We start from the raw sequence: 57,671 nt of genomic DNA, 5'->3' as shown, positions 1-57,671 counted from the left end.
GGTCACCGCGAACGTCGAGCGGGTCTCCAACCTCTTCATCACCAAGACCGTCTACGGCATCGTGCTCGCGCTCGTCAGCGCGTTCCTGCTCTGGCGCTTCCCGTTCCTGCCCCGACAGATGACCCTGGTGTCCACCCTGGCCATCGGCATCCCGTCGTTCTTCCTCGCCCTGGCCCCGAACCGCCGCCGCTACGTCCCGGGAGTGCTCCGGCGCATCCTGGGCTTCTCGGTCCCGGCGGGGCTCCTCGCCGCGGCGTCCTGCGTGTCGGTGTACGCGCTGCTGTCCGGCGTCGTACCGCTCGACGAGGCCAGGAGCGCCACCACGATCGCGCTCTTCCTGCCCTCGCTCTGGGTGCTCTGCGTGCTCGCGCGACCACTGACGCGGTGGCGCCTCGGCCTGGTCGTCGGGGTGGCGATCGTCTTCGCGCTCGCCTTCGCCGTGCCGCTCGGGCGTGACTTCTTCGTCCTCGTGGTGCCGCAGCCCCTCCCTCTGCTCGTCGCGGCCGGCATCGGATGCGCGGGAGCCGCGGCCATCGAGGCCTGGTACCGCGTCGCTCGACGGCGGGGCCTCGTGTTCGACCGCGAGTGAACGGGCCGGCCATCCGCGCGGTGGTATGATTTATCTTGACGTCGAGATAAATCGACCTCGGTGCGAGAGATGCCTCGCTGGCCCGCGGTAAGGCCCGCCTTGCTAGCCACCCCTCGCACACAGCGAAAGAATTGACGTACTAGCGAAGGCGAGGTAGCGCATGTCCGCAGTCAACAGCTTCGGTGCGAAGGACACACTCCAGGTGGGGGATCAGTCGTACGAGATCTTCCGGATCGACTCGGTCCCGGGCTACGAGAAGCTCCCGTTCAGCCTCAAGGTGCTGCTCGAGAACCTGCTCCGCACCGAGGACGGTGCGAACATCACCGCCGACCAGATCCGCGCCCTGGGCGCCTGGGTCCCCGAGGCGGAGCCCGACACCGAGATCCAGTTCACGCCGGCCCGCGTGATCATGCAGGACTTCACCGGCGTCCCCTGCATCGTCGACCTCGCCACGATGCGCGAGGCCGTCGGCGCCCTCGGCGGCGACCCGGCCAAGATCAACCCCCTCGCTCCCGCCGAGCTGGTCATCGACCACTCGGTGATCGCCGACCTCTTCGGCACCGAGAACGCCCTCGAGCGCAACGTCGAGATCGAGTACGAGCGCAACGGCGAGCGGTACCAGTTCCTCCGCTGGGGGCAGACCGCGTTCGACGACTTCAAGGTGGTCCCGCCGGGCACCGGCATCGTCCACCAGGTCAACATCGAGTACCTGGCGCGCGTCACCTTCACCCGCACGGTCGACGGCGTGCTCCGCGCCTACCCCGACACCTGCGTCGGCACCGACAGCCACACCACGATGGTGAACGGCCTCGGCGTCCTCGGCTGGGGTGTGGGCGGCATCGAGGCCGAGGCGGCGATGCTCGGTCAGCCGGTGTCGATGCTCATCCCGAAGGTGGTCGGCTTCAAGCTCACGGGCACGATCCCCACCGGCGTCACCGCCACCGACGTCGTGCTCACCATCACCTCGATGCTCCGCAAGCACGGCGTGGTCGGCAAGTTCGTCGAGTTCTACGGCGAGGGCGTCGGCTCGGTGCCGCTCGCGAACCGCGCCACGATCGGCAACATGAGCCCGGAGTTCGGCTCGACCGCCGCGATGTTCCCGATCGACGACGTCACGCTCGACTACCTGCGCCTCACCGGGCGCAGCGACGAGCAGGTCGCGCTGGTCGAGGCCTACGCCAAGACGCAGCACCTGTGGCACGACGCCGCGAGCGAGCCCTCCTACAGCGAGTACCTCGAGCTCGACCTCTCGACGGTGGTGCCGTCGATCTCCGGCCCGAAGCGCCCCCAGGACCGCATCGAGCTCTCGGTCGCGAAGTCCACGTTCGAGCACGACCTCGCCGACTACGCCTCGGTCGACGCCGGCCACTCGCTCGTCGACGCGGCCGTCGAGGGCACGTTCCCGGCCTCCGACCCCATCGGCTTCACCGCCCAGGACGAGGAGACCGCTCACCAGCAGGTCCCCGACGAGATCAGCCACCAGCACGACCGGAGCGCCGCTCCCGTCACGGTCTCCAAGCCCACGCAGGTGACGCTGCAGGACGACGGGCGCGAGTTCACCATCGACCACGGTGCGGTCGCGATCGCCGCGATCACCTCCTGCACCAACACCTCGAACCCGTCGGTCATGCTCGCCGCGGGCCTCCTCGCCCGCAACGCGAGCCAGAAGGGCCTCAAGGCGAAGCCGTGGGTGAAGACCACGCTCGCGCCGGGATCGAAGGTCGTCACCGACTACTACGAGAAGGCCGGTCTCACGACCTACCTCGAGGACCTCGGCTTCTACACGGTCGGCTACGGCTGCACCACCTGCATCGGCAACTCGGGCCCGCTGCTCGACGAGATCTCGACCGCGGTCAACGACAACGACCTGGCCGTCACCGCGGTGCTCTCCGGAAACCGCAACTTCGAGGGTCGGATCAACCCCGACGTCAAGATGAACTACCTCGCCAGCCCGCCGCTGGTGATCGCGTACGCTCTCGCCGGGTCGATGAACTTCGACTTCGAGGCGGATGCGCTGGGCGTCGACACCGACGGCAACGACGTCTACCTTCGCGATATCTGGCCCGACGCCGCCGAGGTGCAGAAGACGATCGACACCTCGATCGACACCGGCATGTTCGACAAGCAGTACTCGTCGGTCTTCGAGGGCGACGACCGGTGGCGGTCGCTGCCCACGCCCGACAGCGAGGTGTTCGAGTGGGACGCGCAGTCGACCTACGTCCGGAAGCCCCCGTACTTCGAGGGCATGACGCTCGAGACCACGCCGGTCTCCGACATCGCTGGCGCCCGCGTGCTGGCGAAGCTGGGTGACTCGGTCACGACCGACCACATCAGCCCGGCCGGGTCGATCAAGGCCGACAGCCCTGCAGGCAAGTACCTGCAGGAGCACGGCGTCGACCGCAAGGACTTCAACTCCTACGGCTCGCGTCGCGGCAACCACGAGGTCATGATCCGCGGCACCTTCGCGAACATCCGTCTGAAGAACCAGCTCCTCGACGGCGTCGAGGGCGGCTACACGCGCGACTTCACGCAGGAGGGCGGCCCGCAGTCGTTCATCTACGACGCGTCGACGAACTACCAGGCGGCGGGCATCCCGCTCGTCGTGTTCGCGGGCAAGGAGTACGGCTCGGGCTCGAGCCGCGACTGGGCGGCCAAGGGCACCTCGCTCCTCGGCGTCCGCGCCGTCATCGCCGAGAGCTTCGAGCGCATCCACCGCTCGAACCTGATCGGCATGGGCGTCGTCCCGCTCCAGTTCCCGGCCGGCGAGTCGGCCTCGAGCCTCGGCCTCGACGGCACCGAGGTCGTCTCGATCAGCGGCATCGAGCAGCTGAACGAGGGCACGACCCCCAAGACGGTGCACGTCGTCGCGGCGCCGAGCGAGCAGTCGCCCGAGGGCAAGCAGACCGTGGAGTTCGACGCCGTGGTCCGCATCGACACGCCCGGTGAGGCCGACTACTACCGCAACGGCGGCATCCTGCAGTACGTGCTGCGGTCGCTCGTCTGAGCACCAGCTGATCGCCAGGCGGCGATCGGATCACGATCGGCGGGACGCGCTTCGCGTCCCGCCGATCGTCTGTTCGTCGGGCGTAGAGTGTGACGACGGCCGGCCCGACGGCCGAACGATGGGAAGGTGGAGCATGAGTCTGCTCGAGAACATCTCCGGTCCGCGCGACCTCGATTCGCTGCGACCCGAAGAGCTCGAGCAGCTGGCGCGGGAGATCCGCACCTTCCTCGTCACCGAGGTCTCGAAGACGGGTGGTCACCTCGGCCCGAACCTGGGTGTGGTCGAACTCACGCTCGGCATCCACCGGGTCTTCGACTCCCCGCGCGACGCGATCGTCTTCGACACCGGTCACCAGTCCTACGTGCACAAGCTCCTCACGGGGCGCCAGGACTTCTCGCGACTGCGCCAGAGCGGCGGACTGGCCGGCTACCCGCAGCGCTCCGAGAGCGACCACGACGTCGTGGAGTCTTCGCACGCGTCCAGTTCGCTGTCGTGGGCGGACGGCATCTCCCGCGCGTTCGAGATGACCGGGCAGAGCGACCGTCACGTCGTGGCCGTTGTCGGCGACGGCGCCCTCACCGGCGGCATGACGTGGGAGGCGCTGAACAACATCAGCGACGACAACACCCGCAACCTGGTCATCATCGTCAACGACAACGGCCGGTCGTACGCTCCGACCATCGGCGGGATCGCGCGCTACCTGAACGGCGTGCGGACGAAGCGCGGGTACCGAGAGCTCTACCACACGAGCCGACGTCTCTTCGATCGCTTCGGCGCGCCCGGCCGCGCCTTCTACCGCGGCATCCGCGGCGGCACGCACGGCTTCCTCAGCCGGTTCAGCAACAACGACGCGCTCTACTCCAACCTCGACATCAAGTACATCGGACCCATCGACGGGCACGACCAGCACGCGGTCGAGGAGGCACTCCATCAGGCGAAGGAGTACGCCGCCCCGGTGATCGTGCACGCGATCACCCAGAAGGGCCGCGGCTACGAGCCGGCCCTCACCGACGCGGCCGACCGGTTCCACGCGGTCGGCAAGATCGACCCCGAGACCGGCGAGCCCGTGTCGGGTCCGTCGGGCGCCCCCTCATGGACGGGCGTCTTCGCCGACGAGCTCGTCGCCCAGGCCGAGCGCGACCCCTCGCTCGTGGCGATCACCGCCGCCATGCTGCGCCCGACCGGGCTGCACAAGATGGCCGAGCGGTTCCCCACCCGTGTGCTCGACGTGGGCATCGCCGAGCAGCACGCCGTCGCCTCCGCGGCGGGCCTCGCCTTCGGCGGCATGCACCCGGTCGTCGCGCTGTACGCGACGTTCATGAACCGCGCCTTCGATCAGGTCCTGATGGACGTCGGCCTCCATCACGCGGGCGTCACGTTCGTGCTCGACCGCTCCGGCGTGACCGGACCGGACGGGCCGAGCCACCACGGCATGTGGGACCTCGCGATCCTGCAGGTGGTGCCCCGCATCCGGATCGCCGCACCGCGCGACGCCGAGCGGCTCCGCGAGGAGTTCGACGAGGCGGTCCGCGTCTCGGATGCGCCCACCGTCGTGCGGTTCCCGAAGGGCGAGGTCAGCCCCGCCCTCCCGGCTCTGCGACGGCTCCGTGACGGCGTCGACGTGCTGTTCGAGAGTGAGCGCCACGACGTGCTCCTGGTCGCGGTCGGCTCGATGGCCGGGCTCGCCCTCGAGGTCGCCGAGCGGCTCGAGGAGCACGGCATCGGTGCGACCGTGATCGACCCGCGCTGGGTCGTCCCCGTGCCGTTCTCGGTGATCGAGCTCGCCGACGCGCACCGGATCGTGGTCTCGATCGAGGACGGCGTGCGGGTGGGTGGCATCGGCACCCGCATCAGGCAGGACCTCCGGGCAGCCGGTGTCGACACGGCGGTCGACGAGCTGGGGCTGCCCGACGAGTTCCTCGAGCACGCCTCCAGGGAGGAGATCCTCGCCCACGTGGGTCTCACGGCCGATCAGATCACCGAGGACATCGTCGCCCAGGTGAGCGGCAACAAGATCCCGGTCGCGCGGCCGGTGAGCCCGGCCGACACCGCCGAGCTGCGCCTGCACTGACCTCCCCGCCCTCGCCGGGCAGAGCGGCGATCAGGTGAGCCGGGAGGTGACGCCCACAGCGCCGCTGGGGTATGTCGTGGTCGCCTGGACCTCGAGGGCTCGCGTGCCCGCCAGGGGAAGGAGCGGTGCTCCCTCGCCGAGGGCGACGGGCATGATGGTGAGGTCGAGGACGTCGAGCAGGCCTGCGTCGGCCAGGGCGGCCGCGATGGCGCCACCGCCCACGATCCAGACGTCGCGTCCCGCTGCGGCCTCGACCCACTCCGCGTGGAGGTCGACCACGTCGCCGGACTCGAAGCGGATGTCGGCGCCCTCGACGGCGACGGGGAGGTCGCGGTGCGTGAGCACCCGGGTCTGACGACCGTCGTACGGCCACGCCTCGAGGCCCTCACCGAGCACGAACTCGTACGTCGTCGAACCCATGACCACCACACCCACGTTCTCGAGGAAGGCCTCGTAGTGGGGCGAGAAATCCTCCATGCCGAACTCGAGGAGCCAGTCGAGCCGGCCATCCCGGTCGGCGATGAACCCGTCGATGCTGGAGGCCACGTAGTAGACGGTGCTGGTCATGCAGCCGACGCTACCCGCGGCCTCCGACATCGTCAGCGGCGCCAGGTGTCTCGGTAGACGGGGGTGCCGGAGCCCGGCAGGGTGATGGTCCGGTTGGCGCCGGACTCCCACGTCACGGTGCCGTCGGCCGACTTCCGGATGTACTTGTACTCGAGGGAGACACCCGCGGGCAGGGCCACCTCGACGGCCCAGTCCGGATACGACGCGCTCGAGAGCCGGATCGCCTTCGACGTGTCCCAGGAGCCCAGCGCGGGGATGCTCCCCACGACGAAGAGGCTCTCACCCCAGGTCGTCGTGGCGTTCGCGCGGAAGGTGGCCTCGACACCCGTCGCGTAGCGGGCTGCGACGACAGCGGGCGTGTCGACGTTGCGGCCGGCGCTGATGGACTGCGCGAGTCTGACGTACTGCGCCATCGCCCAGGCCAGGGGAGCGGCCGAGTCGGTGGCCTCGCCCGCGGTGAAGCGGCCCGTGTCGGCGGTGTCCCACACCTGCTCGGGGATCATGTACGCGTCGTTCGCCGTCGCCGCCATCGAGCGAAGGTAGGGCATCGCGTCGCGGCCGTTCGCGAGCTCGTACTGCCCCCGCTCGCCCGCGAGGACGGGCCACGGCCGGCCGATCCCGCCCGCCGTGCCGTTGAAGGGGGATCCGTCGGCATGCTCGCCGTACCCGTCACGGTTGTACCGCCGCCACATCGCGCCCGAAGGCGTGTCGACACGAAGCTGGGCGTCGACGACCGCGACCGAGGCGGCGATGGTCGGGTCGTCGGCCGAGCGGATGCCCAACCGCACGAGCTCGAGGAATCCGCCGTCGACGAGGTCGCGAGCGTCTGTGCATCCGGCGCCGTTCGTGTCGCAGACGGTCGTGCCCGCATCCGGGGTGCCTATGGGGTCGATGCGCTCGTAATGCGGGGTTCCGATCGACCCGGTGTGCGTCACGGTCCACGACTCGAGGCTGGCGCGCCAGAGGTCGGCGGTGTCGAGGTAGCGGGTCGCCGACGCCCGGTCGCCGTTCTTGACGGCGATGTCGGCGGACGCGACGAGCCCGGCGATCTCGGCGGCGATGGTGGAGGGGGAGAAGCCGGCCTGCTCCTCCCAGCGTTCCTGGGGCGTCGACGGCCCGTGGGACACGAGGTAGTCAGCCGAGAGCTTGAGCTTCGCCCAGGTGGCGCTGTCGGAGCGCCCGAGCATCGACGCCAGCACAGCGGGGAAGGCGACCTCGTCGAGCTGGATGCCGGTCAGCCCGGTGTCGCTTCCGTCGACCATGGTGTTGTGCGGCATGCTGCCGTCGGCGCGCTGCTGCACGTTCAGCATGTAGTCGAGCGCACGGGCGGCACCGGCACGATCGCCCGCGGCCAGCAGGGCGGTGGCGACCTGATAGAGGTCACGGGCCCAGATGGCGTGGTACCCGGGGTTGGCCATCGTCCCGGGCACTGCCTGCCCCCAGGGGACGGAGAGCGAGGCGACGAACGCGCCGCGAACGGTCTTGTCCTCGTGCGCCCGGAGCGTCATCACGGCGACGTCGTATTGGGTCTCCAGGCTCGTGCCGGCCACGCTCGACGGTGCGGGGGAGAGGGACGAGAGGTACCCGCGCCATCCCGCCACGTAGGCGGACTCGGTCGCCGCGAAGCCGTCGCCCAGGGCATTGGACGCCGCACCCTGCGCATCGTTGAGCGTCGACCCGAATCCGAGGGCGAGCGTGAAGCGGGTGTCTCGACCGACCGTGATCTCGGCGGACTGCACGATGTTCCCGTCGGTCGCGGCCCCGCCGTAGAGCGTCGACAGACGGTGATCGGCGGTGAGCTGGCGGTACGGATCGCTCGCCGTGCCGCTGTACCCGGTGGTGGTGTCGCCGAAGCCGAGCGAGGAGGCGAGCGCGGCCGATGTCGGTCCGCCCTGCGAGATCAGCATCCCGTCCAGGGTGTTGCCGCGGTTGGCGTTGCCATCGCCCCCGGTCGACGGGTTGAAGAGCACGTAGAGGTGCAGCGGAGTCGTGCCGCTCAGCTGCTCGAAGCGCGTGTCGATGAGGAGCGTCTGCCGGCCGGGGCTCGTGACGTACGTCTTCGTGATGCGGAACGACCCGTCCTTCGCGGTGTCGGTCTGGCGGTACTCGAGAGCCTCGGGGTCGACCAGCGTGGTCTCGTGCACCGAGTCGTCGCGCTCGACGTAGGTGCGCGAGACGCCGTCGGTGACGACGAACTGGAGGTCCTGGACCTGAGGACGGTCGACCGTGGGATAGAACACCTCGGTGGTGGTCCCGGATCCCAGCGTGTACCAGACCTTCGACGCGTCGGAGACGGCGGTGCCGAGGCCGTGCTTGTCGCCGCTGGTCCAGGTGGCGGCGACACCGGGGGCGCCGGGCGCGAGGGGGACCAACGGCGCGGCGGTCGCCGACGGGATCGGGACGAACCCGAGGCCGGCGGCCACGATGCCGACGGCGAGAGCAGAGGAGAGGATGCGACGGTGCATCCGGACACCATACACCACTGCTGAGCATTCCTCAGCGAAGAGATGCAGGTGTCCGGATGCTCCCGATCGCTACTCCACGCCGAGGATCGGCGGGTGGTGGAAGGTGTCGCCGAAGACCCGCTCGGAGGCGCCCACGCGGTCGAGATAGGGCGTGAGACCACCCATCTGGAACGGGTAGCCGGCGCCCAGGATGAGGCAGAGGTCGATGTCCTCGGCCGCCTCGACGACGTGGTCCTCGAGCATCCGGTGCACCTCGTCGGCCAGGCCGTCCTCGACCCGGCGGCGGATCTCCTCCGCCGTCATCGGGGTGGTCCCGCCGGAGACGATCTTGACCGCCTTCTTGTCGAACCCCTTGATCTTGCCCTTGTCGTCGCGCTCGTAGATGCGCCCGTACTCGGCCAGCTCGTGCAGGTTCGCGCTCTCGAAGAAGCGCTCGGGGAAGGCGGCGTGATGCGTGTCGAGCACGTGCGCGCCCACCTTGAGCCCGACGAGCTCGAGGAGCTCGAACGGCGTCATCGGCAGGCCGAACGGATCGAGGGCGTGGTCCATCACCTCGAACGGCGTCCCGGTGTCGACCGCGTGCATCGCCTCGCCGAGCACCTTGGCCAGGATGCGGTTGACCACGAATCCCGGGGTGTCGCGCGTGATGACCGCGTTCTTCTTCAGCTTGGCCGCGGTGACCATCGCGGTCGACAGCGTCTCGTCATCGGTACGGGGCGTCTTGACGACCTCGATCAGCGGCATCACGGCCACCGGGTTGAAGAAGTGGAAGCCCACCAGACGCTCGGGGTGACTCAGCTTGGCGCCGATCTCCTCGACCGAGAGCGAGGAGGTGTTGGTCGCGAGGACGGCCGTCTCGGACACGTACTGCTCGATGTCGGCGAAGACGTCCTGCTTCACGCCGAGCTCCTCGAACACCGCCTCGATGACCCAGTCGCAGTCGGCGAAGTCGGCGCGGTCGGTCGTGCCGGTGACGAGCGCGTTGAGGCGGTTCGACTCGTCCTGCGAGATGCGACCCTTCGACAGCAGCGTGGCAATCTCGCCCCGGATGTAGTCGAGCCCCTTGTCGACGCGCGCCTGGTCGAGGTCGGTGATGACCACGGGCACGCGGAGACGACGGACGAAGAGCGTCGCGAACTGGCTCGCCATGAGGCCGGCGCCGATGATGCCCACCTTGGTGACCGGCTTCGCGATCTTCTTGTCCGGAGCCCCGGCAGGGCGCTTCGCGCGCTTCTGCACCAGGTCGAACGCGTAGATGCTCGCCCGGAACTGGTCACCCGAGATGAGGTCGGCCAGCGCCTCGTCCTCGCGGGCGAAGCCCTCCTCGATCGACCCCGACTTCGCGGCCTTGAGCAGGTCGAGCGCGCGGTAGGGCGCCTTGGCGACCGTCCCGATGCGCGACTCGAGCGTCTTGCGGGCGATGCCGATCGCGGCGTCCCACTTGACGAGCCGCTCCACCTTGCCGGGCTCGTTCGCGCGCTTGACCTTGATCGAGCCCGAGACGACCCCGTCGGCCCAGCGCAGGCTGTCCTCGAGGAACGTCGCTCCCGGGAAGATCGCGTCGGCGATCCCGAGGTCGAACGCCTCCCGACCCTTCAGGGTGCGGTTGTTCTTGAGGGGGTTCTCGATGATGATCTTGAGCGCGTTCTCGATGCCGATGAGGTTCGGGATGATCGTGGCGCCGCCCCACCCGGGGATGATCCCGAGGAAGACCTCGGGGAACGCCAGCGCAGGGATCGACTCGTCGATCGTGCGGTAGTCGGCGCCCAGGGCCACCTCGACGCCGCCGCCGAGGGCGAGGCCGTTCATGAACGCGAACGAGGGCACGCCCGTGGCCTTCATCTTGGCGAACGTGGCGTGACCGAGCTGCGCCATCTTCAGGGCGGTGTCGCGGCTGTCGAGCGAGCCCACCTTGCTGAGGTCGGCGCCGGCGGCGAGGATGAACGGCTTGCCCGTGACGGCGACCGCCTGGATCTCGCCGCGGCCGGCGCGCTCCTTGAGCTCGTCGAGCACGCGACCGTACTCGAGGAGCGTCCGCGGCCCGAGGGTATTCGGGCGGGTGTGGTCGCGGCCGTTGTCGAGGGTGACGAGCGCCAGCGTCTTCCCGCTGGGAAGCGTGACGTCGCGGACGTACGAGTGGGTGACCACCTCGTCGTCGCTCATGGCATCGAGCGAGGAGAAGTCGATCGTGCTGTAGTCGGTCATCGTGCCTTCCGCTCCGCCTTCTTGCTCCAGTGGGGGTTCTCCCAGATGACCGAGCCGCCCTGGCCCAGGCCGATGCACATCGCCGTGAGTCCGTAGCGCACCTCGGGGTGCTCCTCGAACTGACGCGCGAGCTGGATCATCAGGCGCACGCCCGACGACGCCAGCGGGTGTCCGAACGCGATCGCGCCGCCCCACGGGTTGACGCGGGGATCGTCGTCGTCGATACCGAAGTGGTCGAGGAGCGAGAGCACCTGCACGGCGAACGCCTCGTTGAGCTCGAACAGCCCGATGTCGTCGATCGAGAGGCCGGCCTTCCGGAGCGCCTTCTCGGTCGAGGGAACCGGCCCGATGCCCATGATCTCGGGCTCGACGCCGGCGAAGGCGAAGGAGACGAGCCGCATCTTCACGGGCAGGCCGAGCTCCTTGGCGGTCGCCTCGCTCGCGATGAGCGAGGCGGTCGCGCCGTCGTTCAGCCCGGCCGCGTTGCCCGCGGTGATGCGCCCGTGCGGGCGGAAGGGCGTGCGGAGGGCGGCGAGGCCCTCCATCGTCGTCTCAGGACGCAGCACCTCGTCGCGCACGGCCAGGCCCCATCCGCTCTCGCTGCGGGTCGCCACGGGGATCAGGTCGGGCTGGATCTTGCCGTTGTCGTACGCTGCGGCGGCCTTCTGCTGGCTGCGCATCGCGTAGCGGTCGGCCCGCTCCTTGGTCAGCTGCGGGAACCGGTCGTGGATGCGCTCGGCGGTCGACCCCATCACGAGGGCGTCCTCGCCGACCAGGCGCTCCGCGAGGAATCGCGGGTTGGGGTCGGCGCCGAAGCCCATCGGGTGACGTCCCATGTGCTCCACGCCGCCGGCGATGGCCAGGTCGTACGCCCCGAAGCCGATGGCCCCCGAGACGGTGGTGACGCTCGTCATGGCGCCCGCGCACATCCGGTCGATGGCGTAGCCGGGCACCGACTTCGGCAGGCCGGCGAGGATCGCCGCCGTGCGGCCCAGGGTGAGGCCCTGGTCGCCCTGCTGCGTCGTCGCGGCGATCGCGACGTCGTCGATGCGCTCCTTCGGCACGTTCGGGTTGCGCTCGAGCAGGCCGATGATGGCCTTGACCACCAGGTCGTCCGCTCGCGTCTGCCAGTACATGCCCTTCTCGCCCGCCCGCCCGAACGGCGTCCGCACGCCGTCGACGAAGACGACCTCAGATCTCTCGGCCACTCTGCCTCCTGTCAGCTCGGGTCCGAACCCAGATCGAACCCGAAACGATCCTAAGAGGGCCCAGGGGCCGGGCAACTCCTTTGCCCGAACCTACGAATCGGTCTCGGTGCCCTCGGCGGGCTCTTGGTGGCCCTCTACAAAAGCCCGGGCGATCGTCTGTGCAGTCAGCTCAATCTGCCAGGGTCGCGCACCGAGCCCGGCGAGGGCCGCGCCGATCGATTCCGGCATGATCTCGGCGGGCGGCTCCCAGGCCACACGGCGCAGGAAGTCGGGCGTGAGCAGGTTCTCGAGCGGGATCGCGCGCTCGGTCGCGATCTCGGTGAGCGCGGCCCGCGCGGCCTTCAGACGGAGGTCGGCCTCCGGGTTGCGATCGCCCCAGCTGCGTGGCGGCGGCAGGGTGTCGCCGCCCGATCGCCGCTGCACGGGGATGTCGTCGGTCGCGCGTGCGCGCTCGATGGCGCTCCACCAGCGGTCGAGCTCCGTGCGGCTCGCGCGCCCCGAGAACTGCTTGAGGGCGGCCAGGTCGCGCCGAGACTCCGGCAGCGCCCGGGCGGCGGCGATGAGGGACGTGTCCGGCACCAGCCGCCCCGGCGAGACGTCGAGCTCGCGCGCGAGGGCGTCGCGGGCCAGCCAGAGCTCACGGGCGGCCGCGAGGTGACGGTCGGGACGGAGGGAGTGGATGCCGCTGAGCCGACGCCACGGCTCGGCGAGCGGCGGCTTCTCCTCCTTGGCGACGACGGCCGCGAACTCCTCCGCGGCGATCCGCTCCTTGCCCTGCTGCTTCAGCAGCACCGCGAGCGAGTCCCGGAGGTCGAGCAGCAGCTCCACGTCGAGAGCGGCGTACTCGAGCCACGACGCCGGCAGGGGCCTGGTCGACCAGTCCGCCGCGGAGTGCTCCTTCGCGAGGTGGATGCCGAGGAGCTCCTCGACCACCGCCCCGAGGCCGACGCGCGGCAGTCCGAGCAGACGCGCCGCGAGCTCGGTGTCGAAGACGGTGACGGGATCCAGACCGACCTCGCGCAGGCAGGGCAGATCCTGACTGGCCGCGTGCAGCACCCACTCCGCGTCGCCGATCACGGACTGGAGCGGCGCGAACTCGCCGATCGCGGGCGGGTCGAAGAGGTACGTCCCCGCCCCTCGGCGGTAGACCTGGATCAGGTACGCGCGCTGCGAGTAGCGGAAGCCGCTCGCGCGCTCGGCGTCGACCGCGACCGGCCCGTGGCCGAGGGCGAGCTCCTCGACCGCGTCGTGGAAGTCGTCGACGTCGGCGATGACCGACCGCTGGGGTGTCTCGAACGTCTCCGCGTCACTCACGACGAGCTCTTCTGGCTTGCAGCATCGTCACGCCCTCCACCGCGGGCGGGAGGCCGGCGAGCATGCAGAGCAGCTCGCCCCATCCCTCGACGTGCGCCTTGATGTCGTGGTCGCTCGGCGACCAGGAGGCGCGCAGCTCGATCTGGGCGCCATCGCCCTGGTCGGCGAGCTCGCCGAAGCCGGTGGAGAGGATCTTGGTCGCGGTCCCCGACGCCGCCGTGTACCGCGCGCCGTGGGCGTCGAGCGCGTCCACGAGCCACGACCACGCCACGTCGGCCAGGAACGGGTCGAGCCCGATCTCGGTCTCGAGCGGGGCCTGCGCGAAGCACACCACGCGGAACGGGCCTCCCCAGGCCTCCGGCTCCTCCGGGTCGTACAAGAGGATGAAACGGCCCGTGCCGAGATCCGAGTCGGATCCGTGGCGGGTGGGGGAGACGTCGGCCGCGAGGGCGACCGCATGGGGGGCGAGGTTCGCGGGGGCCGGGATCTCATGCACCACGAGCTCCTGACGCGTCTCCGCGCGGCGCAGCGAATCGAGCGCTGCCGCGAAGACCGCCGGGATCTCGGGGGTGAAGGGCGAGTCGGGCACGTTACGCAGACTAGAGTTCTCGCGGGGCGGGATCGCGCAGCCACGCCGATCCTCGGGCGAGCGGCTGGGCCTGGTGATCACCGGATCCGCGTCGCAGGAGAGGTCGGAGACGAGCATGGCGAGGCGCCGCGAGAGCACCCAGGTGCCGGGATGGGCGATCGCCGCCCTGGTCGGCGGGACGGCCGCCACGCTGATCGCCGCGGCGGGCGCCGTCGTGACCGCCCTGGTCTCCCGGGCCGTCGTCATCCCCTCGGTGCCCGAGGACGACGTGGAGATCCTCCACTACGACCAGGCGCAGGGCACCGTGACGCTCTCCGTCACGAACGACTCCATCCTCCCCGGCGTCTACAGCCTCCGGTTCTCCGCCGATGCGGGCCACGCGCGGGTCGGCGAGGTGCGGAGCGTCGCGGACGGCGCGGTCGTCCGCCCGGTGCTCGGGGTCGACTACGGCGACCTCGAGACGGCGAGGAAGGGTCGGATCAGCGGCTGGTACTACACGCACCCCCGCGAGCTCGGCGTCCCGGTCGACGAGGTCGAGGTGATCACGCCGGTGGGTCCGGCCCCGGCCTGGTTCGTGCCCGCTCCGGAGGGCGTCGGACGGAAGTGGGTGATCCAGACCCACGGACGCGGGGTCCGCCGCGGGGAGACGATCCGTGCGATCCCGGTGTTCCGCGAGCACGGCTACAGCTCGCTGCACATCTCCTACCGCAACGACGGTGAGGCGCCTCCGTCGGCCGACGGCCGGTACGCCCTCGGCGACACCGAGTGGCAGGACCTCGACGCCGCGATCGCGTACGCGGTCGAGCACGGGGCGGAGGACATCGTGCTCATGGGGTGGTCGATGGGCGGCGCGATCTCGCTGCAGGCGATGGGGCGCGCCGAGCACCGCGACCGCATCCGGGGGATCGTGCTCGACTCGCCCGCCATCGACTGGCAGGACATCCTCCGCTTCCACGGGAAGGCCCGCCATGTCCCGGAGCTCGTCGGCGACGCGGCCTTCGCGACGCTGTCGCACGGCTGGGGCGGAGTGGCCACGGGGCAGAGCGAGCCGCTCGACCTCGAGCGGCTCGACTTCGTGCGCCGCGCCGCCGAGGTGACGCTGCCGCTCCTGGTGATGCACAGCGACGACGACGACTACGTGCCCGTCTCGGGTTCGCGGCGTCTCGCCGAGGCCCGGCCCGACGCCGTGACCTACGTGCCGTTCCAGATCGCCGGGCACACGAAGCTCTGGAACTACGACCGCGACCGCTGGAACACCGCGATCAGCACCTGGCTGACCGCAAAGGGCCTCTAACCCGCGCCGGCAGCCAGGCGCTCGCGCAGCTGACGCTTCGTGCGGCCGAGCAGCGCGGTCATGCCGCGGATGCGCAGCGGCGAGACCGCGCGTGTGAGGCCGATGGTGTTCGGGAAGTCGTCGGGGATGGCGAGGACCTCGTCGACGCCGAGCCCGTCGATGCCCTGCACCAGGATCGACGCGAAGCCGCGTGTGGTCGGCGCCTCCTTCGGCGCGGTCGCGTGCAGGTGCACGACGCCGTCCTCCACCTCCACGAAGATGAAGACCGGCGACTGGCACTCGACCACGCGCTCCAGCAGGTCGGGGGAGTCGCGGTAGCGCTCCGGGAGCTCCGGCAGCTCGTTCGCGAACTCCAGGAGCATCTCCAGGCGCGACCGCTCGTCCAGGGCGAGGAAGTCGTCGCGGATCTCGGCGAGCGAGGCGGGGAGCGCTGTGTCGGTCATCCCCTCCAGCATCGCACTACTTCGCGGGCACCTGGCCCGGCTCGGCGCCCGTGACGATCGGGACGCGGACGGCGCTGCCCCACTCGGTCCAGGATCCGTCATAGTTGCGGACCTCCGGCAGCCCGAGGAGGTGAGTGAGGACGAACCAGGTGTGGCTCGACCGCTCGCCGATCCGGCAGTAGGCGATGACGGGCTCGTCGCCGGAGAGGCCGGCGCCCTCGCGGTACAGCGCGTTCAGGTCGTCGATGCGCTTGAACGTCCCGTCCTCGGCCGCGGCCTTGCCCCACGGCACGTTGGCGGCGGAGGGGATGTGGCCCGCGCGCAGCGCGCCCTCCTCCGGGTAGGCGGGGGCGGTGGTCCGTTCGCCGGTGTACTCCTCGGGGGACCGGACGTCGATGAGCGGCGAGCCGAGGTGCGCGAGGACGTCGTCCTTGAAGGCGCGGATGCGCGAGTCGTCGCGCTCCACGACGGGGTACTCGACCGCGGCGCGCTCGGTGCGGTCGGTCGTGACGGGGCGGCCCTGCGCGATCCACAGGTCGCGCCCGCCGTCGAGGAGCCGGACGTCCTCGTGGCCGAACAGCGTGAACACCCAGAGCGCGTAGGCGGCCCACCAGTTGTTCTTGTCGCCGTAGATCACGACGGTGCTGTCGCGCGAGATGCCCTTGCCGCCGACCAGCGCGGCGAAGCCCGCGCCGTCGACGTAGTCGCGCAGCACGGGGTCGTTGAGATCGGTGTGCCAGTCGATCTTCACCGCGCCGGGGATGTGGCCGGTCTCGTAGAGCAGCACGTCCTCATCCGACTCGACCACGACGACCTCGGGGTCGTCGAGGTGCGCCTGCAGCCACTCGGTGCTGACGAGGCGTTCCGGATGCGCGTAGCCGGCGAAGTCGGGCGACGGATCTGCGGCGACGGACATGACGATGACCTCCTGTGGCCGGCGTGGTCGGAGCCGCACGCGCAGCGGTCTAGGGTGGTTCTGGCTCCGCCTCCAGCCTATTTCGTGATGGGTGCACCGATGCCGAGCCGGTAAGACTTCGACACACTCCACATCTGGATCACGAGGCGGACCCGCGGACATGACTGGCGAGCGACAGGCGGTAGGGCTGCGGCTCGTCGACCGCACCCCGACGATCTCGGCGACCGAGCTCGCCCAGACCCTCGTGCCGCCGCCTCAGTTCGACCAGGCCTCGTTCGACACCTACCGGCCCGACCCCGACCATCCGTCGCAGCAGGAGGCGCTCGACAAGATGCGCGCCTTCGCCGCGTCCTGGGGCGTCCAGAAGTCCTCGGGAGGCGGCCTCTTCGGCCGCCGCAAGCCGAAGGCGCCGGCGACGAAGCCGGGCGTCTACCTCGACGGCGGCTTCGGCGTGGGCAAGACGCACCTCCTCGCTGCGCTCTCGCACGCGGCGCCGGGGCGCAAGTACTTCGGCACCTTCATCGAGTACACGGCGCTCGTGGGAGCCCTCGGGTACGCGCAGGCCGTGCAGCTGCTCACAGGGGCGTCCTTCATCGCGATCGACGAGTTCGAGCTCGACGACCCGGGCGACACCATGCTCATGACGCGCCTGCTCGGCGAGCTGGCCTCGACGGGCACACGGCTGGCGGCCACCTCGAACACGCCCCCGAACGCGCTCGGCGAGGGCCGGTTCGCCGCCGCCGACTTCCTCCGGGAGATCCAGGCCATCGCCGACCGCTTCGACATCGTGAGGATCGACGGGGTCGACTACCGGCGGCGCGACATCGAGGGTCACGCCGTCTCGCTGCCCGACGCGGCCGCCGTGCTCGAGGCGGCCGAGACGCACGCCGCCGCGGGGGAGACGGTGGCGGTCGATTCGTTCACCGACCTCGTCCGCCACCTCGGCACGATCCACCCGTCGCGCTACATCCGTCTCATCGAGGGCGTCGACGTCATCGCCCTCACCGACGTCGCGCCGCTGACCGACCAGACGGATGCGCTCCGCTTCGTCGCGTTCGTCGACCGCGTCTACGACGCCCAGATCCGCATCCTCGCCTCGGGCACCCCGCTCGATCAGGTGTTCGCGGGCGACATGATGAACGGCGGATACCGCAAGAAGTACCTGCGCGCCGTCTCCCGGCTCATCGCCTCCGCGACCGTCTGAGACGCCCCTCGGGACGCCCCGAACGTGCCCCACGTTCCGGGGGCATTCCCCGGTGTCTGAAACACGATGTTTACATTCGCGCTCGCGCCGTAACACCGCGTACACACGCCGAGCGCCCTCGCGAAACACCCCACCGACAGACTCGACCTGCTCGTTACAGCGCAGGGGGTCACGTGTCGGACCTCTCCGCGTGCACAGCATGAACCACCCGTAGGCACGAACTAGAGAGGTAAACCTTCGATATGGAAGAAGTAACCGGCAACCTGAACTCGCTGTGGTTGCTCGTTGCGGCGGCCCTGGTGCTGCTCATGACCCCTGGAGTCGCTTTCTTCTACGGCGGCATGGTCAAGGCCAAGAGCGTCGTCTCGATGATGATGATGAGCTTCGGCGCAATGGGTCTCGTGGGCGTCCTCTGGGTGGTCTACGGCTATGGCCTCGCCTTCGGCACCCCGCTCATCCCGGGCCTGGTCGGCAACCCCTTCGAGGGTTCGATCGGCCTCGGGTCGCTGCTCGGGATCGACGACACGGGCGCCATGAACCCCGACCTCGCGGGCCTCGCCTTCGCCGGGTTCCAGGCGACCTTCGCCATCATCACGGTCGCTCTGATCTCGGGTGCGATCGCCGATCGTGCCAAGTTCGGCGCGTGGATGGTCTTCGCCGGCATCTGGGTCACCGTCGTCTACTTCCCGGTCGCCTTCATGGTCTTCAACCTCGCTGAGGGTTGGGCTCCCGTCTGGGGCGTCAACGACTTCGCCGGTGGTACCGCGGTGCACATCAACGCCGGTGCGGCCGCGCTGGCGCTGGCCCTCGTGCTCGGCCGTCGCGTCGGGTTCCAGAAGGGCATCCAGAAGCCGCACAACGTGCCGCTGACGCTCCTCGGTGCCGCCCTGCTGTGGTTCGGCTGGTTCGGCTTCAACGCCGGATCCGAGGCCGCCGTCGACGGTGTCGCCGCCATCGCGTGGATCAACACCCTCGCCGCCCCCGCCGCCGCCATCCTCGGCTGGCTGATCGTGGAGAAGATCAAGGACGGGAAGCCCACCTCGATCGGTGCCGCGTCCGGCGCCGTCGCGGGTCTGGTCGCGATCACCCCCGCCTGTAACATCCTCGCCCCCGGCTGGGCGATCCTCCTCGGCATCATCGCCGGTGCGGTCTGCTGCCTCGCCATCGAGCTCAAGTTCAAGCTGGGCTTCGACGACTCGCTCGACGTCGTGGGCATCCACCTCGTCGGCGGCTTCATCGGAACGCTCTACATCGGCCTCTTCGGCGCAGGCATCGGCTGGTTCACCGGCGGCAACTCGCCTGAGCAGCTCTGGAAGCAGTTCGCCGCTGCGGCCGTGGTCGCCATCTACTCGTTCGTGATGGCCTTCATCATCGGCTGGATCATCCAGAAGACGATGGGCTTCCGCATCACCAACGAGGACGAGGTCGCCGGCGTCGACACCGTCGTCCATGGTGAAGAGGGCTACGCGATCGAGGCCTACGAGGTCGAGACCGTCCGCTAGGACTCACACGGCTCGCCCACGGGAACGGGCAGTCGAGGGGCGTCATCCGCGAGGATGGCGCCCCTTCGGCGTTCCGGGGAGGATCGGAGCATGGCCAGCTCGTTCGTCGTCCGCACCCGGACGCGCCACTCCGCCGAGGCCCTGTTCGACCTGTCGCTCGACATCGGCGCCCACGTCTCCTCGATGGCCGCCACGGACGAGACGGCGATCGGCGGAGTCACCGCGGGGCGGATCGGGCTGGGGGAGTCCGTCACCTGGCGTGCCAGGCACCTGGGCCTGACCTGGAGGATGACGTCGCGGATCACCGCTCTCGACCGTCCGCACCGCTTCGTGGATGAGCAGGTGGCGGGTCCGTTCCGCTCGTTCCGCCACGTGCACCTCTTCGAGCGCCGTGGGGGCGTCACCCTGATGACGGACCTCGTGCGACTGGAGTCGCCGGTGCTCGGACGGGTCGCCGAGCGGGTCGTGCTGGTCCCTCACCTGCGGCGTCTCATCGGGGAGCGCAATCGCGCGCTGCTCAGGATGCTCGATGCGGCGGAGCGGGCGGAGCAGCGGTAGGCGCATCCGCCGGACGGCCGGCCCGGGGCTGCAGCGCCTCTCGCGCCAGGAGCGTGGCTCCCGCGGCGGCGGCGGGCATGACGAACACCGCTCCCAGGGGGAGCAGGAACAGCAGGTAGACGGTCACGCCGAAGCCGAGCGTGCGCGCGCGGCGGACGCCGAGCATCCGTCGACGGTCGCGCAGTCGGAGGGCCCGGGCGTCGAAGGCGTACCCGGTCAGCTCGATCGCCAGCACCCAGCCTCCGAAGAGCGCCGCGACCACGGGCACGACGGTCTGTCCGACCACGGGGATGAAGCCGCCCGCGAAGAGGAGCAGGCCGACCGCAGCCGTGAGGACCAGCATCCGGAGCGTCGTCACCAGGCCGCGCCCGAGCTGCCCCCAGAAGCCGCCCGCGGCCTCGTCCGGCGGCGCGCCGCCCTCGCGCTCCTCCACGTGGAAGCGGATGCGCTCGTAGAACGGGTCGCCGACGAGCAGGGTGATCGCGGTGTAGGTGAAGACCACGATGAGCACGGCCAGACCGACGAGGGCTGCTCCGGCCGCGATCCGCACCGCCGTACGCCAGACCGGATCCCAGTCGTCGGCGAACGGGGTGAGCGCATCCGACAGCGGCGGCAGGGCGACGAGGAGGGCGATGATCCCGGCGAGGTAGACCACGCCCACGATCAGGGCAGGGATCGCTCCCAGCAGCATGAGGCGCGGTGCGCTGGCCCAGAGCGCGAGACCCCGCCCGAGCACGCCGACTCCGCCGAAGAACTCTCGCAGGGCTCCCATCCCCCCGATCGTATCGGGGTGCATCCCCAGCGCATCGGAAGCTCTGACCACTGGCACGCCGAGCGGATCGGGAGCAGAGTGGCAGCGACGACGAAAGGAACACGCCCATGTCGAAGAAGAAGGACCTCGAGAAGCTCGGGTTCGACCCCATCAAGCTCGTCCACGACCTCGGTCTCCAGAGCAAGCACGCCTACATCGCCGGCTTCGCCTCCATCGGCCTCACCTTCGTGGCGTGGCTCGCCTCGCGCGGCAAGAAGGACGACCGCGCGCAGTCGGACCGCTGGGGCATCTTCGTGGGCCACTGGGCCCCCACCTTCTTCGCCATCGGCATCGCCCTGAAGCAGGAGGAGCGCTGACGCGCATCCCTCCCCGCTCCTGACGCACGCCCGGTCGCCCTCTCGAGGACGGCCGGGCGTGCGTCGTCTGCGTGAGACCGACCGGATCCGTCAACCCCGGTCGGGGGACGCTGCGCGGCCGTACCCTGGTGAGCAACACGGACTGCGCCTCCCCCCAGGCCTCCGTGCCAGGGCCGCGGTCATGCATTCCCCCGTGCCGACCGCGGCCCGCTTCTCGTCCCCGTGGGAGCGCAGATCGTACGCCCGTCCGCCGCCGCGCGGAAGCCACCGCGGCGATCGCGCGCGCGGGGTAGAGAGGGAGGGCACCCCGGCCGGAGGGTGGGGCCTGGCCGGCCGGGGTGCTCTCGTCCTCCGGACGGTGGAGCGATTGCAGGGCTGTGCCCGGCAGCGGGCGGTGATCAGACGTCTGATCTCCGACGTGCAAGAGTGCATCCACACAGTTCGGGGGGACTGTCGGTTCCCCCATGACCAGCACCACAAGGGGGAGCTCCATGTCAGAACAGCCGCCTACCGGCCAGCCCTACCAGCCGCAGCCGGGATACCAGCCGCCTCAGTACCAGCAGCCGGGCGCGTACCCGCCGCCGCCTCAGAACCGATTCAACGGGCTCGGCCTCGCCTCGTTCATCATCGGCGGCCTGTCACTGCTGTTCGCGTTCGTCCCGTTCGCCAACTACGCCTCCGGCTTCTTCGCCTTCATCGGCATCATCCTCGGGATCATCGGCCTCGTGCTGAAGGGACGAGCCAAGCTCCTCGCGATCATCGGAACGGCCGTCAGCGTGATCGCGCTCATCCTCTCCATCGTGCTCGCCGTCGTCTACACGGCCGGCTTCGTGAACGCCGTCGATGAAGCCGTCACCGTCGACCCTCCCTCGATCACGGTTCCTGAGAGCACCGCAGGCGGGTCCGACTCAGGGTCGTCTGGGGGTTCCGAGCAGTCCACGATCGGGACGCGGGAAGATCCTGCACCGTACGGCAGCACTGTCACCATCAGCACGTTCGAGGGCCCCGTCTGGGACGTCAGCGTGGGGGCGCCGGTGTTGAACGCGCTCGACCAGGTGAAGGCCGGGAACCAGTTCAACCCCGACCCAGCACCAGGCAACCAGTACGCGATCATCCCCGCCACGGTGACGTACCGAGGCGACAGCAGCGGTCGTCCGTTCGAGCTTCAGTTCTCCTACGTGTCTCCGTCGGGCCAGAGCTACGACCCGACGTTCGTCGCCATGGACGGTCAGCTCACCGACGTGGACGAGTTGCTCAGCGGCGCTTCCGGGTCCGGGAACGTCGTCTTCGAGATCCCGTCTGAGGGTGCCGAGCAGGGCACCTGGTCGGTCTCGTACGTGCTGAGCGATGAGAAGGTCTACTTCGGCGGTCAGTAGGCGGGTCGCTAACGCATAGGCGGGTCGCCCACTCTCGGGAGTGGCGCGGCCCGCCTTTCGCTTGGTCGGTGGCGTGTCCGACCATCCACAGTGCTGTGAGGTGAGACCGGTCGTGTTCTGCGTGCACATCCCGAGGTTTCTCGACGACCCGGAGGCGGAGCGCGAGTGGGCATCGTTCAGATGAGTTTGCCCCTTATCCGCCCCTCATCAGAGAGGGGCGAGAGCCGGCCCGGCAACGAGATCCGCGTGATCGCGGGGGAGGAGATGGTGGGCGATACCAGACTCGAACTGATGACCTCTTCCGTGTGAAGGAAGCGCGCTACCAACTGCGCCAATCGCCCGTCTTGCAGGAATCGATACTAGCGGATGCGGAGGGCACTCGTTGACCACATCCGGCTCGAACCCCCGTCGTCCACGGATGCGACACGCCGATTTTGTCATCGCGTCGAGTTTCGGTTAGAGTCTCTGAGCACGCAGAAATGCGAGCGAAATGCGGATGTAGCGCAGTTGGTAGCGCATCACCTTGCCAAGGTGAGGGTCGCGAGTTCGAGTCTCGTCATCCGCTCGAGTGCAGAGTACTCGTGTGTGGGATCCCAAACACGGTGGCGTGGCCGAGAGGCGAGGCAGCGGCCTGCAAAGCCGTCCACACGGGTTCGAATCCCGTCGCCACCTCCACTCATGTCACCACCCGGGCGATTGGCGCAGCGGTAGCGCGCTTCCCTGACACGGAAGAGGTCACTGGTTCGATCCCAGTATCGCCCACCACGACGACGAAGGCCCCCGGAGAGATCCGGGGGCCTTCGTCGTTCTCGGGTGCCTTCGGCGACGAGGCCCGATTGACGGCCGGATGGGGGACTGAGCCCGAGGAAGCACCCGCCTAGGCTCGAGACGTGAGCGAAGACGGGGAGCAGGCGTCTGGCGGGCTCACGACGAGGGTCCGGCTCGATCCGGAAGGGGATGCCGAGTCGCCGTCCGTCTCGAGGAAGGTCGCCTGGTCGCTGGCGTTCGTGTTCGCCACCCTCTCCACCGCACTCGCCGTCGTCACCACGTTCCCGCTCCTCCTCGCCGTGGGCCCGGCCTCGCGATGCTCAGAGGCTCCGATGATCACCGATCGCCTCGGACTCGCCGTCGCACTCGGAGGAACGGCGGTGACGGCGATGGTGGGGGCGCGAGTGCTTCTGCGCGGGGCACCCGCGGGCTGGAGATGGCTCGGACCATTCGCCTGGATGCTCGGCGTCGTCGCCGGCGTCGTGGTCTTCCCATTCGCGGCGATCGCGACGGGTGATCGGGCTCCGGAGTGCGCGGTCGTGGCCCCGGATGCGATCGTTCTCGGCGCAGCGTACCTGCCGCTCCTCTCCGTCGTGGCGGTTGCGTCCCTTGCACGGACGGTGCGGTCCGGCGCGGCCGTCCTGGTCGCGGTCCTCGTGGCTTGGACGATCCTCAGCTCATGGACTCTCGCCGGCCACGAGACCGACCCGAGCCTCGCGGCTCCGCCTGAAGGCCCCCCGCACGCGACCGGCGGCCTCGCCGACGTCCGTTCTGTCACGACGGGGAAGGTCGAGGTCGTCGTCGACGACTCGGGCGAGCTCACCGTGAAGATGCACGACTTCGCGACGGATGCACTCGACCAGATCCGCCTGGCGCTCATCACCGACCGGCTCGAACCAGGCGACACCTGCTACCTCCCCGACCTCGCCGTGGGCACGAACGCGATCACCCGTGAGCCCGAGCAGACGTTCGCCGTCGGGCCGGTTGCCGACGTGCCGGTTCCCGAGGCCGACACCGGGGACGGATATGACGTGTTCACCACCGTCGCCCTCTACGGCCGACAGACCGACCCGGGGGAGCACTGCGACCAGCGGCTCATCGCCTACGCCCCGCTGACCTGGACGCCGTGAGCGACAGAGATGCCTCGCAGGCGGTGGTGTCCCGGAGCACCGCCGTGATCGTGCTCATGATCCTCGTGTGCGTGGCCGGCATCGTCACCTCGCTCACCCTCGCCGCACACGGGGTGCTCGAGGGCTACCTCTGGTGGGACGGCTCCGCTGCCACCGCGGCGGACATGGCTCGCGGCAGGACCACACTCCTCGAGGCCATGGCGGTCGGGGCCGGCGCGACGGTGCTTCTCGCACTGATCCGGATGCTCGTCCGAGGTCGGGTGGGCACCGCTGTGTGGCTCGGTCTGACCCTCTGCTCCGGAGCCTGGACCACCCTCCTCCTCGTCGTCGGAGGGGCGATCGCCTCCGACATGGCCACGAAGGCCGGACCGTGACCGCGAGGCGTCGGATGGTCGGTGCGCTCCGAGGGGGTGGGCAGGCAGTCTCGGTAGGCTCGTGGACCGGAGAGCGGAAGGCTCCGCCTCGACCACGACGACACCGCCTGCGAAAGGACCACCGACATGGCCGACTCCCACACCCCCGAGGCCGCGCAGACCCCCGAGACGGCACAGGATCTCGGGGCGGCACAGGACGCCGGGGCAGCGCAGACCACCGAGGCCGTGCAGACGTTCGAGCCCGAGGGTCGCGCCATCCCGTTCGCCGAGGAGGGGGCGGGGCCGGCCGTCGTGCTGATCGCCGAGCGCGGTGAGAGCATCGCGTACCTCGGTGCGCTGGCGCACTCGCTGACGCAGGAGGACTTCCGGGTGGTGCGGATCGGCGGACGTGCGGACGAGGAGTCGGCGTCGAGCCCGGCGGAGCGCGCGCAGGACGTGGTCGACCTGCTCGATCAGCTCGGTGTGGGCGACGCGTGGATCGGCGGTCACGGCCACGGCGGGACGATCGCGCGCCACGTCGCCCTCGAGCACCACGACCGCGTCGACGGCGTGCTGCTGCTGGGCGTGGAGCCGCTCCAGCCGCCGCTGGCGGCCGGACTGCCGGTGCTGGTGATCCAGGGCACGGCCGACGATGTCACGCCCGCGCAGAACGGTCGGACGCTCCAGGAGTCGGCGCCCGAGCTCGTGAGCGTGGTCGCCGTCGAGGGTGCGGGGCACGACTTCCCAGCGACCCACGTCGGCGAGACCTCCTGGGCGATCGAGGACTACCTCGACTGGGACTGAGCGCTCTCCGGCCCTACTCTCGGGGCCGCCCCAGGACAACCCCGTCGGGCCCGTGATCAGTACTGAGATCGCGGGCCCGACTACGGGGAGGACTACTGGATCCTTCCCCTGCGCTACCTACTTCTCGGCGACGCACAGCTCCCTCACGGCAGCATCGGGGCCATCGGTGCAGTGACGCGCCGATGCCCGCGTCGAGGTCGAGGCGGGCATCGCACGGATGCGAACAGGGGTACGCAGTGAACAGACGAACATCCGGATCCGAACGAGAGTCAGCGGGGGTGTTCGGCAGCCGGTGGCGGCATGTCGTCGCTCCCGTCGCGTTCGGGGTGACCACCGCCATGGTGGCGTTCTTCGGGGGATCGGCGGCGATCGCCGCACCCACCGACCGTGCCGAGGCCGAGGGCCTCTTCCTCTCGGGCGGGAGTGCAGCGGTCGACCTCGACTCGGTCGCCGAGCTCGCCGGTCCCTACAACGCGTACCCACCGGGCGGTGCGGAGGAGTCGCCCCTCGACGTCACCGCCCTCCAGACCATCGAGCTGGGGCTCGGGGTCGACCTGTTCGGCGACAACAGCATCCTCACGCTCGGTGCCGTGGGGCAGTACGCCGAGACGTCCGCGGCGGGATCGTTCGCCTCATCCGGCCTCCTGGGCGCCGACGGCGCCATCCAGGCGGGCACGGGAGCACCCGGCGAGAACACCACGCTGACGCTCACCCCGGTGCTCGACGCGGTGGGCGCCGACGACCTGATCTCGACGCTGACCGTCGAGCTCGGCGCGGTCTCGGCCCAGGCCGAGGCGGTGCGAGGCGCCACGGTGACCCCCGAGGGCGACTACCAGATCGCCAGCGGTGACGTCACGCTGACGTCTCCCGCCCTCGCCGACCTCCTGGCCGACCTCGACGGGACGCTCGGGGACACCAGCGACACGGTGAACGCCCTCGCCGACGACGGCGGTCCGATCGACACCACGGTGGGCGGGCTGCTCGGCGGCGTCACGGCGATCCTCGACGGCGCGCTCCCCGGACTCGTCACCGTGGATGCGGACGTCTCCAGCGAGCTCGACCTCGACCTCGGCGCGGCCCTCGACACGGTCTCCGACGACGAGTTCGTCAGCGGACCCGTGAGCGTCACGCTCTCCACGGGGACGATCACGATCGACCTCGACGAGCTCTACGCCCTGAACGCGCTGCCGGAGGACACCACGCTGCTCTCCGACGGTGCGATCAACGCGCAGATCACCGAGGCGCTGAGCGACATCCTCACCGTGCAGCTGCCCACCGCTCTCGAGACAGCGCTCGACGACGTGATCGACTCCACGGCGATCGACATCGACGTGACCGGCGACGTCGATGTGCTCGGCGCCGACATCGGCGACCTGGTGATCAGCGTCGACGGGACGGTCGGCGGCCTGCTCGGCAACCCGGGCACCGTCGCCCCGACGGTCTCGCTCGACGGGACCGAGATCCTGGGGCTCGACCTCGACGACGTGCTCGAGCCGATCACCGACTACGTGGTCGACTCGATCCTCCCCGCGGTCGGCGTCCTCGTCGACGCCGCCCTCGACCCGGTGGGTCTCGAGGATGCCATCACGACGATCGCGACCGCCGCGGTCACCGCTCTGGACCCCCTGCTCGACGTGCTGAACACCGTGGTGCAGCTCACGGTCAACGTCAAGGAGTCCCCGGGTGACTTCCGGGATGCGGCCGGCACGGACGAGGGCTCGTTCACGCAGCGCGCGGTGCAGGCCGTGGTCGCTCCCGGACTCGCAGGGAGCCTGATCACGCTGAACCTCGCCTCGGCGACGGTCCGCGCGCTGCCGCTCGCGGCACCCTCCGGCCTGGCCATCACGCCTGTGCGCGGACCGGTCACCGGCGGCACGCCCGTCACGATCACCGGGACCAACCTGGGCGACGTCACCGACGTCGTGTTCGGCACGGTCCCCGCCACGGGCGTCACGCTCAACGCGGACGGCAGCGTGAGCGCCGTCGCCCCGCCGCAGGCGGCTCCCGGCCCGGTGGCCGTGACCGTCACCAACCCCGACGGATCCGACAGCTCGCTGACGTTCACGTACTTCGCCGTGACCGACGTCGACACGATCGCCCCGGACAGCGGGTCGACCGAGGGCGGGACCGACGTGACGATCACCGGCGTCTGCCTGACCGGCACCACCCAGGTGCTCTTCGGCGGCGTCCCCGGCACGGACCTCGTGGTCGGCAGCGACACGACGCTCACCGTGACCACCCCGCCGGGGACCGCGGGTGACGTCGACGTGACGATCGTCAACCCGACCGAGTGCGGCGGACAGACCGTCCCCGACGGCTTCACCTACGTCGCTCCGGGCGCGCCGACCATCACCGGCATCGTGCCCGATCGTGGACCCGAGACCGGCGGCACCACCGTCGTGCTCACCGGCACGGACTTCACGGGCGCCACCGAGGTGACGTTCGGCGGAGTGCCTGCGGCCGACTACACGGTCGACAGCGACACGCAGATCACGGCGGTCACGCCGGCTCACGCTCCCGGCGTGGTCGACGTCGTCGTGACGAACCCCGCGGGCGACTCGGCCGGCCTCGACTTCGAGTTCTTCGACGTCGCCGACATCACGGGCGTGGATCCGGATGCGGGGCCCGAGGCGGGCGGCAACACCGTCGTCATCACCGGCACCTGCTTCACCGGCGCCACCGCGGTGCTGTTCGGAGCCGCTCCCGCCACCTCGTTCACGGTCGACAGCGACACGCAGATCACCGCCGTCGTCCCGGCAGGCACGGGCACGGTGGACGTGACCGTCGTGGGCGCGGGCGACTGCGGGACGGCCACGGACGACGACGGGTACGACTACGTCGCCCCGCCGACGATCACCGGTCTCGACCCCACGAGCGGGCCGGAGACGGGAGGCACCGTGGTCACGATCACCGGTGACGGGCTCACCGGCACCACGGGCGTGCTCTTCGGAGACGTGCCCGCCGCGTCGATCACGGTCGTGAGCGACACCGAGGTGCAGGCGGTCACACCGCCTCATGCTCCCGCGACGGTCCCCGTCACGGTGCAGCACCCCGGCGGCGACGTCGATGCGGGCGACTTCGTCTTCCTCGACATCCCGACCATCACGACCATCACCCCCGACCAGGGTCCGGAGGACGGCGGGACCACCGTCGTGATCACCGGAGAGGGCTTCGTCGGCGCGACCGGCGTGACCTTCGACGGCCTGCCCGGCACCGGGTTCACGGTCGACAGCGACACCCAGATCACGGTCGTGACCCCGCCGCACGCCCCCGCCACGGTCCCCGTGGTGGTGCTCCACCCGAACGGCGACTCGCCGGCCGCGGAGTTCACCTACGTCGCCGGGACCGAGATCGACACGGTCACGCCTCCCGGCGGCCCGGAGGAGGGCGGCACGGTCGTCACCATCACGGGCACCTGCTTCACCGGCGCGACCGCGGTGCTGTTCGGCGACACCCCGGCCACCTCGTTCACGGTCGACAGCGACACGCAGATCACCGCGGTCGCCCCGGCGGGCACCGGCGTCGTGGACGTGACCGTGGTCGGATCCGCGGCCTGCGGGACCGACACGCTGCCCGGCGGCTACGAGTACACCGACGACCCGGTGATCGGCACCCTCACGCCGACCAGCGGGCCGGAGACCGGCGGCACGGTGGTGACCATCACGGGGAGCAACCTCGGTGGAGCGACCGGCGTGACCTTCGACGGCGTGCCCGGCACCGGCCTCACGATCGTCAGCGACACGGAGCTGACCGTCGTGACCCCGCCCGGCACCCCCGGCGACGCGGCGGTGGTCGTGTCCGCGCCCACCGGCGACAGCGACCCGGGGACGTTCACGTACACGCCCGTCACCACGATCGACGACACCGACCCGAGCACCGGACCCACCGGTGGCGGGACCGAGGTCACGATCGTCGGTCACTGCTTCACGGGAGCCACCGCGGTGCTGTTCGGCAGCACCCCGTCGCCGGCCTTCGTGGTGGTCGACGACACCCGCATCCGGGCGGTCGCCCCCGCGGCTGCCGCTCCCGGCGCCGTGGACGTCACGGTGGTCGGGTCCGCCGTCTGCGGTGACGGCGTCCTCGAGGACGGCTTCACCTACTACAAGGGCGCGGCCGTGGTCGGCGGCGGTGCAGGCCTGGCCTCCACCGGTGCCGCCGGGACGGTCGGCGCCCTCGGCGGGGCGCTCCTGCTCCTCGCCGCGGGCACGCTGCTCTGGATGCAGAGGCGCCGTCGCGACGCGTAGCGTGTGACGCAGCACCATCCGGGAGGGCCCTCGTCTCGCGACGAGGGCCCTCCCTCGTGCCGGCCCCTCTGGCCCGGTGACGTTACCTGAGCTCTCCTCACTCCATGCGTTCGTCCTCGCGCCCTCGGCTCCCCGTCCTCGCCGCGACGTGTGTCGCCCTCTCGATCGTGGCGGCGCTCGTCGCCGTCGGCCCGTCGGCGCCCGCGGGGGCCGAGCCGAACGTCGAGGAGCGCTGGTCGAGCGTGCCGGGGGTCGGCATCGTCGACCTCGCGGCCACCGCCTCCGGGCTCTACGCGGCCGACGGCGCGGGATCGCGTCTGCTGCGGATCGCCGCGGACGGCTCCGCCACCGTGGCCGCGGACCTGAGCCTCCACACCCCGTCGGCTCTCGAGCCCGATCGCGACGGCGGTGTCCTCGTGGTGAGCTTCGCGTCGTACTCGGTCCTCCGCATCCGGCCCGATGGGTCGTCGCTGACCTGGACGGTGCCGCGAGGCGTGTTCATCGACGCCGTCGTGCCGCTGCCCGACGGGTCGGTGCTCGTGTTCGGCGAAGGGTCCCGCACCGTGACCAGGCTCGGTCCCGACGGTGCCGTCGATCCGTTCGCCCTCGACCTCGGGTTCTCGCCGACGGCGGTGCACGCCGTCGGCACCTCGACCGGCGACGTCTACTTCACCGACTCGTCCACTCGTTCCGTCTACCGGCTCTCGGAGGGCGGTGTCTCCCCGATGCCCCGGGGTGCCGCCGCACCGGCCTCCGTGCCGGTCGCGCTCCACAGCAGCGGCGGCGGCGTGGTCGTCGCGTGGTCCGATGGGCTGATCGAGCGTCTCGATCCGGATGGGTCCTCCGCCGCGGTCCTCTCGCCGGATGCGGGGATGGCCCCGCTGGGCGACGTCGCCGTCGATGCGCGGGGCGACGTCTTCCTCACGACCCGCTCGCGTGGCCTGGTCGAACGGGCCGCCGACGGTCTCCTCATCCAGCTCGGCTCGACGACCGGCCGCACGGTGGTCGCGGCCCCGGACGGGGCGGTCTACGCCGTGGGCGACTCGGGGCGGAGCATCACGCGCATCCATCCGGCCGCCGGGGCGGCGCCGACGCTGGGCTACGGGGCCACCATCACCGGAGTGGCGGGCCTTCCGCTCGCCGTGGCGCCCTCGCGGGTGGCGTCCGACGCGGCGACCTACGCGGTGACGCGAGGCGCGCTCCCACCCGGCGTCGGTCTGACCCCGACCGGTGCGATCGCCGGGACCCCGACGTCAGCGGGCGAGTATCGCGCTCAGATCACCGTCTTGAGCGCGGGCGGGCGATCGAGCGTCGACGTCGTGATCCGCATCCGAGGCGACCGGAGCGGGACCTACTGATCGGTGTCGACCGCGGAACGACGAAGGCCCCCGGTGATCACCGGGGGCCTTCTCGAAGTTGGTGGAGGTTGCCGAAGCAACCCCCGCAAATGAACATACACGCAACACCGGCCCTTCGTCCAATCCGGGGAGGGCTCGAGCGCCGCTAGAGTTGTCAGGTCAACCGAGACGACAGGAGAAGTCTGCACGTGGCGACCGGATTCGAACTCTTCACCGACAGGTCGATCGTGGCCATGCGGGTCAACGGTGAACTGAAGGATCTCGCCGCGACGACGACAGACGCCGACGTCGTCGAGCCCGTCAGCATCGACTCGGCCGACGGTCTGAACATCCTCCGGCACTCGGCGGCGCACGTGGCCGCTCAGGCCGTGCAGCAGATCAACCCCGACGCCAAGCTCGGCATCGGCCCGCCCGTCACCGACGGGTTCTACTACGACTTCGATGTCGAGACGCCCTTCACCCCCGAGGACATGAAGGCGATCGAGAAGGGCATGGAGCGCATCATCCGCTCCGGACAGCGCTTCGTCCGCCGCGTGGTCACCGAGGAGGAGGCTCGCGCCGAGCTGGCCGACGAGCCTTACAAGCTCGAGCTCATCGGCTTGAAGGGCAATGCACCGGACGCGGACGGCGAGTCGGTCGAGGTCGGCGGCGCCGAGCTCACCATCTACGACAACGTCGACCCGAAGACCGGCGAGACCGTCTGGAAGGACCTCTGCCGCGGTCCGCACCTGCCCAACACCCGGATGATCGGCAACGGGTTCGCGCTGACCCGGCTCGCCGCCGCGTACTGGCGGGGGAGCGAGAAGAACAAGCAGCTCCAGCGTGTGTACGGCACCGCCTGGCCCACCAAGGACGAGCTGCGCGCCTACCAGACCCGGATGGAGGAGGCCGCGAAGCGCGACCACCGCAAGCTCGGTCAGGAGCTCGACCTGTTCTCGTTCCCCGACGAGATCGGCTCGGGCCTGGCGGTGTTCCATCCCCGGGGCGGCATCATCCGCGCCGAGATCGAGAACTTCATGCGCGAGCGGCTGATCGCGTACGACTACGAGCTCGTGAACACCCCGCACATCACCAAGGGGCACCTCTACGAGATCAGCCAGCACCTCCACTGGTACAAGGACGGGATGTTCCCGGCCATGCACCTCGACGAGGAGACCGACGCCGACGGCAACGTCACCCGGCAGGGGCAGGACTACTACCTCAAGCCGATGAACTGCCCGATGCACAACCTGATCTTCCGGGCGCGCGGCCGCAGCTATCGCGAGCTGCCCCTGCGCCTGGCGGAGTTCGGCACCGTGTACCGCTACGAGAAGAGCGGGACCCTGTCGGGACTGACCCGCGTCCGCGGTCTCACCCAGGACGACGCCCACATCTACGTCACCCACGACCAGATCAAGGCCGAGGTGGCCAGCCAGCTCGAGTTCGTGCTCGAGACCCTGCGCGGCTACGGCCTCGACGACTTCTACCTCGAGCTGTCGACACGCGACCCCGAGAAGAGCGTCGGGACCGACGAGATGTGGGAGGACGCGACCGAGACCCTGCGGCAGGTCGCCGAGGAGTCGGGCCTCGAGCTCGTCGCCGACCCCGGGGGAGCGGCCTTCTACGGGCCGAAGATCTCCGTCCAGGCGAGGGACGCGATCGGCCGCACCTGGCAGCTCTCGACCGTCCAGCTCGACTTCAACCAGCCGGAGCTCTTCGAGCTCGAGTACACCGCCGCCGACGGCACGAAGCAGCAGCCCGCGATGATCCACCGTGCCCTGCTCGGGTCCGTCGAGCGCTTCTTCGCGATCCTGCTCGAGCACTACGCCGGCGCGTTCCCGGTCTGGCTCGCGCCTGTGCAGGTGGTCGGCATCCCGGTCTCCGAGCAGTACGACGAGTACCTCCGCGAGATCGTCGCCACGCTGAAGCGCCGCGGCATCCGCGCGCAGCTCGATGCCTCCGACGACCGGATGCAGAAGAAGATCCGCACGCACACCAAGGACAAGGTGCCGGTGCTCCTCATCGCGGGTGCCGACGACTCGGCCGCGGGCACCGTGAGCTTCCGCTTCCGCGACGGCTCGCAGGAGAACGGCGTCTCGGTCGAGGAGGCGGTGGAGCGCATCGTCGCGAGCGTCCAGTCGCACGCGCAGGTGCTCGGCCAGGGCGACCTCTGATGACCGACCCGAGCGACGACGTCGAGATCGAGTCGTCCGCCGACTTCGCGGCGGTGCCGGATGCGTTCCAGCGCCTCTGGACGCCCCACCGCATGGTGTACATCCAGAACGGCGAGCAGCCCCACATCGACGAGTGCCCGTTCTGCCGCGCCCCGAAGCTGTCCGACGAGGAGGGCCTGATCGTGGCGCGGGGCACGCACGCCTACGTCCTGCTCAACCTCTTCCCGTACAACTCCGGTCACCTGCTGGTGTGCCCGTACCGCCACATCGCCACCTATGATCTGGCGACGCCGGAGGAGGTGGCAGAGATCGGCGCGCTCACTCAGACCGCGATGCGCGTCCTCACGGCCGTCTCCCGCTGCGACGGCTTCAACATCGGGATGAACCAGGGCCGCGTCGCCGGAGCCGGCGTCGCAGGCCACCTGCACCAGCACATCGTGCCGAGGTGGGCGCAGGACAGCAACTTCTTCCCGATCATCGCGCGGACGAAGGCGCTCCCTCAGCTGCTGGGAGAAGTCCGAGCGCAGGTCCAGGCCGCCTGGCCCGACACCACCGCGCCGTAGGATCTCTGCAGGCTCGCCAGACGGCCTCCGCGCACCACCCGCACCACCCGCACGACCGCACGAGGACACCATGACCGACAGCACCACCTCATCGCACGAGTTCGGCTCCGACCGCGTCAAGCGCGGGCTGGCCGAGATGCTGAAGGGCGGCGTCATCATGGACGTCGTCACGCCCGAGCAGGCGCGCATCGCCGAGGACGCCGGCGCGGTCGCGGTCATGGCCCTCGAGCGCGTGCCCGCCGACATCCGCTCCCAGGGCGGTGTGGCCCGGATGAGCGACCCCGACCTCATCGACGGCATCATCTCCGCGGTCTCGATCCCGGTGATGGCGAAGGCCCGGATCGGACACTTCGTCGAGGCGCAGGTGCTGCAGAGCCTCGGGGTCGACTACATCGACGAGTCCGAGGTGCTGAGCCCTGCCGACTACGTCAACCACATCGACAAGTGGGGCTTCACCGTGCCGTTCGTGTGCGGCGCCACCAACCTGGGCGAGGCGCTGCGGCGCATCACCGAGGGGGCGGCGATGATCCGCTCCAAGGGCGAGGCGGGAACCGGCGACGTCTCGGAGGCGACCAGGCACATCCGCACCATCAAGGCCGAGATCGCCGCCCTGTCGGCCAAGACGCGCGACGAGCTGTACGTCGCGGCGAAGGAGCTCCAGGCGCCCTACGACCTCGTCGTCGAGATCGCCGAGACCAAGACCCTGCCCGTCGTCCTGTTCACCGCCGGCGGCGTGGCCACTCCGGCCGACGCGGCGATGATGATGCAGCTCGGCGCGGACGGCGTCTTCGTCGGGTCGGGCATCTTCAAGTCCGGCGACCCCGCGAAGCGCGCGGCGGCGATCGTGAAGGCCACCACGTTCTACGACGACCCGTCGGTGATCGCCGAGGTGTCACGGGGCCTGGGGGAGGCGATGGTCGGCATCAACGTCGCCGACGTGCCGGCCCCCCACCGCCTGTCCGAGCGTGGCTGGTAGCGCTACCCGCGTCGGGGTCCTCGCCCTCCAGGGCGACGTGCGGGAGCACCTCCGCGTGCTCTCCGAGCTCGGTGCCGAGGCGATGCCGGTGCGCCGACCCGCGGAGGTGGAGGCCGTCGACGGTCTGGTGATCCCCGGCGGAGAGTCGAGCGTGATCGACAAGCTCTCGCGCACGTTCGGGGTGGCCGACTCGATCAGGAGGCGGATCGCGGAGGGGCTGCCCGTCTACGGGACCTGCGCGGGCCTCATCATGCTGGCCGACCGCGTCCTCGACGGGATCGAGGGCCAGCAGAGCTTCGGCGGTCTCGACGTGTCCGTGCGCCGGAACGCGTTCGGCAACCAGACACGCTCGTTCGAGACCGATCTCGACGTGCCCGTCCTCGGTGCGCCGCCGGTGCACGCCGCCTTCATCCGCGCGCCTGTCGTGGTCGACCTCGGTGAGCAGGCCGAGGCGCTGGCCTCCCTCGAGGACGGGACGGTGGTCGCCGTGCAGCAGGGATCCCTCCTCGGCACGTCGTTCCACCCCGAGGTGACGGGCGAGTCCCGCTTCCACCGGCACTTCCTCGGCCTGGTCGCGGCGGCGCGCTGACCGGGCGATCGGCCGCGCTGCCGGCTCTCGCGTACACTTGACCAGCGATTACGAAGGAGATCCCGCGTGTCCGGACACTCTAAATGGGCCACCACCAAGCACAAGAAGGCGGTCATCGACGCTCGCCGTGCGAAGTCGTTCGCCAAGCTCATCAAGAACATCGAGGTCGCCGCGAAGATCGGCGGCGCCGACCTGTCAGGCAACCCGACGCTCGTCGACGCCGTGCAGAAGGCGAAGAAGACCTCGGTCCCCAACGACAACATCGATCGCGCGATCAAGCGCGGTGCGGGCCTCACCGGTGAGTCGATCGACTACACGACGATCATGTACGAGGGCTACGGCCCCAACGGCGTCGCCCTCCTCATCGAGTGCCTCACCGACAACAAGAACCGCGCCGCCGCCGACGTCCGCACCGCGATGACGCGGAACGGCGGCACGATGGCCGATCCGGGCAGCGTGGCGTACAACTTCCACCGCAAGGGCGTCATCACCGTGGGCCACTCCGACGGCGTGACCGAGGACGACGTGCTCGTCGCCGTCCTCGACGCGGGTGCCGAGGAGGTCACCGATCGGGGCGAGAGCTTCGAGGTGGTCACCGAGCCGCAGCAGCTCGTCCCCGCGCGTACGGCCCTCCAGGAGGCCGGCATCGACTACGACTCGGCCGACGTCGAGTTCGTGGCCACGGTCAACGTCGAGGCGGACGCCGAGACGGCGCGCAAGGTCTTCAAGCTGATCGACGCCCTCGAGGACAGCGACGACGTGCAGAACGTCTACACCAACCTCGACCTCACCCCCGAGGTCCAGGCCGAGCTCGAGAACGACTGACCGGGCACCGGACACGGAGCGAGCGCGGATGCGCGTCCTCGGCATCGATCCCGGCCTCACCCGCTGCGGTGTGGGGATCGTCGACGCGCATCCCGGACGGACGGTCTCGTTCGTCCACGTGTCGGTGGTGACCACCGCCGCCGACATGCCGCTCGAGGAGCGGCTGGTCAGGGTGGCGTCGGGCATCGAGGCGATCCTCGACGAGCACCGTCCGGACTGCGTCGCCGTCGAGCGGGTGTTCGCGCAGCACAACGTGCGCACGGTGATGGGCACCGCGCAGGTGAGCGGGGTCGCGCTGCTCGCCGCCGCCCGTCGCTCCCTCCCCGTCGCCCTGCACACCCCCTCCGAGGTCAAGGCGGCCATCACCGGCTACGGCCAGGCCGACAAGCGACAGGTGGGCACGATGGTCTCGAAGATCCTCAAGCTCGACGAGATCCCGCGACCGGCCGACGCCGCGGATGCGCTGGCCCTGGCCATCTGCCACGCCTGGCGGCAGCCCGTCGTGGCCGCAGGCGCGCCGGGGCGGGTCGGGGCCTCAACGGCCCTCACCCCGGCGCAGCAGGCGTGGCTCGCCGCTGAGCGCTCCACGGGGAAGTCGGCGGTCGCCCGTAGGCTTGCCCGGTGATCTCGGCACTTCGCGGAACAGTCCTCTCCGTCTCCGGCGGCACCGTCGTCCTCGACGTCCAGGGTGTCGGATTCCAGGTCGCCGTGACGCCGCGTCACGCGCTCTCGCTCCGGCACGGCGCGGAGGCGACGCTCCTCACGTCGCTGATCGTGCGGGAGGACAGCCTCTCGCTGTTCGGCTTCCCCGATCAGGACTCGCTCGACATCTTCTCCGCGCTCGTCGGGGTGACCGGGGTGGGCCCCAAGTCGGCGCTCGGCGTGCTCGCCGAGCTCACGCCCGACGAGGTCGCCCTCGCGGTGCTGGGCGAGGACGACACCGCGTTCCGGCGTGTGAGCGGCATCGGCCCCAAGACGGCCAAGCTGATCGTCGTGTCGCTCGCCGGCAAGCTCTCGCTGCGTCCGGCGCCCGCACCCAGCCCGGTGGAGCAGGTCGCCGACGCCCGGGTCCGGGCGAACGTCGAGAAGGCCCTGGTGGGCCTCGGCTGGGCGGAGCGCAGCGCCGCCGCCGCCGTCGACGAGGTGCTCGAGACCGCCTCCGAGAGCGACTCCGCCAACGTCCAGGCCCTGCTGCGGCTCGCGCTCGGCGTGCTCGGCGGCGGCCGTCCGGCGGGTGATCGCGCATGAGCGAGTCCCGAGGAGGCGAGGACCTGGTCGACCCCACCGCGCAGTCGGAGGCGGAGATCGCCTTCGAGGGCGCTCTGCGTCCCCGGTCGCTGGCCGAGTTCGTGGGCCAGCGGAAGGTGCGCGGTCAGCTGCAGCTGCTGCTCGATGCCGCCGCCATCCAGGACCGCACGCCCGACCACATCCTGCTCGCCGGCCCGCCCGGACTCGGCAAGACGACGCTGGCGATGATCGTGGCGCAGGAGACGGGGCGGCCGCTGCGCATGACCAGCGGCCCGGCCATCCAGCACGCCGGCGACCTCGCGGCCGTGCTCTCGGCACTGGTCCCGGGGGAGGTGCTCTTCGTCGACGAGATCCACCGCATGGCTCGCACCGCCGAGGAGATGCTGTACCTCGCGATGGAGGACTTCCGGATCGACATCATGGTCGGCAAGGGCGCCGGGGCCACCTCCATCCCCCTCGACCTCTCCCCGTTCACGCTCGTCGGCGCCACGACCCGCTCGGGGCTGCTCCCGAACCCGCTCCGCGACCGCTTCGGCTTCACCGCGCACCTCGAGTTCTACGAGACCGAGGAGCTCATCGAGGTGCTGCGCCGGGCAGCGGCGCTCCTGGGCGTGCCGATCGGCGAGGAGGCGCTCCTCGAGATCGCGTCGCGGTCGCGGGGGACCCCGCGCATCGCGAACCGCCTGCTGCGCCGGGTGCGCGACTTCGCCCTCGTCGACGGGGGAGGAGCGTCGGTCGAGGCGGTCCGCGCCGCCCTCGACCTCTACGACGTGGACGAGCTGGGGCTCGACCGGCTCGATCGGGCCGTGATGACGGTGCTCCTCAAGCGCTTCGACGGCGGGCCGGTGGGTCTGAACACGCTGGCCGTGTCGGTGGGCGAGGAGGCCGACACCATCGAGTCGGTGGTCGAGCCCTTCCTGGTGCGGATCGGTCTCATCTCCCGGACGCCGCGCGGCCGCGTCGCCACCCGCGCGGGCTGGGCGCACTTCGGCCTGAGCCGCGGTCAGGATGCGCTGTTCGGCGATGACCTATAATTCAAGCTGGCCTGCTCCTGGGAGCCCGGCCGCGGCCGTTCTCGTCTGAGTCCGCGCCCAGCAGACTTCGCTACTCTGAGCGCTGCTCACCGAAAACCACCCGGAAGGTCCCCGCATGGCACTCGATCCGTTGACAATTGGAATGCTGGTCGTCCTGGCCGTGCTGGTGTTCTTCATGTTCCGCAGCAGCCGGAAGCGCCAGAAGCAGCAGCAGGAGCTGCAGTCGAAGGTCGCGGTCGGCGCCGAGGTCATGACGAACTTCGGCGTGTTCGGCACCATTCTCGAGCTCGACGACGAGGAGAACCAGGTGCTGATCGAGACCACGCCGGGCACGGTGCTCAAGGTCCACCGCCAGACGGTCACGCGGGTCGTCACCCCCGCCGACGCCGAGACCGAGGACGACGCGGCGACTCCCGCCGCCCCCGCCCTCGAGACGAGCGATGGAGCACCGGCGTACGGCGAGCGGATCGACGAGACCGCCGAGCCCGTCGTCGACACGAAGTCCGAGAAGAAGGCCGACGAGTAGTCTCTCGTCGTCCCTGACCACCGTCCGCGGGGCTCGCCCGGCGGACGACGGAGAAAGCTGAGCAAGGTGGCACAAACGACCGCGGTCAAGAAGGCGTGGCGCACGCTGATCTGGCTGGTCGCGATCTTCGCGGTGCTCACCGGCGTCCTCGCCGGTGGAGTCCTGTGGAGCACAGCGACGTGGACGCCGAAGCTCGCCCTCGACCTCGAGGGCGGCCGGCAGATCATCCTGACCCCGAAGCTGGAGAACGGACAGGAGATCTCGTCCGACCAGCTCGACCAGGCCGTGGCGATCATCCGCCAGCGCGTCGACGCCAGCGGCGTCTCCGAGGCCGAGGTCACCACCCAGGGCGCGCAGAACGTCGTCGTCTCGATCCCGGGTGTACCCGACCAGGACACGCTGAACCGGATCGAGTCCTCGGCCAAGCTGGAGTTCCGTCCCGTGCTCGTCTCCGACGCCGCGGCGTCGAGCTCGCTCTCGACGCCGAGCGCGACGCCCGACCCGTCGCTGTCGACGACGCCGACCGCACAGCCGACGAACGCCAGCGACCTCGCGTACGTCACTCCGGCCCTCCGCGCCGAGTTCGACAGCTTCCAGTGCGGGCAGAACGAGGACCCGGTCGGTCAGGCACCGGCCGACCAGCCGCTCATCGCCTGCTCCACCGACGGCTCGGCCAAGTACATCCTCGGGCCGGTCGAGATCGACGGCTCCGACATCTCCGATGCCACGAGCGGCGTCGCGACCACCCAGCAGGGTGCGTCGACCGGGCAGTGGGTCGTCGACCTCACCTTCGACGACCAGGGCACCCAGGCGTTCGCCGACGTCACCACCCGCCTGTTCGGCCTCCAGGGGGCGCAGAACCAGTTCGCGGTCGTCCTCGACGGCAACGTCATCACGGCGCCGACGACGAACGCCGTGATCACCGACGGCCGAGCGCAGATCTCCGGCTCCTTCACGCAGGACTCCGCGAAGACCCTGGCCGACCAGCTCAAGTTCGGTGCGCTGCCGATCGGCTTCACCGTGCAGAGCAACGAGCAGATCTCGGCCACGCTGGGCTCCTCGCAGCTCGCCAGCGGTCTGCTGGCGGGTCTGATCGGTCTGATCCTCGTCGTGATCTACTCGCTCATCCAGTACCGCACGCTCGGCGTGGTGACGATCGCGTCCCTCGCGATCGCGGCGGCGCTGACGTACCTCCTGGTGACGATCATGAGCTGGCGCATCGACTTCCGGCTCTCGCTCGCCGGTGTCGCCGGTCTGATCGTGGCCATCGGTATCACGGCCGACTCCTTCATCGTGTACTTCGAGCGCATCCGAGACGAGCTCCGCGACGGGCGTGGTCTGCAGTCGTCGGTCCAGGCGGGGTGGAAGCGCGCCTTCCGCACCATCACCGCGTCCGACGCGGTGAACTTCCTGGCCGCCGCCGTGCTGTACGTCCTCGCCGTCGGCAACGTGCGAGGCTTCGCCTTCACCCTCGGGCTCACGACCATCGTCGACCTCATCGTGGTCGCGCTCTTCACGCACCCGCTGATGACGCTGCTGGCCGAGCTGCCGTTCTTCCGCGACGGCCACAAGGCGTCGGGCCTCGACCCGCGTGCGCTGGGCGCCGTCTACCGGGGTCGCGCCCAGTTCAGGTCGCCGGAGCAGACGACGAAGAAGAGCACCGGTGCGAGCCGCGAGGCCGCGAAGCGGCAGACCATCGCCGAGCGCAAGGCGGCGGAGCTGACGAAGGTCGGCGGCGATCGCAAGACCGAGGGGAAGGACTCCTGATGGCCAGCTTCTCCAAGTTCGGAAACGACCTCTACACCGGCGAGCGGTCGATCGACTTCATCGGACGCCGCCGCATCTGGTTCCTGGTGTCGGGCATCCTCGTGCTCATCTGCCTCATCGGACCATGGGTCCGCGGCGGCTTCGAGTTCGGGATCGAGTTCCGCGGCGGGTCCGAGTTCACGGTCTCGCAGTCGGCGACGCAGGATCAGTCGATCGCCGACGACGCGGTGAACCAGGCCGCCCCGGGATCGAACCCGCGCGTCAGCACGCTCGGCACCGACTCGGTGCGCGTGCAGACCGACGAGCTCGACGACGCCCAGTCGACGGCGGTCGTCTCCGCCCTCGCCGAGGGCTACGACGTCCCGTCGGAGGACGTCACGGTCTCGATCATCGGCGCCACCTGGGGTGCCGACATCACCACCCAGGCGATCCGCGGCCTCGTGATCTTCCTCGTGCTCGTGGCGGTGTTCATGGCGCTCTACTTCCGCACCTGGAAGATGGCGGCCGCCGCGCTCATCGCCCTGCTCCACGACCTGATCATCACGGCGGGCGTGTACGGCCTCACCGGGCTCGAGATCACCCCGGCCGCGGTCATCGGCTTCCTGACCATCCTCGGATACTCGCTCTACGACACCGTCGTGGTGTTCGACAAGATCCGCGAGAACACGAGGGGGATGGGCGACAACGACACCCGGACCTTCGCCGAGACGGTCAACCTGGCGGTCAACCAGACCCTCGTCCGTTCGATCAACACATCCGTGGTCGCTGCGCTGCCGGTCGCCTCGATCCTCATCATCGGGTCATTCGTCCTCGGAGCGCGCACGCTGCAGGACATCTCGCTCGCGCTCCTCATCGGGATCATCGTCGGCACGTACTCCACGATCTTCGTGGCCTCGCCGCTATACGTGCAGTTCCGCAAGGGCGAAGCCAAGCTCAAGAAGCACGATGCCCGGGTGCTCTCCGCCCGTGCGCGAGCCAAGCAGAGCCAGGCCCCCGCCGCCGAGCTGGTCGACTGAGTACGCGCAGGGCTGAACGCATCGTGCACGTGGCGGCTTCGCACCGGAGGATAATCGGAGCAGGAGGCCACGCATGACCGAGACGACCGCGACGTCCACAGCGACACTGCGCCGTCTCGTGCCGCGCCTGTTCTCGCGCGCCCAGCCCGCGGGGGCGCTGGATGCGGTGCTCCGCACCGTCCGAAGCAACCACCCCCGCACCGACCTGTCGATCCTCGAGCGGGCGTACGCCGTCGCCGACAAGGCGCACGACGGGCAGAAGCGGAAGAGCGGCGAGCCCTACATCACGCATCCGCTCGCCGTCGCCCAGATCATCGCCGACCTTGGGCTGGGCTCGAAGGCCATCGCCGCGGCGCTCCTCCACGACACCGTGGAGGACACCGACTACTCGCTCGACATGCTCCGCCACGACTTCGGCGACGAGGTCGCGATGCTCGTCGACGGCGTCACGAAGCTCGACAAGGTCAAGTACGGCGACAGCGCGCAGGCCGAGACCGTCCGCAAGATGATCGTCGCGATGTCGCGCGACATCCGCGTGCTGATCATCAAGCTCTGCGACCGCCTCCACAACGCCCGCACCTGGGGCTTCGTGCCGGCCGAGTCGGCCGCGCGGAAGGCGAAGGAGACCCTCGAGATCTACGCGCCCCTCGCGCACCGGCTGGGCATCCAGTCGATCAAGTGGGAGCTCGAGGACCTCTCCTTCGCCGTGCTGTATCCGAAGCTCTACGTCGAGATCGAGAACCTCGTGCGCCAGCGCACTCCGCAGCGCGAGGAGTACGTGCAGCAGGTCATCGACGCCGTCACCGACGACCTCAAGTCGGCGCGCATCCGCGGCAAGGTCGTGGGCCGGCCGAAGCAGTACTACTCGATCTACCAGAAGATGATCGTGCGCGGTCGCGAGTTCGACGAGATCTACGACCTCGTGGGCATTCGCGTTCTCGTCAACACGGTGCGCGACTGCTACGCCGTGCTCGGCTCGATCCACGCCCGGTGGAACCCGATCCCGGGGCGCTTCAAGGACTACATCGCCACGCCGAAGTTCAACCTCTACCAGTCGTTGCACACCACGGTGATCGGACCGGGTGGCCGCCCGGTCGAGATCCAGATCCGCACCAACGAGATGCACCAGCGCGCCGAGTACGGTGTCGCCGCGCACTGGAAGTACAAGGAGCGGGTCAACGGCGGCAAGTCGTCGCAGACCGACTCTCCCGATACCGACATGGCCTGGCTCGCCCGCATCTCCGATTGGCAGGCCGAGACGGTCGACCCGGGCGAGTTCCTCGACTCGCTGCGCTTCGAGATCGGCGCCAAGGAGGTCTACGTCTTCACCCCGAAGGGGAAGGTCATCGGTCTCCCCGCGGGCGCGACGCCGGTCGACTTCGCCTATGCCGTGCACACCGAGGTCGGGCACCGCACGATGGGCGCGAAGGTCAACGGGCGCCTCGTCCCGCTCGACTCGACGCTCTCCTCGGGCGACGTCGTCGAGGTGTTCACCTCGAAGAACCCCGACTCGGGGCCCAGCCAGGACTGGCTGAACTTCGTCCAGAGCCCGAGGGCGCGCAACAAGATCCGCCAGTGGTTCACGAAGGAACGGCGCGACGAGGCGATCGAGCACGGCCGCGACCTCATCGCGCGCGCGATGCGCAAGCAGAACCTGCCGCTCCAGAAGCTCATGAGCCAGGACTCGATCGCCGAGGTCGCGTCGCTCATGCACTACGACAACGTGTCGGGACTGTACGCGGCCATCGGTGAGGGGCACGTCTCGACCCAGTCGGTGATCGAGAAGGTCATCGCCTCGCTCCAGACCGAGGCCGAGAGCGACGACGTCGACCTCGACGTGTTCGTCGAGAACCGTCCTCGCGTGACGCACAGCGACTCGGGAGTCCTCGTCCGCGGCGCCCCCGACATCCTCGTGAAGCTCGCCAAGTGCTGCACGCCGGTCCCGGGGGACGAGATCGTCGGGTTCGTCACGCGCGGGGCGGGCGTCTCGGTGCACCAGTCGGATTGCCACAACATCAGCTCGCTCATGAACGAGCCGGAGCGGATGATCGAGGTCGAGTGGGCGCCGTCGTCCAAGAGCGTCTTCCTGGTGCACATCCAGGTGGAGGCGCTCGACCGGTCCGGGCTCCTCTCCGACGTCACCCGTGTGCTGTCGGAGCACCACGTGAACATCCTGTCCGCGTCGGTCAGCACGTCGAGCGAGCGTCTCGCGCTCAGCCGGTTCGTCTTCGAGATGGGCGACACCACCCACCTCGATCGGGTGCTCAACGCGGTGCGGCGCATCGACGCGGTCTACGACGTCTACCGCGTCACCGGCGGCTGACCGAGGTCTCGCGCGAGCCTCTCGACGGCGGTGAGCCGATCGAGGACGAGGAGGCGGTACGGCATCCCCGTCCGATCCGAGACGGCCGTGCGGGCCCGCGCGGGGTCGATCCCCGCTCGTGACAGGAGCGTGGCGACGGCGGTGGCGAGCCTCAGGTCGAAGGCGCTCTCCTGGCGCGCGAGATCGAGTGCCGTGCGGACTGCGGACGTCACCGCCGTCGTTCCGACGTGGGCGACGTCGTCGTCGGGGTAGGTCACCTGCCGGATGACGAGCGACGACGGTCCCCTCGTCGGCCGGATCGACACCGGCCGCCCGGCGACGATGCAGGAGGGCGCAGGGAGCACGCCGTGCACCCACGCCGCCGCACGCCCCTCGACCACGACGCCGCGGGGCACGATCAGCCCCAGGGACGCCGCGCGGAGCTCGGGCGTGCTGGGGACGTCGGTCGGCAGGTAGGACGACCCGATCGAGCGGACGTCGCCGTCGATCCGGGCCGCCATCAGCTCGGCCCTCGGCATCCGCGAGTCGAGGAGGAAGGAGGTCAGCACCCGACGATCATGCCGGTCGCCGCGACGAGATGCCTCCGCCCGGACGGGCCTGTGGAGAGATCGCGCCGAGGGGAGGGATGTGCAGGGTCAGCCCAGCGCGTCGAGCCAGATCTTGCGGGCGTCGAGCGACTCCTGCAGCTCCTTGACCTTCTTCGAGTCGCCGGCCGCCTGCGCCTCGTCGATCTCCTTCTGGAGCTTCTCGATGGCGCCGCTGAGCTGCGCGGCGAGCCCCTCGGAGCGGGCCTTCTTCTCGGGGTCGGACCGGTTCCAGTGCTCCTCGTCGAGCTTGCGCACGGCCGTCTCGACGCGACGGAGGCGCTCCTCGACCGACTTCACGTTCTCGCGCGGCACACGCCCGATGGCGTCCCAGCGGGTCTGGATGCTCGTGAGGGCCTCGCGGGCCTTGACCCGGTCGGTCTCCTTCAGCAGCGGCTCCGCCTCCTCGAGGAGGGCGAGCTTCGCGGCGAGGTTCTCGCCGTACTCCTGGTCGTCGCGGGCGATGATCTCGCTGCGGGCGCCGTACAGCACGTCGCCGGCGGCCTTGAACCTGTCCCAGAGCGCGTCGTCGTACTTGCGCCCGGCACGGCCGGTGCCCTTCCACTGCGCGAGCAGGTCGCGGTAGGCCGGGATGCCGTCGGCCCCCTTCGAGGCGAGCGCCTCCGCCTGTTCCACGAGCTGCTGCTTGCGGGTCCGGGCCTCCTTGTGCACCTGGTCGAGCTCGGCGAAGAAGGCCCGCCGCTGCGTCTCGAGCGAGGTGCGGGCGTCGCGGAAGCGCCGCCAGAGCTCGTTCGCCTCGGCGCGGGGGAGACGGGGACCATCGTGCTGGTGCGCCTGCCACCGGCCGAAGAGCTCGTCGATCGAGGCGGTCACCTGCTTCCACTGGGCCTTCGCCGGGTCCTGGGCCGCCAGCGCCTCGATCTGCTCGACGATGGCCGTGCGCTCGGCGACCGCGGCCTGGACCTCGGCCTGAGCCTCGGCGGACTGCTGCTCGCTGATCTCGCTCACCGTGGTGGTCAGCGCGCCCAGCCGCGTCTTCAGCGCCTCGAGGTCGCCCACGGCGTTCGCGCCGTCGACGGCGGCGCTCAGGCGCTCGACGGTCTTCGCCACGTCGGCGGCGGGCGCTCCGCGGCGCGCACGCTGCTCGAGCAGCGTCACCTGACCTGCGAGGTCGGTGTACTTGCGCTCGAAGTAGGCGAGCGCCTCCTCCTTGCTGCCGTCGGGGTACTGGCCGACCAGGCGCTCTCCGTCGGCCTCGCGGACGTAGACGTTGCCGTCGTCGTCCACTCGTCCCCACGGCTGCTGATCACTACTGGTCACGGAACCATCCTGTCGACGATGCTGGCGTACTCCGCCCAGCCTATTGCACGGGTCAAGCGCACTATTGGACGGTCACGCCCGTGATCTCGGCCGTGGTCGCGGGGCGGCCGTCGGTCGACCCGTCGGCGGTGCCGCCGTTGATGACGTCGGCCTGGAGCTGATCGAGGCCCGAGGTGATCTGACCGAGGACGGTGTAGCCGCCCGCGGCATCCGAAGGGATGGTCGAGTCCTGGTAGACGATGAAGAACTGGCTCCCCATGCTGTCGCCGTTGCCGCCCTGCCGGGCCATCGCGAGGGTGCCCGTGGGGTAGACGTCGTCGGTGGGCGCGTTCTCGACCGGGCCGTAGCTGTACCCGGGGCCGCCGCTGCCATCGCCGTTGGGGTCGCCGCACTGCAGCACGTAGATGCCGGACGTGGTGAGGCGGTGGCAGTCGGTGCCGTCGTAGAAGCCGGACTGGGCCAGGGAGACGAAGGACGAGACCGCCTGGGGGGCCGCCGCTCCGTCGAGCGTGATGCCCAGCGGGATGTCGTTGATGGTCAGCGTGCCCGTCCAGTCGCGGCCCTCGGCGAGGGTCGAGGGCGGGAGGGTGTGCGTGGGCGAGCCCGTCGCCGACGCAGAGGGCTCGGCCATCGGCGCGCCCGGTCCGCCGGAGAAGTAGAAGATCTGCGCGAACACGGCGCCCGTCACGACGACGAGCACGAGCACGACGGCGATGACGTTGTCGCGGGTGCGGCGCCGGACCTGCTCCGAGTGGGCCGTCTGGCGTGCCTGGTAGTCGCGGAGGCGCGTCCGCGCCTCTCGGGCCTGGCGCTCCTGATTGCTGGGGGCCACGCGTCCTCCGTAGCTAGGCGGTGTCTGATGCACGGCACCCCGGGCGCCGGAGGCCGTGTCGGCCCATCACAGTAGCCTAGAACCATGACCCTTCACCAAGCCGGATTGCACTCCGGCTCCGTCCCGCTCGCGGTGCGGATGAGGCCGCGCAGCCTCGACGAGGTCGCGGGTCAGAAGCACCTCCTCCGCCCCGGGTCGCCCCTCGTGACGCTCGCGTCCGACACCGGCAACGCGCAGGGATCGGTGTCCGTGATCCTCTGGGGCCCTCCCGGCACGGGGAAGACGACCCTGGCCCAGGCGATCGCGCACAGCTCGGGCCGCAAGTTCGTCGAGCTCTCGGCCGTGACCGCCGGTGTGAAGGACGTCCGTCAGGTGATGGACGACGCCTTCCGCAACCGCGACCTCTACGGCCTGTCGACGGTGCTCTTCCTCGACGAGATCCACCGCTTCACCAAGGCCCAGCAGGACGCTCTGCTGCCGGGCGTCGAGAACGGCTGGGTCATCCTCGTCGCGGCCACCACCGAGAACCCGTCGTTCTCCGTGATCTCGCCGCTGCTCTCCCGGTCGCTCCTGCTCACGCTCGAGCAGCTCACCGACGACGACCTCGCCATGCTGGTCGACCGGGCGGTGGCCGACGACCGGGGGCTCCGCGGCGCGGTCCGCCTCGACGACGGGGCGCGAGACGCGATCGTCCGCCTCGCCTCCGGCGACGCCCGCCGCGCGCTCACGGCGCTCGAGGCCTCCGCAACGAGCGTGCTCGCCACGAGCCGGAGCGGCGCCGAGGACGACGGCGAAGGAGACGGCGACGGCGAGGCAGACGACGAACCGCCTCTCATCACCGCGGAGGCGGTGGCGCAGTCGGTCGATCGGGCCCTTCTGCGCTACGACCGCAACGGCGACGAGCACTACGACGTCATCAGCGCGTTCATCAAGTCCGTCCGCGGGTCGGACGTCGACGCCGCCCTCCACTACCTCGCCCGCATGATCGAGGCGGGGGAGGACCCGCGCTTCATCGCCCGCCGCATCATCGTGCTCGCTGCGGAGGACATCGGGATCGCCGACCCGCAGGGACTCCAGATCGCCGTGGCCGCCGCCGACGCGGTGCAGTTCATCGGGATGCCGGAGGGGCGCATCCCCCTCGCCGAGGCCGTCGTCTACCTCGCCACCGCGCCGAAGTCGAACGCCGCCTACGTCGGGATCGACGCGGCGATCGCCGACGTGAAGGCAGGACGGTTCGGCCGTGTCCCGAAGCACCTGCGCGACGCCCACTACGCCGGCGCCAAGCGTCTCGGTCACGGGAAGGGCTACCGGTATCCGCACGACGACGACCTCGGCGTCGTCGCGCAGCAGTACCTCCCCGACGAGCTGGCCGATCGCGTCTACTACCGTCCGACCGACCACGGCAACGAACGCGACGTGGCCGCCAGGCTGGCGAAGCTCCGCGACATCACGAAGCCCGGCGGCGGTTCGGGCAGATCGGGTCGATCGGGCTCCTGACCCGGGCCCGCCGTTGTGCTAACCTGGTAGACGCCTACACAGGGCCATGTTCGTGCGGCTGCGAACGGGTCCTCGTGGATGGGATCGAGTTCTTTAGCCGAACCGCCCGGCGCACACCCTCTGCTCTCCACCTCGTCGTGGACCTCACCCCGGTGTGGGTGCGCACTGCTGTGCGCAGCGGCCGGAGTGGCAACACTCGTAGAGATTCCATTCGAAAGGACATCAGTGACTTCCACGTCGCGTACGCGCAGCAAGACCCGTCTCTCGCGCGCCCTGGGCATCCCGCTCACCCCGAAGGCCGCCCGCTACCTCGAGAAGCGCCCCTACGCCCCCGGCGAGCACGGCCGCTCGAAGCGCAAGGCCGACTCCGACTACGCCGTCCGTCTGCGCGAGAAGCAGCGTCTGCGCGCCCAGTACGGCATCCGCGAGAAGCAGCTCCGCATCGCGTTCAACGAGGCGCGCCGCACCCAGGGCCTGACCGGTGAGAACCTGGTCGAGCTCCTCGAGATGCGCCTCGACGCCCTCGTGCTGCGTGCCGGCTTCGCCCGCACCACCGCTCAGGCCCGCCAGATGGTCGTGCACCGCCACATCCTCGTCGACGGCAAGCTGGTCGACCGCCCGTCCTTCCGCGTGAAGCCGGGTCAGCTCATCCACGTGAAGCCCCGCTCCGAGGGCACCGAGCCCTTCCAGGTGGCGGCCGCCGGCGGTCACGCCGAGGTCCTGCCGAAGACCCCGGGCTACCTCGAGGTCGAGCTCGACAAGCTCCAGGCGCGCCTCGTGCGCCGCCCGAAGCGCGCCGAGGTCCCCGTGACCTGTGAGGTGCAGCTGGTCGTCGAGTACTACGCGGCGCGCTAGTACCGGCACTCAGACATACTGGAGAGAGCGGACGCCGAAAGGCTCCGCTCTCTTCGCTTTTCCACCCTGAGGGAGGGTCCATGTCCGGAGGCGACATCGCAGGTCTCATCGCGGCGGGGGTGTTCGCCGTGCTGGTCGGGCTGATCGCCGTGCCGCTCATCAAGCTCGGGGGAGTCTTCGACCAGACCCGCGACTCCATCAAGGACGTCTCCGACGGCATCACCCCGATCCTGTCCGAGAGCACCGTCACGATCCAGGAGGCGAACAAGCAGCTGGTCCGGGTCGACGCGATCACCAGGAACGTCGAGGAGGTCACCGGCAACGTCTCCTCGCTGGTCGCCCTGTTCGCCGCCTCGGTCGGCGGTCCGCTCATCAAGCTGGCCGGCTTCTCCGCCGCCGTCCGTGCCGCGCTGATCGGGGGCAAGGATCCTGACGGCTCCAGGAAGGCTGGCAAGAAGCGCTCCCGCGCGTGAGCCCCGTGCTCGCGCACTAGGATCTTCGGTGACGTTCGACGGATGAGGAGAACAGCATGAACAGGCTCCTGTGGCTCGTCGCGGGCATCGCGGTCGGGTTCCTGGCCGCCCGTCAGCTCGGCATGACCGCCCGAGGCAAGGCCTTCTTCGACGACCTCGATCGCAGGGCCAAGGAGTTCAGCGACTCGCTCGTCGAGGGCTACCGTGAGCGCGAGGCCGAGCTGAAGTCCGCCATCGCCGACGAGTCCTGAGCGTCTCCCCACCGTCCCGACCCCTCTCCCGACTGGATCAGAACCACTCCATGCAGACCGCTGACATCCGCTCCCGCTGGCTCGACTTCTTCGGGAGCAGGGGTCACACCGTCGTGCCCTCGGCGTCGCTCGTCAGCGACGACCCGTCGCTGCTGTTCACCGTGGCCGGAATGGTCCCCTTCATCCCGTATCTCTCGGGTCTCGTGCCCGCGCCGTACCCGCGCGCGACGAGCGTGCAGAAGTGCATCCGCACCCTCGACATCGAGGAGGTCGGGAAGACCACGCGGCACGGCACGTTCTTCCAGATGAACGGCAACTTCTCCTTCGGCGACTACTTCAAGGAGGGGGCGATCGGGTACGCCTGGGAGCTCCTGACGTCGTCGGAGGCCGACGGCGGTCTGGGCTTCGACGAGAAGGACCTCTGGGTCACCGTCTACCAGGACGACGACGAGGCCATCGATCTGTGGAAGCGCGTCGCCGGGCTGCCCGACGAGCGGATCCAGCGCTTCGGCAAGGAGGACAACTACTGGTCGACCGGCCAGCCCGGCCCCGCCGGCCCCTGCTCCGAGATCTACTTCGACCGCGGTCCCCGTTACGGCGCCGAGGGCGGCCCCGCCGCCGACGAGAACCGGTACATCGAGATCTGGAACCTCGTCTTCATGCAGTACCTGCGCGGCGAGGGGACGTCGAAGACCGAGTTCGAGATCCTCGGCGAGCTGCCTCGGAAGAACATCGACACCGGCATGGGGCTCGAGCGCGTCGCGTTCCTCAAGCAGGGCGTCGAGAACGTCTACGAGATCGACCAGATCCGCCCGGTCCTCGATCGCGCCGCCGAGCTCTCGGGGAAGCGCTACGGCGCCGACCACGACGACGACGTGCGGATGCGTGTGGTCGCCGACCACGTGCGCTCCTCTCTGATGCTGATGTCCGACGGAGTGACCCCGTCGAACGAGGGACGCGGATACATCCTGCGACGGCTCCTGCGTCGCACCGTCCGGTCCATGCGGCTCCTGGGGGTCGACACCGCGACCATGCCCGAGCTGCTCACCGCGTCGCGCGACGCGATGAAGGCGGCGTACCCCGAGGTCGAGACCGAGTACGCTCGCATCTCCCGCAGCGCCTACGCCGAGGAGGAGTCCTTCCTCCGCACGCTCACCGGCGGCACGACGATCCTCGACACGGCCGTCAGCTCCACGAAGTCCCGGGGCGACGACGTGCTGGCCGGCGACACCGCCTTCCTCCTCCACGACACCTACGGCTTCCCGATCGACCTCACGCTCGAGATCGCCGAGGAGTCGGGTCTCGCCGTCGACCGGGTGGCGTTCGAGTCGCTCATGGCCGAGCAGAAGCAGCGGGCCAAGGCCGACGCCAAGGCGAAGAAGCTCGGCATCACCGATCTGTCCGTCTACAGCGAGTTCCGTGCGCTCGGCGAGACCGTTTTCCGCGGCTACGACTCCCTCGAGACCGAGAGCCGCATCCTCGGCCTCATCGTCGACGGGCGGTCGGTCTCCTCCGCCGTGGCGGGGGAGCAGGTCGAGGTCATCCTCGCCGAGACCAGTCTCTGGGCCGAGTCGGGTGGCCAGGAGGCGGATGCGGGCGCCATCGTGGGCGACGGGTTCGAGCTGACCGTCCTCGACGTCCAGAAGCCGGTCAAGGGCCTCGTCTCGCACCGCACCGAGGTGGCCAGCGGCCAGGTCGCGGTCGGCGACCTCGCCCGCTCGGTCGTCGACCCCCAGTGGCGACGCGGGGCCACGCAGGCGCACTCCGCGACCCACATCATCCACGCGGCTCTGCGTCAGGTCCTCGGCGAGGAGGCGCACCAGGCGGGCTCGTACAACAAGGCGGGCTACATGCGGCTCGACTTCGGCTGGTCGCAGCCGCTGTCGGCCGAGACCCGGACCGAGATCGAGGAGATCGCGAACCTCGCCATCCGCGACGACCTCGAGGTCGTGACCCGCGAGCTCCCGATCGACGAGGCTCGCTCGATGGGGGCGATGGCCCTGTTCGGCGAGAAGTACGGCGACGTCGTGCGCATGGTCGACATCGGCGGCCCCTGGTCGCGCGAGCTCTGCGCCGGGACGCACGTGTCGTCCAGCTCCGAGATCGCGATGATCAACCTCCAGTCCGAGTCGAGCGTCGGCTCGGCCAACCGCCGCATCGAGGCCCTCGTCGGCATCGACGCGTTCCGCGAGTTCGCCGCCGAGCGTGCCCTCGTCTCGCAGCTGACGTCGACCCTGAAGGCCCCGCGCGACGAGATCACCACGCGCATCACCGACCTCATGGCGAGCCTCAAGGCGGCCGAGAAGCGCATCGCCGCCTACGAGTCCGCCGCTCTCGCGGGTCGCGTTCCGGCACTCGCCGCGACCGCGCGACGAGTCGGCGACGTGCTGCTCGTCACCGAGGACGTCGGCGAGCTGAACTCCGCCGACGACCTGCGCTCGCTGGTCACCTCGGTCCGGACCGAGCTCGCTGCGCAGCCGGCGGTGATCGCCCTGGCCGCGACCGTGGGCCCGAAGCCCGCGGTGATCGTCGCCACGACCGAGTCCGCCCGCAGTGCCGGCGCGAAGGCCGGGGCTCTGGCGAAGACGGCGGCAGGCGTGCTGGGCGGCGGTGGCGGCGGCAAGGACGACCTGGCACAGGGCGGCGGCAGCGATCCCGCTCAGATCCCGGCGGCGCTGTCGGCCATCGAGCGACAGGTCGCGGGCTGATCGTGCGGACGGGCGTCCGTCTCGGCGTCGATGTGGGCAGAGCCCGCATCGGGCTGGCGCGGACCGACCCGCACGCCATGCTGGCCACGCCTGTCGAGACGGTCCGGCGCGCCGACGACGGTTCCGATCTGGCCCGCATCGCCGCCGTCATCGCCGAGCTCGAGCCGATCGAGATCGTGGTGGGCCTGCCGCTGTCGATGAGCGGCGCCGAGACCGCCTCCACCACCGACTCCCGCGAGTTCGCGGCCAGGCTGGCCGCCCTCGGCGACGTGCCCGTGCGGCTGGTCGACGAGCGTCTGACCACGGTCTCCGCCCAGTCGGCGCTGCACCGGAGCGGACGCACCACCCGGTCGTCGCGTCAGGTGATCGATCAAGTGGCCGCGGTTATACTCGTGCAGCACGCCATCGACGCCGAGCGGTCGACCGGGAGCCCTCCGGGTTCCCTCGTCCCGGCGAGTCCCCAGACCCCGTCCCCCACCCCCGAGGACCGAACTCCGTGACAGATCGCCGGCCACCGGAAGACCATCCCTTCGCTGAGTTCTTCAGCGAACCGGAGCAGCCCGCCACGCGACGTGAGGCACGGGTGCAGACGCCCACGCGCCGCAGTCGCAGCCACCGCTCGGGCAAGGGGCCACGCCGGTGGGTGGTGCCGCTCATCGTCACCGTCGTCATCGTCGGCCTCCTCGGCGGCGCCGGCGTCTTCCTGTACAACACCTTCGGCGCGCAGGTGCAGTCGATGCTCGCGGGCAAGGAGTCCGACGACTACACCGGCTCCGGCACCGGCGAGGTGATGTTCGTCATCAACTCCGGCGACGACGGCTCGGTCATCGCCGAGAACCTGCAGGCCGCCGACGTGGTGAAGTCGTCGGGCACGTTCTACGACCTGCTCCTCCAGTCGGACCCCGTGTTCCAGCCCGGCACCTACAAGCTCGCGAGCCAGATGAGCTCGAGGGCGGCGCTCGATGCGCTGCAGGACCCGGCGAACAAGGTCGACTACACCGCGACGATCCCCGAGGGCACCACGGCCGCCGGGGTGCTCCAGATCCTCGCCGACGCCACCGGCATGCCCCTGGCCGACTTCCAGGCCGCGGCCGCGAACTACACCGCACTGGGCGTTCCCGCCGAGGCGCCGAGCATCGAGGGGTTCCTCTTCCCGGCGACCTACACGTTCGAGCCGGGACAGACGCCCACCGACATGCTCCAGGCGATGGTGAACCGGACCTTCCAGTCGCTCGACACGGCGGGCGTCGCCCCGGCCGACCGCTTCCGGGTCCTCACTCTCGCGGCGCTCATCCAGAAGGAGGCGGGGAGCGACGAGGACATGTACAAGGTCTCCCGCGTCTTCCTCAACCGGATCGACCAGGGGATGAACCTCCAGTCGGATGCGACGGTGGCCTACGGCGCCGGCCACACGAACGTCGAGACCACGCAGGCGGAACGCGACGACGCCTCCAACCCGTACAACACCTACGCCAACCCGGGGCTCCCGGTCGGTCCGATCTCGAACCCGGGCGACGTGGCCATCGACGCGGCGCTCCACCCGGCCGACGGCCCGTGGCTCTACTTCGTGACGGTCAACCTCGACACCGGTGAGACGGTGTTCTCGACCACGGAGGCGGAGCACGACGCCGCCGTCCAGCAGCTGCAGGAGTGGTGGGCAGAGCACCCGGAGTACCGGTGACGCTCCGCTTCGCGGTGCTCGGCTCGCCGATCGCGCACTCTCGGTCGCCCCTGCTGCACCGGGCCGCGTTCGACGTGCTCTCCGTGGAGGCGGAGTACGGGCGGAGCGAGCTCGGCGAGGGCCGGCTGGCCACGTTCGTCGAGGGCCTCGACGGCGACTGGCGCGGGCTGTCGCTGACGATGCCGCTCAAGGAGGACGCCCTGAGGCTGGCCGACGAGGTCGACGAGGTGGCGCGCCTCTCCGGTGCGGCCAACACACTGCTCCTCGCGGAGCGGGACGGCCGCCGTCGAGTGTCGGCGTTCAACACCGACGTCTACGGGATCGTCGAGGCCCTCGCCGCCGCGGGCGTCACGCGTGCCCGTCAGGTGCTGGTCCTCGGCGGTGGCGCCACCGCGCGCTCGGCCGCGGTGGCGGCCGCGCAGCTGGGCGCCGAGCACGTCGACGTCGTGGTCCGCGATCCCGGCCGTGCGAGCAGCGTGGTCGAGGTGGCGCACCGGTCGGGACTGAGCGTCGACGTGCATCCGCTGGCGACGGCCGGCGACGATCTCCGGCCGGACCTCACCCTTTCGACCCTCCCGGGCGGCACGGGCGCCGAGCACCGGCTCGCCGGCTGGGCCGCACCGTCGTCGGGCCCGCTCCTCGACGTGGCGTACGACCCGTGGCCGAGCCCGCTCGCAGAGCTCTGGGCGCGCGCCGGCTCCGTCGCGGTGTCGGGTCTCGACATGCTGATGCACCAGGCCGTGGCCCAGGAGCGGATCTGGTGGAACGGCGATCCGCTGACCCCGCTCCCGCGGGAGGACGCGGTGATCGCCGCGATGCGGGAGGCCGTCACCGCCGCTGCGTGAGGGCCGTCCTCCCGGTGTGGGAGGATCGTAGTCATGCTCCGTTGGCTCACCTCCGGCGAGTCCCACGGGCAGGAGCTCGTCGCGATCGTCGAGGGCCTGCCGTCGGGAGTCCCGCTCACCCTCGATCAGATCCGCGCCGACCTCGCCCGCCGCAAGCTGGGCTACGGCCGTGGCGCGCGCATGAAGTTCGAGCAGGACGAGCTGGCGATGCCGGGCGGGGTGGTCCACGGCCGCACCCTCGGCAGCCCGATCTCGCTGCGCATCGGCAACACCGAGTGGTCCAAGTGGACCGAGGTCATGAGCGTCGAGCCCCTCGAGGAGGAGCTCCCCGATCGGGGTCGGAGCGCGCGCCTCACGCGCCCCCGCCCGGGCCACGCCGACCTCGTGGGCATGCAGAAGTACGACTTCGACGAAGCCCGTCCCATCCTCGAGCGGGCGAGCGCCCGCGAGACCGCGGCGCGTGTGGCACTGGGCGCCGTGGCGAAGGCGTTCCTGGCCGAGCTCGGCATCCGCCTGGTCAGCCACACCCTGGCGATCGGGCCGGTGCGCGTGCCCGACGGCCGACCACTCCCACGCCCGGACGACGTCGAGGCGCTCGACGCCGATCCGGTGCGCTGCTTCGACGCCGAGACCAGCGCCCTGATGGTCGCCGAGATCGACGACGCCCACAAGGAGGGCGACACCCTGGGTGGTGTGGTCGAGGTGCTCGCCTACGGGCTGCCCCCGGGGCTCGGGTCGCACGTGCACTGGGACCGTCGACTCGACTCGCAGCTCGCCGCTGCCGTGATGGGCATCCAGGCCATCAAGGGCGTCGAGGTGGGCGACGGCTTCGAGACGACCCGTCGCCGCGGCTCGAAGGCCCACGACGAGCTGTACCGCGAGGGTGACGACATCACCCGCACGTCCGACCGTGCGGGCGGCACCGAGGGCGGCATGTCGACCGGGACGGTGCTCCGCGTCCGTGCCGGCATGAAGCCGATCGCCACCGTCCCGCATGCCCTGCACACGATCGACGTGGCGACGGGCGAGGACGCTGCGGCTCACCACCAGCGCTCCGACGTGTGCGCCGTCCCCGCGGCGGGCGTCGTCGCGGAGGCGATGACGGCTCTCGTGCTCGCGAACTCGGTGCTCGAGAAGTTCGGCGGCGACTCGATCGGCGAGACCCGTCGCAACCTCGAGTCGTACCTCGAGCACATCCCGGCCGCGCTGCGCACGGCCGTCGCCGTGCCGTGACCGTCGTCCTCATCGGGCCCCCGGCATCCGGCAAGTCCCGCATCGGCAAGCGGATCGCCCGCGTGCTCGGGACAGCCTTCGTCGACACCGACTCGCGCGTGGCCGCCGCCCACGGGCCGATCCCCGACATCTTCGCCAGCCACGGTGAACCGCACTTCCGGTCGCTCGAGCGTGCCGAGGTGGTGGCGGCCCTCGCGACGGATGCGGTGGTCGCCTTCGGGGGAGGCGCGGTGCTCGACCCCGACACCCAGCACGACCTCTCCGGGCACGACGTCGTGCTCTTCACGGTCGACCCGTCCGCCGTGGCGGCTCGGCTCACGAACGGCAAGCGCCCTCTCGTCCCCGACGTCGACGCCTGGATCCGGGTGTGGGAGCGACGTCGTGACCTCTACGAGCGGCTCGCGGACGTGACCTTCGACACGACGTCCCGCCCGACCGACGACATCGCCCTCGAGGTCGCGGACTGGGTGCGGGAGCGCTCGACCGCAGGTTCCGCCACCCCGCCCGACGCCGCCCGGTCGAGCGATCTCTCAACCCCCGTCTCGAGCACCGAGGAGCGCCGATGACCGCCGAGCCCACGACCATCCGGGTGACCGGGGCCGATCCCTACGACATCACGGTGGGCCGCGGCGTGCTCGACCGCGTCGCCTCGGCCCTCGACGGCGGGGTCCGCAAGGTGCTGGTGGTGCATCCACCCACCCTCGCCGCCCTCGCCGCGCAGCTGCGCGAGCAGCTCCAGGACGCCGGCGACCTCGAGGTGCTGCTCGCGGAGGTCCCCGACGCCGAGGCCGGCAAGCGGGTCGAGGTGGCGGCGTTCTGCTGGCAGGTCATGGGCCAGGCCGACTTCACCCGCACGGATGCGGTGGTCGGCTTCGGCGGGGGAGCGGTCACGGATCTCGCGGGCTTCGTGGCGGCGACGTGGCTGCGCGGCGTGCGTCTCGTGCAGGTCCCGACGACGCTCCTCGGCATGGTCGACGCGGCCGTCGGCGGCAAGACCGGCATCAACACCGCGGAGGGCAAGAACCTCGTCGGCTCCTTCTACGCGCCGCACGCGGTGGTCGCGGAGCTCGACATCCTCGACAGCCTGCCCCGCAACGAGATCCTGGCGGGCATGGCGGAGGTCGTGAAGTGCGGCTTCATCGCCGAGCCCGAGATCCTCGACATCCTCGAGACCGACGTCGATCGGGCCACCGACCCGACCGGCGAGGAGATCCGCCGGCTCGTCGAGCTCTCGATCGGGGTGAAGGCGCGCGTCGTCTCGTCCGACTTCAAGGAAGCGGGCCTCCGCGAGATCCTCAACTACGGCCACACCCTCGGGCAC

49 protein-coding genes and 4 tRNA genes (2 of these 53 only partly in view) are annotated in these 57,671 nt (G+C 70.3%); 40 read left to right on the top strand and 13 right to left on the bottom strand.

Going from position 1 to position 57,671, the window contains the following annotated elements:
• The 3 genes from IEX69_RS02710 to dxs form a co-directional block, all read left to right on the top strand.
• A protein-coding gene (locus IEX69_RS02710) for an HAD-IC family P-type ATPase (RefSeq protein WP_085019597.1) crosses the window boundary here: on the top strand, positions 1-589 show its 3' portion. 1,772 nt of this gene lie to the left of the window's left edge; only the last 589 of its 2,361 coding nucleotides appear in the window; its start codon lies off the left edge, out of view; its stop codon occupies positions 587-589.
• Between the two features lie 160 nt (positions 590-749).
• Positions 750-3,593, top strand: a complete 2,844-nt coding sequence (locus IEX69_RS02705; protein WP_085019596.1) for an aconitate hydratase — start codon at positions 750-752, stop codon at positions 3,591-3,593.
• Between the two features lie 133 nt (positions 3,594-3,726).
• Positions 3,727-5,664 carry a 1-deoxy-D-xylulose-5-phosphate synthase gene (gene dxs, locus IEX69_RS02700; protein ID WP_085019595.1) on the top strand — a complete coding sequence of 646 codons (1,938 nt, stop codon included), beginning with the start codon at positions 3,727-3,729 and terminating at the stop codon, positions 5,662-5,664.
• Positions 5,665-5,694: 30 nt separating this feature from the next.
• Here the strand turns inward: dxs and IEX69_RS02695 are convergent, their stop codons facing one another.
• From IEX69_RS02695 to IEX69_RS02670, 6 genes are all read right to left on the bottom strand, one after another.
• Positions 5,695-6,231, bottom strand: coding sequence for a dihydrofolate reductase family protein (locus IEX69_RS02695; RefSeq protein ID WP_085019594.1), 537 nt, complete (start codon positions 6,229-6,231; stop codon positions 5,695-5,697).
• Positions 6,232-6,263: 32 nt separating this feature from the next.
• Entirely contained in the window at positions 6,264-8,696 is a 2,433-nt protein-coding gene (locus IEX69_RS02690) for a glycoside hydrolase family 15 protein (protein WP_085019593.1), read from the bottom strand.
• 69 nt (positions 8,697-8,765) lie between these two features.
• Positions 8,766-10,901, bottom strand: a complete 2,136-nt coding sequence (locus IEX69_RS02685) for a 3-hydroxyacyl-CoA dehydrogenase NAD-binding domain-containing protein (protein ID WP_085019592.1) — start codon at positions 10,899-10,901, stop codon at positions 8,766-8,768.
• Positions 10,898-12,109: a thiolase family protein gene (locus IEX69_RS02680; protein ID WP_085019591.1), complete on the bottom strand. Its 1,212-nt coding sequence runs from the start codon at positions 12,107-12,109 to the stop codon at positions 10,898-10,900. Before IEX69_RS02680 ends, IEX69_RS02685 begins: the two co-directional genes overlap by 4 nt.
• A gap of 90 nt (positions 12,110-12,199) precedes the next feature.
• Positions 12,200-13,423, bottom strand: a complete 1,224-nt coding sequence (locus IEX69_RS02675; protein ID WP_085019590.1) for an HRDC domain-containing protein — start codon at positions 13,421-13,423, stop codon at positions 12,200-12,202.
• Positions 13,416-14,012, bottom strand: a complete 597-nt coding sequence (locus tag IEX69_RS02670) for a DUF3000 domain-containing protein (RefSeq protein ID WP_085019589.1) — start codon at positions 14,010-14,012, stop codon at positions 13,416-13,418. The genes IEX69_RS02675 and IEX69_RS02670 overlap by 8 nt, the downstream gene beginning before the upstream one ends.
• 115 nt (positions 14,013-14,127) lie before the next feature.
• Between IEX69_RS02670 and IEX69_RS02665 the strand changes: the two genes are divergently transcribed.
• Positions 14,128-15,306: an alpha/beta hydrolase family protein gene (locus IEX69_RS02665; protein WP_157127162.1), complete on the top strand. Its 1,179-nt coding sequence runs from the start codon at positions 14,128-14,130 to the stop codon at positions 15,304-15,306.
• Here IEX69_RS02665 and IEX69_RS02660 read toward each other — a convergent pair.
• Positions 15,303-15,749, bottom strand: a complete 447-nt coding sequence (locus IEX69_RS02660) for a SufE family protein (protein WP_085019587.1) — start codon at positions 15,747-15,749, stop codon at positions 15,303-15,305. The genes IEX69_RS02665 and IEX69_RS02660 overlap by 4 nt on opposite strands.
• Before the next feature lie 16 nt (positions 15,750-15,765).
• Positions 15,766-16,665: a sulfurtransferase gene (locus IEX69_RS02655; RefSeq protein WP_085019586.1), complete on the bottom strand. Its 900-nt coding sequence runs from the start codon at positions 16,663-16,665 to the stop codon at positions 15,766-15,768.
• Positions 16,666-16,825: 160 nt separating this feature from the next.
• On the opposite strand from IEX69_RS02655, the gene zapE reads away from it, so the two are divergent.
• From zapE to IEX69_RS02640, 3 genes are all read left to right on the top strand, one after another.
• On the top strand, positions 16,826-17,869 hold the full coding sequence (gene zapE / locus IEX69_RS02650) for a cell division protein ZapE (protein WP_085019585.1): 1,044 nt from the start codon (positions 16,826-16,828) through the stop codon (positions 17,867-17,869).
• Positions 17,870-18,111: 242 nt separating this feature from the next.
• Positions 18,112-19,371 (top strand): ammonium transporter, encoded by a 1,260-nt coding sequence (locus tag IEX69_RS02645; RefSeq protein ID WP_085019584.1) that lies wholly within the window; start codon positions 18,112-18,114, stop codon positions 19,369-19,371.
• A 90-nt stretch (positions 19,372-19,461) separates the two neighbouring features.
• The gene (locus IEX69_RS02640; RefSeq protein ID WP_085019583.1) at positions 19,462-19,929 is read left to right on the top strand and encodes an SRPBCC family protein; all 468 of its coding nucleotides are present in this window, start codon (positions 19,462-19,464) and stop codon (positions 19,927-19,929) included.
• Here IEX69_RS02640 and IEX69_RS02635 read toward each other — a convergent pair.
• Positions 19,889-20,701: an EI24 domain-containing protein gene (locus IEX69_RS02635; protein ID WP_157127161.1), complete on the bottom strand. Its 813-nt coding sequence runs from the start codon at positions 20,699-20,701 to the stop codon at positions 19,889-19,891. The two genes, IEX69_RS02640 and IEX69_RS02635, sit on opposite strands and share 41 nt — an antisense overlap.
• Positions 20,702-20,808: 107 nt before the next feature.
• On the opposite strand from IEX69_RS02635, the gene IEX69_RS02630 reads away from it, so the two are divergent.
• A complete protein-coding gene (locus tag IEX69_RS02630) occupies positions 20,809-21,057 on the top strand; it encodes a hypothetical protein (RefSeq protein ID WP_085019581.1) in 249 nt (82 codons plus the stop codon).
• Positions 21,058-21,548: 491 nt separating this feature from the next.
• A complete protein-coding gene (locus IEX69_RS02625) occupies positions 21,549-22,433 on the top strand; it encodes a DUF4352 domain-containing protein (protein WP_174604438.1) in 885 nt (294 codons plus the stop codon).
• Positions 22,434-22,698: 265 nt separating this feature from the next.
• On the opposite strand, the gene IEX69_RS02620 is transcribed toward IEX69_RS02625, so the two are convergent.
• Positions 22,699-22,774: transfer RNA gene (locus tag IEX69_RS02620), tRNA-Val, on the bottom strand.
• A 151-nt stretch (positions 22,775-22,925) separates the two neighbouring features.
• Between IEX69_RS02620 and IEX69_RS02615 the strand changes: the two genes are divergently transcribed.
• The 20 genes from IEX69_RS02615 (at position 22,926) to IEX69_RS02520 (ending at position 44,110) form a co-directional block, all read left to right on the top strand.
• Positions 22,926-22,998, top strand: a tRNA-Gly gene (locus tag IEX69_RS02615).
• A 36-nt stretch (positions 22,999-23,034) separates the two neighbouring features.
• Positions 23,035-23,108: transfer RNA gene (locus tag IEX69_RS02610), tRNA-Cys, on the top strand.
• A 15-nt stretch (positions 23,109-23,123) separates the two neighbouring features.
• Positions 23,124-23,198, top strand: a tRNA-Val gene (locus IEX69_RS02605).
• Positions 23,199-23,323: 125 nt separating this feature from the next.
• Positions 23,324-24,331, top strand: a complete 1,008-nt coding sequence (locus IEX69_RS02600; RefSeq protein WP_085019579.1) for a hypothetical protein — start codon at positions 23,324-23,326, stop codon at positions 24,329-24,331.
• The gene (locus IEX69_RS02595) at positions 24,328-24,705 is read left to right on the top strand and encodes a hypothetical protein (RefSeq protein ID WP_085019578.1); all 378 of its coding nucleotides are present in this window, start codon (positions 24,328-24,330) and stop codon (positions 24,703-24,705) included. The genes IEX69_RS02600 and IEX69_RS02595 overlap by 4 nt, the downstream gene beginning before the upstream one ends.
• A gap of 126 nt (positions 24,706-24,831) precedes the next feature.
• On the top strand, positions 24,832-25,488 hold the full coding sequence (locus tag IEX69_RS02590) for an alpha/beta hydrolase (protein WP_085019577.1): 657 nt from the start codon (positions 24,832-24,834) through the stop codon (positions 25,486-25,488).
• Between the two features lie 278 nt (positions 25,489-25,766).
• Positions 25,767-29,732 carry an IPT/TIG domain-containing protein gene (locus tag IEX69_RS02585; RefSeq protein WP_174604437.1) on the top strand — a complete coding sequence of 1,322 codons (3,966 nt, stop codon included), beginning with the start codon at positions 25,767-25,769 and terminating at the stop codon, positions 29,730-29,732.
• A 104-nt stretch (positions 29,733-29,836) separates the two neighbouring features.
• Positions 29,837-31,090 (top strand): putative Ig domain-containing protein, encoded by a 1,254-nt coding sequence (locus tag IEX69_RS02580; RefSeq protein WP_085019575.1) that lies wholly within the window; start codon positions 29,837-29,839, stop codon positions 31,088-31,090.
• Between the two features lie 188 nt (positions 31,091-31,278).
• Positions 31,279-33,243 carry a threonine--tRNA ligase gene (thrS, locus tag IEX69_RS02575; RefSeq protein ID WP_085019574.1) on the top strand — a complete coding sequence of 655 codons (1,965 nt, stop codon included), beginning with the start codon at positions 31,279-31,281 and terminating at the stop codon, positions 33,241-33,243.
• Positions 33,243-33,806, top strand: a complete 564-nt coding sequence (locus IEX69_RS02570; RefSeq protein WP_085019573.1) for an HIT family protein — start codon at positions 33,243-33,245, stop codon at positions 33,804-33,806. Before thrS ends, IEX69_RS02570 begins: the two co-directional genes overlap by 1 nt.
• Before the next feature lie 70 nt (positions 33,807-33,876).
• On the top strand, positions 33,877-34,782 hold the full coding sequence (gene pdxS, locus IEX69_RS02565) for a pyridoxal 5'-phosphate synthase lyase subunit PdxS (protein ID WP_085019572.1): 906 nt from the start codon (positions 33,877-33,879) through the stop codon (positions 34,780-34,782).
• Positions 34,772-35,371 (top strand): pyridoxal 5'-phosphate synthase glutaminase subunit PdxT, encoded by a 600-nt coding sequence (pdxT, locus tag IEX69_RS02560; RefSeq protein WP_085019571.1) that lies wholly within the window; start codon positions 34,772-34,774, stop codon positions 35,369-35,371. The genes pdxS and pdxT overlap by 11 nt, the downstream gene beginning before the upstream one ends.
• A 66-nt stretch (positions 35,372-35,437) precedes the next feature.
• Positions 35,438-36,196, top strand: a complete 759-nt coding sequence (locus IEX69_RS02555) for a YebC/PmpR family DNA-binding transcriptional regulator (RefSeq protein ID WP_085019570.1) — start codon at positions 35,438-35,440, stop codon at positions 36,194-36,196.
• A 28-nt stretch (positions 36,197-36,224) separates the two neighbouring features.
• A complete protein-coding gene (gene ruvC / locus IEX69_RS02550; protein ID WP_085019569.1) occupies positions 36,225-36,821 on the top strand; it encodes a crossover junction endodeoxyribonuclease RuvC in 597 nt (198 codons plus the stop codon).
• The gene (gene ruvA, locus IEX69_RS02545) at positions 36,818-37,444 is read left to right on the top strand and encodes a Holliday junction branch migration protein RuvA (RefSeq protein ID WP_085019568.1); all 627 of its coding nucleotides are present in this window, start codon (positions 36,818-36,820) and stop codon (positions 37,442-37,444) included. The genes ruvC and ruvA overlap by 4 nt, the downstream gene beginning before the upstream one ends.
• On the top strand, positions 37,441-38,478 hold the full coding sequence (ruvB, locus tag IEX69_RS02540; protein ID WP_085019567.1) for a Holliday junction branch migration DNA helicase RuvB: 1,038 nt from the start codon (positions 37,441-37,443) through the stop codon (positions 38,476-38,478). Before ruvA ends, ruvB begins: the two co-directional genes overlap by 4 nt.
• Before the next feature lie 115 nt (positions 38,479-38,593).
• Positions 38,594-39,004 carry a preprotein translocase subunit YajC gene (yajC, locus tag IEX69_RS02535; protein WP_085019566.1) on the top strand — a complete coding sequence of 137 codons (411 nt, stop codon included), beginning with the start codon at positions 38,594-38,596 and terminating at the stop codon, positions 39,002-39,004.
• 66 nt (positions 39,005-39,070) lie between these two features.
• Positions 39,071-40,771: a protein translocase subunit SecD gene (gene secD / locus IEX69_RS02530; RefSeq protein WP_085019565.1), complete on the top strand. Its 1,701-nt coding sequence runs from the start codon at positions 39,071-39,073 to the stop codon at positions 40,769-40,771.
• Positions 40,771-41,787: a protein translocase subunit SecF gene (gene secF / locus IEX69_RS02525; RefSeq protein WP_085019564.1), complete on the top strand. Its 1,017-nt coding sequence runs from the start codon at positions 40,771-40,773 to the stop codon at positions 41,785-41,787. The genes secD and secF overlap by 1 nt, the downstream gene beginning before the upstream one ends.
• Before the next feature lie 73 nt (positions 41,788-41,860).
• A complete protein-coding gene (locus tag IEX69_RS02520) occupies positions 41,861-44,110 on the top strand; it encodes a RelA/SpoT family protein (protein ID WP_085019563.1) in 2,250 nt (749 codons plus the stop codon).
• Here the strand turns inward: IEX69_RS02520 and IEX69_RS02515 are convergent.
• The 3 genes from IEX69_RS02515 to IEX69_RS02505 form a co-directional block, all read right to left on the bottom strand.
• A complete protein-coding gene (locus IEX69_RS02515) occupies positions 44,089-44,658 on the bottom strand; it encodes a hypothetical protein (RefSeq protein ID WP_085019562.1) in 570 nt (189 codons plus the stop codon). The genes IEX69_RS02520 and IEX69_RS02515 overlap by 22 nt on opposite strands.
• Positions 44,659-44,745: 87 nt before the next feature.
• A complete protein-coding gene (locus IEX69_RS02510) occupies positions 44,746-45,975 on the bottom strand; it encodes a DUF349 domain-containing protein (RefSeq protein WP_085019561.1) in 1,230 nt (409 codons plus the stop codon).
• A gap of 61 nt (positions 45,976-46,036) precedes the next feature.
• The gene (locus IEX69_RS02505) at positions 46,037-46,807 is read right to left on the bottom strand and encodes a peptidylprolyl isomerase (protein WP_085019560.1); all 771 of its coding nucleotides are present in this window, start codon (positions 46,805-46,807) and stop codon (positions 46,037-46,039) included.
• 84 nt (positions 46,808-46,891) lie between these two features.
• On the opposite strand from IEX69_RS02505, the gene IEX69_RS02500 reads away from it, so the two are divergent.
• The 11 genes from IEX69_RS02500 to aroB form a co-directional block, all read left to right on the top strand.
• A complete protein-coding gene (locus IEX69_RS02500) occupies positions 46,892-48,304 on the top strand; it encodes a replication-associated recombination protein A (RefSeq protein ID WP_085019559.1) in 1,413 nt (470 codons plus the stop codon).
• Positions 48,305-48,529: 225 nt separating this feature from the next.
• Positions 48,530-49,159 (top strand): 30S ribosomal protein S4, encoded by a 630-nt coding sequence (gene rpsD / locus IEX69_RS02495; protein WP_085019558.1) that lies wholly within the window; start codon positions 48,530-48,532, stop codon positions 49,157-49,159.
• A gap of 80 nt (positions 49,160-49,239) precedes the next feature.
• Positions 49,240-49,632: a DUF948 domain-containing protein gene (locus tag IEX69_RS02490; protein ID WP_085019557.1), complete on the top strand. Its 393-nt coding sequence runs from the start codon at positions 49,240-49,242 to the stop codon at positions 49,630-49,632.
• A gap of 56 nt (positions 49,633-49,688) precedes the next feature.
• Positions 49,689-49,883, top strand: coding sequence for a hypothetical protein (locus IEX69_RS02485; protein ID WP_085019556.1), 195 nt, complete (start codon positions 49,689-49,691; stop codon positions 49,881-49,883).
• Between the two features lie 50 nt (positions 49,884-49,933).
• Entirely contained in the window at positions 49,934-52,591 is a 2,658-nt protein-coding gene (alaS, locus tag IEX69_RS02480; RefSeq protein ID WP_085019555.1) for an alanine--tRNA ligase, read from the top strand.
• Positions 52,592-52,593: 2 nt separating this feature from the next.
• Complete coding sequence (gene ruvX / locus IEX69_RS02475) at positions 52,594-53,091, top strand: Holliday junction resolvase RuvX (protein ID WP_085019554.1); 498 nt, start codon at positions 52,594-52,596, stop codon at positions 53,089-53,091.
• 83 nt (positions 53,092-53,174) lie between these two features.
• Entirely contained in the window at positions 53,175-54,272 is a 1,098-nt protein-coding gene (gene mltG / locus IEX69_RS02470; protein ID WP_229756210.1) for an endolytic transglycosylase MltG, read from the top strand.
• A complete protein-coding gene (locus tag IEX69_RS02465) occupies positions 54,269-55,117 on the top strand; it encodes a shikimate dehydrogenase family protein (RefSeq protein ID WP_085019552.1) in 849 nt (282 codons plus the stop codon). Before mltG ends, IEX69_RS02465 begins: the two co-directional genes overlap by 4 nt.
• Before the next feature lie 33 nt (positions 55,118-55,150).
• Positions 55,151-56,350: a chorismate synthase gene (gene aroC, locus IEX69_RS02460; RefSeq protein WP_085019551.1), complete on the top strand. Its 1,200-nt coding sequence runs from the start codon at positions 55,151-55,153 to the stop codon at positions 56,348-56,350.
• A complete protein-coding gene (locus tag IEX69_RS02455) occupies positions 56,347-56,916 on the top strand; it encodes a shikimate kinase (protein WP_085019550.1) in 570 nt (189 codons plus the stop codon). Before aroC ends, IEX69_RS02455 begins: the two co-directional genes overlap by 4 nt.
• Positions 56,913-57,671 carry the 5' portion of a 3-dehydroquinate synthase gene (gene aroB, locus IEX69_RS02450; RefSeq protein WP_085019549.1) on the top strand. Its footprint extends 327 nt past the window's final position, so only the first 759 of its 1,086 coding nucleotides appear in the window; its start codon is at positions 56,913-56,915; the stop codon falls past the right edge of the window. Before IEX69_RS02455 ends, aroB begins: the two co-directional genes overlap by 4 nt.

This window comes from Cnuibacter physcomitrellae, assembly GCF_014640535.1.
GTDB classification, from domain to species: domain Bacteria; phylum Actinomycetota; class Actinomycetes; order Actinomycetales; family Microbacteriaceae; genus Cnuibacter; species Cnuibacter physcomitrellae.
This window is presented reverse-complemented; position numbering and strand designations above follow the sequence as displayed.

Excerpts from the sequence above, each read along its gene's own strand:
- IEX69_RS02590 (WP_085019577.1), top strand. The coding sequence starts at position 24,832 with ATGGCCGACTCCCACACCCCCGAGGCCGCGCAGACCCCCGAGACGGCA.
- IEX69_RS02490 (WP_085019557.1), top strand. The coding sequence starts at position 49,240 with ATGTCCGGAGGCGACATCGCAGGTCTCATCGCGGCGGGGGTGTTCGCC.
- alaS (WP_085019555.1), top strand. The coding sequence starts at position 49,934 with ATGCAGACCGCTGACATCCGCTCCCGCTGGCTCGACTTCTTCGGGAGC.
- IEX69_RS02685 (WP_085019592.1), bottom strand. The coding sequence starts at position 10,901 with ATGACCGACTACAGCACGATCGACTTCTCCTCGCTCGATGCCATGAGC.
- zapE (WP_085019585.1), top strand. The coding sequence starts at position 16,826 with ATGACTGGCGAGCGACAGGCGGTAGGGCTGCGGCTCGTCGACCGCACC.
- IEX69_RS02520 (WP_085019563.1), top strand. The coding sequence starts at position 41,861 with ATGACCGAGACGACCGCGACGTCCACAGCGACACTGCGCCGTCTCGTG.
- IEX69_RS02640 (WP_085019583.1), top strand. The coding sequence starts at position 19,462 with ATGGCCAGCTCGTTCGTCGTCCGCACCCGGACGCGCCACTCCGCCGAG.
- IEX69_RS02500 (WP_085019559.1), top strand. The coding sequence starts at position 46,892 with ATGACCCTTCACCAAGCCGGATTGCACTCCGGCTCCGTCCCGCTCGCG.
- IEX69_RS02655 (WP_085019586.1), bottom strand. The coding sequence starts at position 16,665 with ATGTCCGTCGCCGCAGATCCGTCGCCCGACTTCGCCGGCTACGCGCAT.
- aroC (WP_085019551.1), top strand. The coding sequence starts at position 55,151 with ATGCTCCGTTGGCTCACCTCCGGCGAGTCCCACGGGCAGGAGCTCGTC.
- IEX69_RS02645 (WP_085019584.1), top strand. The coding sequence starts at position 18,112 with ATGGAAGAAGTAACCGGCAACCTGAACTCGCTGTGGTTGCTCGTTGCG.
- pdxS (WP_085019572.1), top strand. The coding sequence starts at position 33,877 with ATGACCGACAGCACCACCTCATCGCACGAGTTCGGCTCCGACCGCGTC.
- IEX69_RS02690 (WP_085019593.1), bottom strand. The coding sequence starts at position 8,696 with ATGCACCGTCGCATCCTCTCCTCTGCTCTCGCCGTCGGCATCGTGGCC.
- IEX69_RS02660 (WP_085019587.1), bottom strand. The coding sequence starts at position 15,749 with ATGACCGACACAGCGCTCCCCGCCTCGCTCGCCGAGATCCGCGACGAC.
- IEX69_RS02485 (WP_085019556.1), top strand. The coding sequence starts at position 49,689 with ATGAACAGGCTCCTGTGGCTCGTCGCGGGCATCGCGGTCGGGTTCCTG.
- secF (WP_085019564.1), top strand. The coding sequence starts at position 40,771 with ATGGCCAGCTTCTCCAAGTTCGGAAACGACCTCTACACCGGCGAGCGG.
- dxs (WP_085019595.1), top strand. The coding sequence starts at position 3,727 with ATGAGTCTGCTCGAGAACATCTCCGGTCCGCGCGACCTCGATTCGCTG.
- IEX69_RS02665 (WP_157127162.1), top strand. The coding sequence starts at position 14,128 with ATGGCGAGGCGCCGCGAGAGCACCCAGGTGCCGGGATGGGCGATCGCC.
- IEX69_RS02570 (WP_085019573.1), top strand. The coding sequence starts at position 33,243 with ATGACCGACCCGAGCGACGACGTCGAGATCGAGTCGTCCGCCGACTTC.
- IEX69_RS02630 (WP_085019581.1), top strand. The coding sequence starts at position 20,809 with ATGTCGAAGAAGAAGGACCTCGAGAAGCTCGGGTTCGACCCCATCAAG.
- ruvC (WP_085019569.1), top strand. The coding sequence starts at position 36,225 with ATGCGCGTCCTCGGCATCGATCCCGGCCTCACCCGCTGCGGTGTGGGG.
- ruvB (WP_085019567.1), top strand. The coding sequence starts at position 37,441 with ATGAGCGAGTCCCGAGGAGGCGAGGACCTGGTCGACCCCACCGCGCAG.
- IEX69_RS02695 (WP_085019594.1), bottom strand. The coding sequence starts at position 6,231 with ATGACCAGCACCGTCTACTACGTGGCCTCCAGCATCGACGGGTTCATC.
- IEX69_RS02580 (WP_085019575.1), top strand. The coding sequence starts at position 29,837 with ATGCGTTCGTCCTCGCGCCCTCGGCTCCCCGTCCTCGCCGCGACGTGT.
- IEX69_RS02625 (WP_174604438.1), top strand. The coding sequence starts at position 21,549 with ATGTCAGAACAGCCGCCTACCGGCCAGCCCTACCAGCCGCAGCCGGGA.
- yajC (WP_085019566.1), top strand. The coding sequence starts at position 38,594 with ATGGCACTCGATCCGTTGACAATTGGAATGCTGGTCGTCCTGGCCGTG.
- IEX69_RS02635 (WP_157127161.1), bottom strand. The coding sequence starts at position 20,701 with ATGGGAGCCCTGCGAGAGTTCTTCGGCGGAGTCGGCGTGCTCGGGCGG.
- IEX69_RS02705 (WP_085019596.1), top strand. The coding sequence starts at position 750 with ATGTCCGCAGTCAACAGCTTCGGTGCGAAGGACACACTCCAGGTGGGG.